Below are 54,582 nucleotides of genomic sequence, written 5' to 3'. Positions count from 1 at the left end.
GAGCTCGGGCAGGAACTCGGGGTCGCCGGGACGTGGCCCCGGGACCGTGCGCAGCAGCACGAACCGGCCGGTCAGCCAGCCCCACGCCGCGGCGCCGGCGCCGGCCGCGGCCAGGGCGGAGCGCCGGGCGGGCCGGTGTCCCAGGGCGGTGGCGGTGAGCGCCGCGCCGGCGCCCGCGCCCGTGGCGCCCAGGGCGGCGACCGTCGCGGCGTGCCAGCGGAAGCCCCCGGGGGGAGCCTCGGCCGCACGGCGCCAGTCGGGCCCGTGCAGCCGGCGCATCAGGGCGTCGTCGGCGTTGCCGGCCTGCACGCGCAGGCTCACGAGGTCGTCGGCGGGACGCACGGGGTGGGTGATCCGGCGCTGCCCGCGCACCAGCTGCCACCCGGCCCGGCGCACGCGCAGCGCGAGGTCGGCGTCCTCCCGGTAGGCCCGGGGGAAGCGCTCGTCGAAGCCGGAGACGGCCTCGAGCGCGGCCGTGCGGTAGGCCATGTCCGCGGTCGCCCAGTCCGCGTCCTGCAGGGACGCGGTGTTGCGCTCCCAGTCGGTGGGCCGGCGGGAGCCCGGGAGGGGGACGTCGATCCGGCCCTGGGTCGCGCCGACCTCCGGGCCGCACGCGGCGAGGTCCTCGGCCAGACGCTGCGCCCAGCCGGCCGGCAGCTCCACGTCGTCGTCGAGGAAGGCGACCCACTGCGCCCCCGAGCGGCGGGCGACCCGCCAGCCGCGGTTGCGCGCGGCGGCCGGGCCCCGCCCGTAGCCGCGGACGGTGCGCACGGTCCAGGCCACGGTGCCGGGCACGCTGGGCCGCAGCGGCTCCACGTCGCCGGGCCGGTCGTCCACCACCACGACCTCGAGCGGTCCCGGGTGGTCCGCGTCGACGTCCTGGGCGGCGAGGGTGTCCAGCAGCCACTGCAGGCTCGGCCGTCCCATCGAGGGGACGACCACGGCGTAGGTCGTGGGCGCGGCCGTCACTCGGCCCCCTCGAAGAAGGCGGCGCGGCGGACCAGGTGCGGGCCGAGCACAAGCGCGGCCACCGGAGCGGAGCCGAAGAGCTCGAGGGCGTCGCGCGGGTCGTCGACCATGGGCCGGCCGGCGGTGTTGAGCGAGGTGTTGACGACGACGGGCACGCCCGTGCGCTCGTCGAAGGCCCGCAGCAGCGCGGCGATCCCGGCGTTGTCCTCGTCGGTGACCGTCTGGATCCGGGCGGTGCCGTCCACGTGGGTGACCGTGGGGATCCGCTCGCGCCACTCGGGGGCCACGTCGTGCACGAAGAGCATGAAGGGGCTGGGCAGCGGCCCGCCGCCGAAGATCTCCGCGGCGCGCTCCTCGAGGACCATGGGCGCCACCGGCCGGAACTGCTCGCGGCCCTTGACGTCGTTGAGCCGTTCGAGGTTGTCGGGGTGGATCGGGTTCGCCAGGAGGGACCGGCGGCCCAGCGCCCGGGGCCCGAACTCGCTGCGGCCCTCGAACCAGGCGATCACGCCGTTGCCGGCGAGGATGTCGGCGACCTCGCCAGCGAGGTCCTCCGGGGTGGTGAAGGGCACCTGCGCGGTGCTCAGCCACTGCGCCAGCTCCTCGCCGGACCAGCTGCGCCCGAGGGCCGCGGTGGGCTGGGGCGCGCCGAGGTCCCCGGCCTCCTGGGCCAGGTGCAGGGCGGCGCCGAGGGCGGTCCCGGAGTCCCCGGAGGCGGGCTGGACCCAGACCTCCTCGAAGGGCGTCTCGCGCCAGATCCGGGAATTGGCCACGCAGTTCAGGGCTGTGCCGCCGGCCATGGTGAGCACCGTGTCCCCGGTCTGCTCGTGCAGCCAGGTGGCCAGGTCCACCAGGACCTCCTCGACCACGGCCTGGACCGAGGCGGCGAGATCGGCGTGGTCGCCGCCCCAGGTGCCGTCGTCGATCCGGCGGGGCGCGAAGCGGGTCCAGTCGGGGGCCTGGGCACGGAAGCCGCCGTCGCCCGTGGCACGGACGATCTCGCGCAGCTCGGGCAGGAAGCGGGGCTCTCCGTAGGAGGCGAGCGCCATGACCTTGAACTCGTCGCTCGAGCGCAGGAAGCCCAGGTGGTCGGTGAGGGACTCGTAGAGCAGGCCGAGGGACTCGGGCAGGGCCTGGCGGTGCAGGATCTCCAGCTCCCCGTCCCGGTAGCGGCCGGCCAGGTGCGAGTGCGCCTCGCCGCGGCCGTCGACCACCAGGACGCTGCTCGTGCGCGTGGGGGCGGCGAGCCCGGCGGAGGCGGCGTGGGCCACGTGGTGCTCCACGAACCGGACCTTGTCGCGGTCCAGGCCCGGCAGCGCCTCGGCGAGGAACCCGGCGGCGCGCCGGGCGTAGTCCACGCGCACGGGGTCGTACGGGTCGTCCGGCATCTCGGCGGCGATGGCGGGGTCGAAGGAGTAGCCGACGGCGTCCAGGTCCGCGGGAGTCAGCCCGGCCTCGGCGAGGCACCAGCGCATGGCCTGCTCGGGCAGCTCCCACGCCGAGAACGGCACGGGCCGCTTGCCGTGCTTGCGGCGGGAGAAGCGCTCCTCCTCCGCCGCCGCCACCACTCTGCCGTCCACGACGAGAGCCGCCGCGGGGTCATGAAAAATCGCGTTGATGCCCAGGTAGTTCATGGTTCGGAGTATGGCACAGAATGATCAGGCGGCTGATCTAGGGGCCGTGTCAGCCCCGGTGGGGCCGGGTCTCCGCCGCCTCGAGCAGCTCCGGGCCGAGCTCCCGGTCGAACTCGCCGTCGGCGTCGCGGCCCGGCTCGCCGGACAGGTCCCCGAGGAGGTCCCCGACGAGCTCGTCGAGCTGCTCGAAGCCGCTCGGGACCATCGCCGCCCTCTCCTCGGCCGCCGCACGCCCGGCCGGGGACAGGCACCAGCGCAGCTGCTCGTCGAGCCGGCCGGGGTCGAGCTCGTCCGCGCCGACCACGGCCGGCCAGTCCCAGGCCCGCGCCTGGGCCGTGACCTTCCCGCCGCCCGCGACGGGGTCGACGGCGAGCACGGGAACCCCGGCCCGCAGCGCCAGGACCAGGCCGTGCATGCGCATGCTCACCACGGTGTCGAGGCGGGCGATGACCGACCCGGTCTGGGCCGCGGTGGCGGGCAGCCGCCAGTCCCGCGGGTCCAGGCGGGTGTCCAGTGGCAGCCGGGCGGCGTCGAGCCGGCCCAGCCACTGCTCCAGCCCGGACCGGACGGCGTCGTGCCGGCGGCGGGGACCGTACTCGTGCTGCCCGCCGGTGAGGTAGACGCCCAGGACGGGCACGAGCTGGGGCACGGCCCGCGCGGCGAGGTCCCGGCGGGCACCGGCACCGGGGCGGTCGCGCGCGATCACGCGGTGGAACCCGGCGGTCACCGGGTCCTCGGGGTCCAGCACGCTGACCCCGACCGCGATCCGGCGGCAGTGCGCGAACTGCTCGTGCAGCTCGGCGATCGACCGTCCCGTCGCGGGCCCGCACACGAACAGCAGGTGGGTGTAGCGCACGGGCTCGACGTCGTCCAGCCGCAGCCCGCCGGGCGGGCACATGACCGCGCTCCAGGCGACGTCGTGCGGGACGCCCGCCGTGCCGAGGGCGTCGGCGACGGCGTCCATGGCGAGGACGTCACCAGCCGTCGCCTCGCCGTGCAGGACGCTGGACCAACCGACCACGAGTGTGCGCATGGCGTCGACGCTACCGGCCGGACCGGGGCCGGGAGCCACCCCGCGGGCGGACTGTGGGCACTGTCACCTACGGTAACGAGTCGGCACAGCAACTGGTGACCCACGTCACGGGCGTCTAGGCTCGATGGCACGGGTCGAGCAGCCGGCCGTGACGTCCTGTCGTGGAAGGACCCCTCCATGGACCACTCCCTGTCCGTCGTCGTGCAGATCGAGCTGGACACCCGGTGCGTGCACCTGGTGGTCACCGGCGATCTCACCGAGCGCAACCACCGCGTCCTCACCCCCCTCGTGGCCCGCGCCCGCACCCTGGTGCCCGGTGCGGCCGTCGTCGTGGACCTCACGGGCGCCCAGCACGTGGACCCGGGCGGTCTGGACCTGCTGCGGTGGTCCCTCGACCACGACCCCCTCCCGGAGTCCGGTGGCGCCGTCCGGGTGCTCACCCGGCCCGCGCCGTTCGGCCTCGCCGAGGCGGCCCGCCCCACGGCCGGTGCGCCCGCGCCGGCACCCGCGCGCTGGAACGGCGCCGAGCCGGGCGGGGTGGCGGCGTGAGCGGCGTCGACGTCGCCACGTCACCGGCCGGCACCGGCGCCGGGGGCACCCGGGACTGCGGCACGTGCCTGAGCCCGGACTGCGACTTCCCCGCGGAGCTCTCCGCGCTCCCCCTCGTGGAGCTGCAGGTCCTGCACAGCCGGGTGGTCTGCCAGCTCGAGCACGAGTACCTGCTCAACACCGACGGCCCCCACCCCGTCACCCAGGACCGCCACGAGGAGCTCGTGGCGGAGTTCGAGGCCCGCCGGGACGCGGCCCCCGGGGCGTGAGCGCTTCTCAGGCGGCGGACCGGGCCGCCCGGACGCGGGGCCGCCCGGCGGCGTACCACTGGGCGAAGAGCACGACGATCAGGGCCACGTCCACCACGTCCCCGCCGTAGTACATGAGCTGCGCCCCCGTGCGGGCGTCCGACGCCCCGACCCCGTCCGGTGGGTGCCCGTACAGGTGCTTGGCGAGCGCCGAGTGGACCGCCACGAAGCCGACCAGCACCGCCGCCCGCACGCGGAAGGAGCCCCGGTGCGGGTCCGGGTCCACCCCGACCACGGCGGCGGTGAAGACGCAGCCCGCGAGGAGGACGTGGAGGTGCACCGCCGCGTGCACGGCCACGGAGGCGTGCATCGTGCCGTACAGCCCGGTGGTGTAGAGCACCCACAGGCCGCCCGCGTTGAGCGTCCCGGCCACCACCGGACGGGTCACCGCCCGGACGGGCGGCGTGCGCAGGAGACGGGACAGGGCGCGGGCCCGGGCCACGGGCAGCGCGCGCAGCGCCAGGGTCACGGGGGCGGCGAGCACCAGCAGCAGCGGGGCGGCCATCCCCAGCAGCAGGTGTCCCGCCATGTGGGCGGTGAAGCCGGCGCGGGCGGCCCCGGCCAGGGGCCCGACCAGCGCCGTGCCGGCGCACAGCAGTCCCGCGAACCACAGCACCGTGCGGTGCGCCGGCCACGGGTCGCGGTGCCGTGCCGCCCACAGCCCCGCGGCCCAGCCGGCGGCGGCCAGGACGAGCAGGGCGAGCACGGTCGCGTCGAAGAGCGCCCAGCCGGTGGTCCCGTGGTCGTGCGTCATCGGCGCGGGCGGTCGGTCCGGTGCGGTCGGGTCCGGCGCAGGAGCAGGAGTCCCGCGGCGAGCGCGAGCACGGCCGTGCCGATCCAGGTGGCGTCGTAGACCAGCAGGTCCACGTCGTAGCGGATCTGGTGGATCCTGAGCACCTTGTGCAGGACCACGCCGTCGACGAGCTGGAACGCGCCGAGGCCCGCGAGCAGCCCCCCGGTCCAGCGGCCCCAGGACATGGCGCCGCGGCGGCGGATGTCGGCCAGCAGGAAGAGGGAGCCCACGGTGACGAACCAGCCGAAGGCGTGGAAGAGCCCGTCCGAGGCGAGGGCGACACCGGTGGTGGAGAGGTCGTAGAAGTGGTGCCAGTGCAGGAACAGGTGGAAGACGGCGAGGTCCACCACGGAGGCGGCGATGCCCGCCCCCAGCAGCGCGCCGGCGATCACCGTCCGGCGGTCCTGGTCGGCCATGGTGTCCTCCTGGTGCGGGCGGGCGGGGTTGCGACCCAGCCTACGGCCGCCCGGGGCCCGGCCGTCCAGACCCGGATTGTCCGCGGCCCGGCACGGCAGGGCCCGGCGGGCGGACCGGCCCGGGTGGTTCAATGGCACGGTGCGCAACGACAACCTGACCCGCCGCGAGACCGCCGACCGTTCCGAGCTCGTCGCCGTGGAGAGCTACGACGTCCTGCTGGACCTGTCCACCGCGCCGGACCCGGAGGCGGACTCGTTCCGGTCCGTGACCACGGTGCGCTTCGCCGCGGAGGAGGGCGCCCAGACGTTCCTGGACTTCATCGGCCGCTCCGTGGAGTCGGTGACGGTCAACGGCCGGGAGCTGGACCCGGACGACGTCGTGGAGGGCGCCCGGATCCGGCTGCCGTCCCTCGAGGCGGCCAACGAGGTCACGGTGGCCGGGCGGGGGCTGTACTCCCGCTCCGGGGAGGGGATGCACCGGTTCGTGGACCCGGCCGACGGCCGGGTCTACCTGTACACCCAGTACGAGCCGGCGGACGCCCGCCGGGTCTTCGCGAACTTCGAGCAGCCGGACCTCAAGGCGTCCTTCCGGTTCACGGTCCTGGCCCCGGACGGCTGGCAGGTCTCCTCCAACGGGGTGCGCATGGCGGCGTCCCCCGCTCCGGAGGCCGAGCGGCCCGGGGCGGTGCGCCACGAGTTCGCCCCCACGGAGCGGATCTCCACGTACATCACCACGGTGCTGGCGGGCCCGTACCACCGGGTGGCGGGCGAGTGGCGGCACTCCTTCGAGGACGGCAGCCGCATGTCCGTGCCGCTGGCCCTGTACTGCCGCGCCTCGCTGGCCGAGCACCTCGACGCGGCCACCGGCGCCCGCGAGCTGTTCGACCTCACCCGGCAGGGACTGACGTTCTTCACCGAGCTGTTCGGCTACCCGTACCCGTTCGGGAAGTACGAGCAGGCGTTCGTGCCCGAGTACAACCTGGGTGCCATGGAGAACCCCGGGCTGGTGACCTTCACCGAGGAGTACCTGTTCCCGGACGGGGCCACCCGCGCCCAGTACCAGGGGCGGGCGAACACCCTCATGCACGAGATGTCCCACATGTGGTTCGGGGACCTCGTCACGATGACGTGGTGGGACGACCTGTGGCTCAAGGAGTCCTTCGCCGAGTTCATGGGGGCGCACGCGTCGGTGCAGGCCACGGATTTCGAGGAGGCGTGGATCGCGTTCGCGGATCGCCGGAAGGCCTGGGCCTACCGGCAGGACCAGCTGCCCACCACGCACCCGGTGGTCGCCGACATCCACGACCTCGAGGCCGCCCGGCAGAACTTCGACGGCATCACCTACGCCAAGGGCGCCGCGGTGCTCAAGCAGCTCGTGGCGTTCGTGGGCTACGGCCCGTTCGTCGACGCGTGCCGCGCCTACTTCCGCCGCCACGCCTACGGGTCCACCACCCTGGAGGACTTCCTGGCCGTGCTCGAGGAGGCCTCCGGGCGGGACGTGCGCGGCTGGGCGGAGTCCTGGCTGGGCACCTCCGGCGTCACCTCGCTGGCCCTGGACCTCGCCCGGGACGACGACGGCACCGTCACCTTCGCGGCGCTGCTCCAGGACCCCGGCGCCGGGGTGCTGCGCCCGCACCGGCTGCTGCTCGGCGGCTACGAGCGCGGTCCCGGGGACGTCCTGGTGCGCACCGGCACGGTCAGCGTGGACCTGCCCGCCGAGTCCTCCGTGGAGGTCCCCGAGCTCGTGGGCTCGACCGCGCCGCTGCTGGTGGTCAACGACGAGGACCTCACCTACGCCAAGACCCGCCTGGACCCGCTCTCGCTCACCACGGCCCTGAGCTCCCTGTCCTCCGTGGAGGACGACATGGCCCGCGCCCAGCTGTGGTCGGGGCTGTGGAACGCCACCCGGGACGCCGAGCTCGACCCCGGGGACTGGGTGGGCGCCGTCCTGGACCACGGCTTCGCCGAGCCGCAGACCGGAATGTTCTCCACCGCCGTGGACCACGCCGTGGAGGCCGTCGAGCGCTTCACCCCGACCGCCCGGCGGGCCCGGCTTCGGGGCCGGCTGCTCGACGCCGCCGTCCGGGAGCTGCGCCGGGCGGATCCGGGCAGCGACCGGCAGCTGGCCCTCGCCCGGCTCACCGCCCGCACGGCCCGGCGCGACGGCAGCCACGCCGGATGGTTGCGCGACCTCCTGGGCGGGCGGGACGCGCTGCCCGGGCTGCGGCTGGGCTCGGACCTGCGCTGGGCGCTGTGGACGGCGCTCGCGGCCACCGGCCACGGCGAGGACCCCGTCCTGGACGCCGCCCTGGAACGGGAGCGCGCCGCCGACCGGACCCGCACCGGGCAGGTCGGCTGGGCCCGGGCCCGCGCCGCCCGCCCGCTCCCCCGGGCCAAGGCGGAGGCCTGGGACGCGATCACCGGTGACGAGCTGTCCAACGACCTGCTGAGCGCCACGGTCGCCGGCTTCCAGCTGGGCCCGGCGGAGCTGGTGGAGCCGTACCGGGAGCGGTACTTCGCCATGCTGGAGGAGGTGTGGGCGCGCCGGTCCATCGGGATGGCCACCCGCATCGTGCAGGGGCTCTACCCCGCCGGCGCCGATCTCGAGCCGGGGCACGACCCCGAGCACCACCCGGTGCTCGCCCGCACGGAGCTGTGGCTGAGCAACCACGCCGGGGCGCCCGCCGCCCTGCGCCGGATCCTGGTCGAGGAGCGGGACCACCTGCTGCGGGCGCTGCGGGCGCAGGCGGCGGCGCGCCCCTGACCCCCGCACGCCGAGGCCGGCCCCGGGTCCTCCGGGCAACAGCAGTCCCCCCGGTGCGCACCGGGGGGACTGCGACGGTCCGGGGGACCCGGCGGTTCCGGGCGGCGCGGGCTCAGGTGGCGGGGCGCCCCGAGCGGCGCAGCACGCGGTCGACGGCGCGCTGGGCGTCCTCGTTGGACTTGAAGACCCGCCGGTCGAGGCTCTGGCCGAGCGACATCGACGAGTTGCCCAGCTGCAGCAGGTTCACCTTGGAGTCGTTGCGGTGCTCGCGGCGCGGCTGGGGCGCCTGCGGACCGGTCCGGGCGTCATAGGCCATGGTGGATCCTTTCCGTGACACCTCCAGTGTAGGAGGCCGCCGCCCCACTGAACAGAGCGCCGCCGGTCATCGGCCGTGCCGCCGCGCCCGGGACGTGAACCAGCCCCGGTCCACGGACCGCCGCACCCACCAGGTGCGCGCCACGAGCACGAGGGACAGCACGTGCAGCAGCACGAGCACCGACCAGTACGCCGCGGCCGCCACCGGGGTGAAGGGGACGGAGGCCGCGCCGGCGAGCATCAGCATGACCAGCGCCTCCAGGTTCAGCGCGTAGCGCAGGGGGCGCATCACGCGCACGGAGATGTCGTGCTCGGGCTGCCGGTTGATCCAGGACAGCAGCACCGCCACCACGGACATCACGATCGAGGCCGCCGCGGAGGGCACCTGCCAGCCCGGCCCCAGGACGTGCTCCCGCACGGTGGCGACGAGCCCCACGAGCAGCAGGACCGCGGTGATGAGGCTGACCGCCACGGAGGCGAACGCCGTGATCCCCTGCCGGGCCGGCAGGATCACCATCTCGCAGAAGGCGTCGTCGAACCGGGACGTGGGCCGCAGCGCCAGGTGGCCGCGCACCGCCCCGGGCCACCGCCGCACGGCGCGGTCCTCGGCGAGCACCCGGTCCACCGCCCGGTGCGAGCCGCCCGGCCCGCCGGGGCGCCCGCCCTCGTGCGAGAGGACCGTGAACTCGTGCAGCCGGACCTCCGGGGGCACCGTCAGCTCCAGGTGGAAGCTGCGGCAGGACGCGAGGTCGTGCAGGCCGACCCGACCCACCCAGGGCATCCAGCAGTGCCGCAGCCGGTCCCGGGCGCGCGGTCTCCGGCCGGCGGCGTACTGCTCGTCCATCGAGTACTTGAGCACGAGCCGGCGCCCCGCGAACTCGGCGGGCAGCGCGAAGGTCAGCAGGAAGCCGCGGGCCAGCTGGTCGGCCACGGTGGTGAACAGGGCGAGGTCGGCCTCCCAGTGCTCGGCGTCCTCCGCCGGCAGCCGCCCCCGGTCGACGAGCTCCTGGACGACGGCGCGCAGGTGCTCGCAGTAGGCCCAGAACCCGTCGAGGGCGTCCTCCACGAGCAGCTCGGGGGCGTGCACGATCGCCGGGACGTGGTCGTCCGCCAGGACGGCCGCCTCGGCCAGCGGCAGCTGCTCCGGGATCAGTCCGCGCAGCAGCAGCTCGGCGAGCGCCCCGTTGTCCTCGGTGCTGAGGACCGGGACGGGGTCGCCCTGGCAGACGGCGTCGAAGTTGCGCAGGGGCTGCTTGGCCTGGATGGTCACGGGCACCAGCAGCCGGCCGGCGCCGTCGGCCGGCCACGGGGCGCGCACGGCGAGGTCGACGTCGAGGGAGACCTTCCGGCGGGTGACCCCGTCGGGGCTCATCAGCACGGACTCCACGCGCCGGTGGATCCAGTCGCCGGGGCTGAGGAAGAGCGTGCGCAGCACGTCGACGTCCACCGCCGGGCGGTCCGGCTCGGGCGGGAGGTCCTGGCCCTGGGGCATCCGCGCGCCTCCTTCGGGGGTCCCGGTCCGGCTCTCGTCCCGGGCGGTCACCGGGGCCCGCCCGGTGTCCTGATCGGCCATCATTGCACCAGTCAGCGCGGACACCGTACGGGCCCGGCGGTGGACCGGGCGTCACGGGAATCGTGAGAAGCTATTGACGACTTGATGCCCCAGCTCCATCGAGGGAGACCATGACCGACTACGCGCTCAACGACCGCGGCTCTCTGGAGATCGTCACGGAGAACTTCTACGACACCGAGATCATGCGGGTGTTCGGCGGTCTGTCCTTCGGCAAGCTGCGCACCTGGACGGGCAATGCGGCGCTGGTCCCGGAGCCGGACAACCCCTTCGACCCCCACACCGTCTCGGTGCGGATCGGGCCCAACAAGATCGGCCACCTCGCCCAGCAGGACGCGCAGCGGTACTGGCCCTACCTCGCGCGGGTCATCGCGTCCGGCTACACGCCGGTGGCGCCGCTGAAGCTGGAGGCCACGGTCCTGCGCCAGGACGGGCAGGCGGAGGTCGACGCCGCGGCGCGGCTGTCGATCGCGGCCCCGGACCTGCTGTTCCCGCTCAACACGCCCCCGGCGCAGGCCGCGGTGCTGCCGCAGGGCCCGTCGATCAAGGTCCTGGACGAGCAGGAGTTCGCCGAGTACCTGCACAGCGTCATCCCCCCGTCCGGGGAGGGCCGCGTGATGCTGACCCTGGAGACGAACAAGGTCCGCAACCACCACGGGCAGACCCTGGACATCGTCGACGTGCTCTACGAGCGCCGCCAGGTGGGCCGGCTCTCCACCCAGATGTCCCAGCAGTTCATCCCGATCATCGACCACGCCTTCCAGCAGGAGAAGCTCACCGCGGTGTGGGGCACCATCCGCGGCTCGGCCTTCGAGGTCTCGATGACCCTCCAGGCCGCGCGTCCGGAGGACATCCCCGCGGAGTGGTTCGAGCAGCTGCCCAACGACGTCCCCGAGCTCCTGCCGCCCGGCGGCAGCTTCCCCGTCCCGGACGCCTACGTCCCGGCCGAGGCCGACCGCTCGCGCAACGCGAAGAAGTGGCGCAAGGGCCTGGCCGTCTCCGCGGCGGGGTCCGGGGGCGCGGAGCGCGCCGGGCACGACGACGACGTGTCCGCTCAGCGCTCGTCCGCCGGCCCGGGGACCGGCGTGCTCGGCCGGGTGCACGTGGCCGTGTGGACGCTGCTGGCCATGACCGTGCTGCTGGGCGGGGTGGGCGTGGTCTTCCTCGGCATCGAACCGCTGGTGAGCGCGCTGTGCTTCATCGTGGCCGTCGCGACCGGCTTCATGTCCTTCTACCTCGCCCGGATGAGCACCGGAGCGGCCCGCCGATGATCAGCCGCCGGGAACGCTTCCTCCAGATCCTCGAGGTCCTCTCGAAGCACGGCTTCGGCTTCGCCCTCGGCGGGATCAAGGAGGAGTGGCGCGCACCGCTGGCCCGGGTCCGGCTCATCGACCCCGACAAGCTCTACAGCCAGCCGGTCCACCTGCGGCAGGCCCTCGAGGAGCTCGGTCCCACGTTCGTGAAGCTCGGCCAGGTGGTCTCGACCCGGCCGGACCTGCTGCCGCCGCGGTACGTGCAGGAGCTGACCCGGCTGCAGGACAGCACGCCCCCGGTGCCGCCGGAGCGGATCCGGGCGATGATCGAGTCGGAGCCCGACTCCGCCGCCGAGGAGATCCTCGCCGAGATCGACCCCGTGCCGCTCGCCACGGGCTCGATCGGCCAGGCGCACGCGGCCGTCTACAAGGGGGTGGACGTCGTCGTGAAGGTGCGCCGCCCCGGCGTCGTCGAGGAGGTCAACCGCGACCTCGAGATCCTCGCGGAGCTGGCCAAGCTGCTGTCCACCTACTGGCCGGCGGTGCAGCACTTCGACCTCGTGGGTCTGGCGGACGAGTTCGCCCAGTCCCTGCGGGACGAGCTGGACTACCTCACGGAGGCCCGCAACGCCCAGCGGATGGCCGAGAACTTCAGGGGCGACCCCCGGGTGCACGTCCCGGAGATCTTCTGGGAGGCCTCGACCTCCCGGATCCTCACGATGGAGCGGATCCGCGGGATCAAGATCAACGACTACCCCGCCCTCGAGGCCGCCGGGCTCGACCGGCACCTGCTGGCCGTGGACTCGACCGAGGCCATCTGCCGGATGATCTTCGAGCACGGCTTCTTCCACGCGGACCCGCACCCCGGGAACCTGTTCGTGGAGACCGGCGGGCGGATCGGGATCATCGACTTCGGGATGATGGGCACCCTCACCGACGAGTTCCGGGACCACCTGGTGACCCTGATGCTCGGCGTGGTGCAGGAGAACCCGCGACGGGTCGCCGCAGGGCTGCTGGGGCTGACCTCGCAGGAGCTGGACGTCAACAAGAAGGACCTCGAGCGGGACGTGGCGATCCTGCTGCGCCGCTACGCGAACAAGCCCCTGCACGAGGTGCGGGTGGGCCACCTGATGGGCGACCTCATCGGGATGCTGCGCCGCTACCGGATGCACCTGCCGCGCGAGTCCGCCCTGTTCCTGCGGATGCTCGTCACGGCGGAGTCCGTGGGCACCGGCCTGGACCCGGAGTTCGACCTCGTCTCGGTCCTCGCCCCGTACGCCCAGCGGTTCGTGCTGCACCGGCTCTCCCCCGAGATCCTGGCCAAGCGGGTGCGCGACATCCTGCAGGACGCGGTGCAGATGGGCGTCGAGGCCCCCGAGTACCTCCGGCGGCTCATCGTGGTGCTGGAGCGCGGCGGCTTCGACGTCCACCTGCGCGCCGACGAGTTCGAGCCGCTGCTCAAGCGCGGCGAGAAGATCGGCCACCAGGTGGTGGCCGGCGCGGTGATCGCCGCGTCCATCAACGGCATGGCCCACATCCTGGCGTCCGACCCGGAGCGGTGGCGGAAGTTCCACACCCCCCTGATCGCCGGCGGCGCGACCACCGTGGGCACGCTCACCGGCTATCTCGTGCTCTCCACCAACGTGCCCAAGGTCCGGCGCCTGGCCAACACCATCCGGGTCCGCCGCCGCTTCTGAGCCCCGGCGGGGCGGCCCGCCCGGCCTCCGCCCCGGGCCCCCGCCGGGCGGGGACCCGGCGGGGACCCGGCGCGGACGCACTCGCGGCGGGGCACGACATCCCGTTGACTTCCCCCACCCCGCGGCAGAGCATGGCGGTGGAGCCCGGGCGCGGACGTTGTGCCTGGTCAACCGGGGGGAGCGGGATCATGGGCGAGCGGAGACCGATCACGCTGCGCCTGCTGGGGAGCTGGGACCTCGCCGTGCAGGGCGCCCCGGTGCACACCGGGGCGCGGCAGCAGCGGCTCCTGGCGGCGCTGGCGGTCCACGGCCCCCGGTCCCGGCACTACCTCGCCGGCCTGCTGTGGCCGGAGTGCCCGGAGGACCACGCGCTCGGCAGCCTGCGCGCGGCCGTCTTCACCCTGTCCCGGCGCGTGCCGGGGGCCCTGGAAGGCCGCGGCGGCGACCTCGCGCTCTCCGGGGCGGTGGACGTGGACCTGCACCGTCTGCTCGAGCTGGTCGTGCGCCCCGTGGCGTCCTGGTCCGCCGAGCAGGACGACGCCTCTGTGCTGGACCGCCCCCGGGTGGCGCTGCTGCCGGGCTGGTACGACGACTGGGTGGTCGAGGAGCAGGCCCGGCTGCAGGAGCTCTACGTCAACGCCGTGGAGGAGCGGGCCGAGCTCTGCCTCCTCCGCGGCGAGGTCCACCACGCCCTCGCGCTGGCCCGGACGGTCCGTGACGCCGCTCCCCTGCGCGAGAGCGCCGTGCGCCTGCTGCTCCGCGCCCACCTCGCTCTCGGCAACGAGGCCGAGGCCCGGCGGGCGTTCCAGGAGTACCGCTCGGCCCTCGCGGCGGAGCTGGGCGAGCAGCCCTCGGACCGGGTCCGGGGGCTGCTCGAGCCCCGGCGCCGGCGGTGAGGACCCGGTCCCCGGGGCCGCGCCGCGGCCACCGCGGACCGGGGCCCGCCGGCGTCGTGGCCTGTGCTCAGCCAGCCTCGGACGGCATCTCCAGGTGCACGACCTTCACCTGGGTCATCTCGTCGAGGAGCTCGGGGCCGTAGCCGAAGCCCGCGCCGGACGCCCGCCGCGGCTGCGCCGCACCGCCCGGGGCGCCGCCGAAGACGTTGTTGACCTTGAGCGTGCCCACGGGCAGCTCGGCCACGGCGCGCTGGGCGTGGGCGATTCGGCCGGTGAGCACGGTGGCGGCCAGCCCGTAGCGGTCGGCGGCGGCCAGCCGGAGCCCCTCGTCGAAGCTGTCGACGACCTGGACCGGCGCCACGGGCCCGAACGTCTCCTCGGTCATCACGGCCATCGCGGGGGTGCACCCGCGCAGCACGGTGGCCGGGTAGAACGCGCCGGGGCCCTCCGGGACCTGGGCGCCCTCGAGCACGACCGCCCCCTGGGCGACGCTCTCGGCGACCTGGCGGTGGACCTCCTCGCGCAGCCGCTCGTCGACCAGCGGCGCGAGCGTGCCGTCGGTGTTGCGCCGGCGCGCCTCCTCGGCGAGCGCCTCGAGGAACGGCTCGGCGACGCCGCGGTGGACGTAGATCCGCTCGACCGCCACGCAGATCTGGCCCGAGTTCGCGAACGCGCCGAGGGCGGCCTGCCCGGCGGCCCAGACGGGGTCGACGTCGTCGTCGACCACCAGGGCGTCGTTGCCGCCGTTCTCCCGGACCACGTGGGCGCCGGTGCCGACCGCCGCGCGGGCGATGGCCTCCCCCGTGGCGGTGGAGCCGACGTGGGCGAGGACGTCGACGCCGGGCAGCGCCGTGAGCAGCTGCCCCACGGCGGCGCCTCCGGTGACGGTGCCGAGCACGCCGGCCGGCAGGACCCCGGCGAGGATCTCCCCGAGGCGGGCTCCGAGGTGGGGGCACCGTTCGCTCGGCTTGTGCACCACGGTGTTGCCGGTGACGATCGCCGCGCCCAGCAGGCCCGCAGCCACGGCCACGGGGTCGTTCCACGGGGTGAGGGCGACGACGACGCCGCGCGGCTCCGCGACCGTGTAGTCGGCCGCGAGCACGCTGCCGCGCAGGCTGTGGCCCCGGTGCACCGGGCCGAGCTCGGCGTACTGGTGGAGTGTGCCGACCCCTGCCATGACCCCGCCCAGGGACTCCTCGACGGGCTTGCCGGTCTCGCGGGCGTTGAGCGCGGCGAGCTCCTGGGCGTGGGCGGCCAGACGGTCGGCGGCCGCGCGCAGGGCCTTCCCGCGTTCCTCGGGAGCGGTCCGGGCCCAGTCCCGGGCGGCGGCGCGGGCGGTCTCGACCGCGGCCCGCACCTCCTCCTCCGTGGCGGCGGCCAGGGTGCCGACCGTGGACCCGTCCCGCGGATCCTGCACGGTCAGCTCGGTCGTCGGGGCGGTGGCGGGTGCAGCGGTGGTCATGGAACTCCTTCTCCGTGCGGGCGGGCGTCCTCCGGCCGTGCGGGCGCGGACACCCAGGGGGCCGTCCTGATGAGCATACTGATGAACGGCTCGGGAGCGGCTACGGTAGCAGGGCCAGGCCGCCGCACCCGCGGCGCCTGCCCCCTGTTCCGACGAGGAGCAGCACGCCCGCCCGCGGCACCGGCCGTGGGCGCGGCCGTGTCCAGCAGAGAGGAAGTTGCATGAGTCTCCAGCCCACCAATCCCGGCCGGGTGCTGATCACCGGCGGTGCCTCCGGGCTCGGCGCCGCCGTGGCGGAGGCGGTCCGCGACAACGGCGGCACCCCCATCGTCCTGGACCGGGACATCAGCACGCTCACCGGCGTCACCGCCTACGAAGTCGACGTGGCGGACACCGCCGCGGTGACCGAGGCGGTGCGCCGGGCCGTGACGGACGCCGGCGGTCTGGACGCGGTCGTCACCGCGGCCGGCATCGACCGCTGCGGCCGGCTCGAGGACGTGGCGAGCACCGAGTGGGAGAAGGTCGTGCAGGTCAACCTGTTCGGCACCGTGTCCACGGTGCGTGCGGCGCTGCCCGCCCTGCGGGAGTCCCGGGGGCGGGTCGTCACCGTGGCCTCCACCCTGGCGCTGAAGGGCGTCTCGGACGCGACGGCGTACTGCGCCTCCAAGTTCGGGGTGCTGGGCTTCACCCAGGCCCTCGCCGCGGAGCTCAAGGGCGAGGTCGGCGTCACCCAGCTCATCCCGGGCGGCATGAAGACACGCTTCTTCGACGACCGGGACGAGCAGTACAAGCCGCAGGACGACTCCCAGCTCAACGATCCGGAGAACGTCGCGAACGCCGTCCTGTTCGCCCTCGGCCAGCCCCACGGGTGCGAGATCCGCGAGCTGTTCGTCGCCCACGCCGAGGAGGGCTCCTGGCCCTGATCGGCCCTGCGCACGGAGGGACGGCCGGGCCGGACCGCGGAAACGCCTCCGGCCCGGCCGTCGCCGCTGGTGAGGGCACGATTGTCCCCACAACGGGCGACGGGTCGGGCGCGGGCAGATCATGACTGCGCATCTAGACTGATGACCTCTCCCCGACCGCACAGGAAGGCCTGACGTCAGCGTGGACTCCCCCCTCGACACCACGGTGGCACGCGTCCCGATCACGGTGCGCTGCCTCGACGAGCACGGCCGGCCCGTGCGCCTCTCGGCGCGCACGCTCGGCCGCGGCTCCACCGACCTGCAGGACCTGCTGCGCCGGGCCTACGCCGCCGTCCGGGAGGACTGCCCCGCCGAGACTGTCACCGTCTCCTTCCTGGAGGACTGCCGGGGCAGGCTGCAGCTGGAGTACCTGGTGGTCGACCGCACCCGTCCGAGCCGCTGGCGGCGGAACCGCGAGCGGGGCCGCGCGGAGGACGTCCGGACGGCGCTGACGGAGGCGACCATCGTCGTGACCCTCGCGGTCGAGGCCGTCGGGGCGGTCGCCGCCGCGTCCACGGCCCGGTGGTCGGAGGGCGACACCCCCGACTTCGCCGACCTGGTCCTCGACGGCGCGCGCACCGTCCGGCTGCCCGGCGCCGTGCGCGACCTGCTCGGCGACGACGCGGTGCTGGAGCTGCTGCGGGGCACCATGGCGATGTTCCTGGACGACGACGTCGAGCAGCTGGTCATCGGCAAGGACCCCGAGCTGCCCGGCCGCTACCAGGAGACGGTGGTCACCCGCTCCCCCGCCCTCGTGCGCTTCCTCCGGGGCGGGCCCCTGGCCGGACTGGTCCCCGGGGGCTCCGAACGGCCCTGAGCTCCCGGCCCTGCCCGCTGCGGCCCCGCCCCGGTGGCGGATCCGGGCGCGGTCCTGCGCGGCGCGCCGCCGCGGATGTCGGAGGCGGCGGCCATGATGGGCCCGACCGGTCACCGGGACGGAAGGGGCTCGACGTGGGACTGATGGCGCCGCTGCAGGACAGGCTGCGCACGACCTTCGCCGGACAGGCGGACCGCGTGCCGGAGTGGGAGCTGGCGCTGGCCGACGGCCAGGACGCCGGGCACTTCCGGCCCGGTTCGGCGGTGTGGGCCGTGCACGGGTCGATGGCGACCATCCCCGCGGGCGTGCGCGCCCTGCTCACCCAGGCCCTGCACCCGGGGGCGCTGGCCGGCGTCGTCGAGCACTCGGACTACCGGAGCGACCCCCTGGGGCGCCTCGCCGGGACCATCCGGTGGATCTTCACCGTCACCTACGGGGACACCACCGCCGCGCACCGGGCCTCGGCGCACGTCCGCCGGATCCACGACGGCGTGCGCGGCACCTACACCGGGGCCGACGGCGTGCGGCGCCCGTACTGCGCGAACGACCCCGAGCTCGCCGAGTGGGTCCACCTGGCGTTCACGGACGCGTTCCTGCGCTCCCACCAGCGGTGGGGCGGGACGATCCCGGGCGGGCCGGACGCCTACGTGCGGGAGTGGGCCGTGGCGGGCCGGCTGATGGGCGTGGAGCGGCCGCCGCGCTCCGAGGCCGAGCTGGACGAGCGCCTCCGGTCCTTCGGCCCCCGCCTCGCCGGAGGCCCGCGCGTGGACGACGTCGTGGCGTTCCTGCGCCGCCCGCCCCTGGACCCCGTGCTGCTGCCGGGCTACCGGGCCCTGTTCGCCGCCGTCGTGGACTCGCTGCCCGGGGACCGGCTGGACCTGCTCGGTCTCGAGCGTCCGCGGCTGGGCCCCGTGCCGCTGCCCACGCGCAGCGCCGCCGGGCTCACCCTGGCGGTGGTCGGCCGCGCCCTCGGGGAGACGGGGCCGAGCGAGGCGGCCGCGCGCCGCCGCCTCGCTCGCCTCGGCCTGCTCTGAGAGCGCACCGCGCTCAGGCCGAGGCCTCCTCCTCGGTCCCGGCGCGCCCGGTGACGTGGTCGTAGGCCTCCGCGGCCGCCGCGGCCACGCCGTGCCACGTCCGTCCCGGCAGGACCCGGCGCCGGCCCTCGCCGCCGAGGCAGCGGCGCACGGCGGGGCACTCGAGCATCATCCGCAGGACCGTGGCGAGGGTCTCGGGCTCCTCCGGCGGGGTGAGCATCCCGGTGATGCCGTCGGCCACGGTCTCGGCGAGCACCGGCAGCCGCGAGGCGACCACGGGGGTCCCGGTGGCCAGGGCCTCGACGGACTCGGTCGGGGCCGCGGCCCGGGTGACCGGGCGGTCCTTGCGGGCGACCACGAACACGTCGAACGCCTGGTGGTACTGCACGACCTGCTCGTCCGGGACCCGCCCCGTGAAGCGGACCCGGTCGCCCAGGCCGAGCTCCGCGGCCAGGCGCTCGAGCTCCCGCCGCGCCGGGCCCGCGCCCACGACCACCACGAGCAGCTCCGGCACGTCGGCGCGCACGAGGGCCGCGGCGCGCAGGAGGTCGTCGAGGCCCTCGTGCTCCACCAGGTCCGCGACCGCGCCCACCACCCGGGCCGTCTCCGGCAGCCCGAGCACCCGGCGCGCCTCCCGCAGGGGACGGGGATCCGCCAGGTAGGGGCCGTCCACGGCGGGGGGCGCCACGCGGACCGGGACCGGGCCGGCCGGCAGGGCCCGCGTCAGCGCCCGCACCCGCTCGCCCATCGCACGGCTCGTGGTCACCACGTCGGCCGCGGCGGCCAGGACCTCGGCCTCCCGGGCGCAGTCGAGCCGGTGGCGCTCGCTCGTGACGGCCTCGGCGGGACGGGAGGCCGCCCACCGGTCGGCCGGCAGCTCGCGCACCTCGTACACCCACGGGATGCCCAGGGCCTCGGCCACCGCGCGGGTCACGAGGCCGTTGCCGGGACGGCTCGTCGTGTGCAGCACGGCGGGCCGGGCGCGCAGGGCCAGTTCGAGCAGGGCCTGCGCCTCCTGCTGCAGTCGTGCCGTGGGCAGCAGCGCGCTGCGGGCGGGCAGGATCCAGTGGTAGGAGACGCCGTCGAGCACCTCGGGCGCCGGCCCGTGCGACCGGCCGTCGGCGGGCACGGGACCGGGGCGGGTCACCGCGGTCACGGTCCAGCCCTGGGCCACGGTCGCGGACAGCAGGGAGTGGTGGCGCGGCGCGCGGCGGCCCAGGGCGCGCGGCGGGGCCTCGGCCAGCACGTGCAGCACGGAGGCGGCCTCCGGCCGGTAGCCGACCACCGGGGTGAGCGCGGGACGCCAGCCGGAGAGCAGCCGCAGGTCGTCCTCGTAGTGGAGCAGCCGGCGGCGCTCCCCCGGCGTGGCTCGCCCGGCGGCCACGGCGCGCCGGAGCTCGACCACGGCCTCCGAGATCCGGCCGACGTAACGGTGGCGGCGGGCCCGCGTGCCGGCGAGGTCGCTGGTGCCGGGCGGCACCAGCGCGAGGAACCGGTCCGCCTCGGCCACGCGGCCCGCGGACAGGGCGGCCTCGGCGAGGCGCCGGGCCGCGCCCGGCGCGGGACGCCGGCGGCGGGCCCGGCCGAGCCGGTGCTCGAGCTGCCGCTCCGCGCGCGGGTCCGGGCCCAGGGCGCGGACCACGGCGGCCCCGGCCTCGGGCCAGGGACTGCGCAGCAGGGCGCGGGCGGCGGGTCGCGCCGCGGCGGCGGGGAGAAGCCGGGCCGCGGGCAGCCAGAAGGCCTCGGGCTCGTCGTCCGGACTGAAGGGGCGGGGAGTGTGCGGCATGGCCTTCTCGCGGGGGGTCAAGAGGGGCCGTCCCGGTCGATCACGGGGCGTGCTGCGGGCGGGGGAAGACGTTTCTCGCCGGGTCGGGGGCCGGTGGGGAACTACTGATCGTCAGGGTTCAGCGTAGCAAGATATGGGCCCAGATCGTCCGCCGCGACGGCCGTGCCGATGCCCGCCATCGCCTCGAGGTCGGGCAGGACCACGGACTGCCCGTCCGGGGACACGCCGAGGCCCTGATCGGGGGCCGTGGTCATCCGCAGGTCCCCGGCGGAGAGACCGGCCAGGTCGGGGGCGAGCCCGGCGATCCACGCCGCGTCGAGCCCCTCGCTCACCGTCAGGTAGGGCGAGAAGTCGCTGACCACGGTGTGCAGCCGGACCGGGTTGAGCAGCGTCTGCGGGCCGAGCAGCCGCTCGAGAGCGGACTGGACGTAGTTGCGCTGGTTCTCCACCCGCTGGAAGTCCCCGTCCTCGAAGGCCTTGCGCTCCCGGACGAACTCGAGCGCCCGTTCCCCGTCCATGTGCTCGGGGCCCTGCTCGAAGGTCATGCCCTCGTTGGACACGAAGTCCTGGGGCACGTCGACGGTCACGCCGCCGAGGGCGTCGGTGAGGGCCTGGAAGCCGGCGAAGTCCACCTCGGCGACCTGGTCGATCCGGGTGCCGAAGAGGTCCTCGACCGTCCCGACCATCAGCGGGACGCCGCCGAGATCGAGGGCGGCGTTGATCTTCGCCTCCCCCACCCCGGGGATCGGAACCCACGTGTCCCGCAGCACGGAGATGACGTAGGCCTCGCCGCCGTCCTCGGGGAGGTGCACCAGCATGATGGTGTCCGCCCGCACCCCCTCGACGCCCACGTCCGCCCGCCCGCCGGGCTGGCTGTCGGCGCCAAGCAGCAGCACGGTGGTGCCCCGGTCCTGGGCGGAGCCCGCGGCGGGGCGCCCGCTCTCGGCGGGGAACGCGTCGTCCACGACCTGCTTGCGGGCGTCGAAGGTCCGTCCCAGGTTCCAGACGAACGCGGCGGCCACCAGGGCGACGACCAGCACGAGACCCAGGAGCACCAGCAGCACGCGCCGGACCGGGCGGCGGCGCGGGGCGGCCGCCGCGCGCTCGGCACCACGGTCGGCGTCGCGGGCGGATTCGCGGTCGTGGACGGTCATCAGAGGCTCCCCGTTCGGTGGGTCGGGCGGACGCCGGTCGCGGCACCTGCCCCGGTCGGTGCGCCCATGCTAGGCCGCCGCTGCTCGGAGGTCGCCCGGAGGTCGCTGGGAGAGCCGGGGGCGGAGAAGGGCCACGGGCGGGTCAGGGCACCCGGGCGATCCACTCCGAGGTGGCGAACTTGGTGCGCACGAGCTCGCGGGCGGCGGCGATCTCGGCGTCCCGGACGGTGCCCTCCGCGGCGCCGTAGCGGCCCGCGAAGACCTCCACGAGCTTGCCCACGACGTCGGCGCGGGCCATGCCGGTCTGCCGGCGCAGCGGGTCCACGCGCTTCTTCGCCGAGCGGTGCCCCTTGTCGGAGAGCTTCTCCTTGCCGATCCGCAGGACCTCGGTCATCTTCTGCGCGTCGATGTCGTAGCTCATGGTCACGTGGTGGACCATCCCGCCGCCCGCGAAGCGCTTCTGCGCCGCTCCGCCGATCTTGCCGTGCTCGGTGGCGATGTCGTTGAGCGGGACGTAGAACGCCTCCAGGCCCATCTCCTGGAACGCCTGCATGACCCACTGGTCGAGGAACGGGTAGGACTCCGAGAAGCTGAGCCCGTCCACGAGCGTCTGCGGCAGGTACAGCGAGTAGGTGATGCAGTTGCCCGCCTCCATGAACATGGCCCCGCCCCCGGAGACGCGGCGCACCACGGAGACGCCGTGCCGCCGGGCGCCCTCGGCGTCCACCTCGTTGCGCAGGGACTGGAAGGACCCGATCACCACGGACGGCTCCTCCCAGTCCCACAGGCGCAGGGCGGGCGGGCGCCGGCCCGCGCCCACCTCGCGGGCGAGGACCTCGTCGAGCGCGAGGTTCTCCAGGGTGGGGCGGACGGTGGGCGGGATGACCTCCCACGCGTGGTCGTCCCACGTCGTGGCGTGGGCCAGGGCCCGGCGGACCGCGGTGGCGATCGCCTGCGGGGAGAAGCCGAACAGCACGACGTCGGGCGCGAGGGCCGCCTCGACCGCCGCGACGATCTCCTGCGGGGAGGCCTGCTCGCTGAGCCCGGTGAGCGCCGCGTTGATGTCCTCGAGGGCCTCGTCGGGCTCGAGGAAGAAGTCCCCGTTCACGGAGACGTCGGCCAGCCGCCCGTCGACCACGTCCAGGTCCGCGACCACGAGCTTGCCGCCCAGCACCTTGTACTCCCCGTGCCGTCGCTCCTGCGCCATCCGTGTCCTTCCCTCGTCCGTGCCGGTGGTCCCGGGTCAGCCTACGCCGGGGACCGCGGGCACGGCGCAGGCCCGGACCGGTGCGGTCCGGGCCTGCGGGCGATCGTGCGGGGCCCCGCGAGCGGGACGGAGATCAGCTGCTGGACTTGCCGAAGTTCTTGAAGCGGGCGTTGAAGCGCTCCACGCGGCCGGCGGAGTCCATGATGCGCTGCTTGCCGGTGTAGAACGGGTGGGACTCCGAGGAGATCTCGACCTCGATGATCGGGTACTCGTTGCCGTCCTCCCACGTCTCGGTCTTCTTCGAGGTGGCGGTGGAACGGGTCAGGATCGTCTTGCCGGAGGCCAGGTCGCGGAAGAGGACCGGGTGGTAGTCCGGGTGGATGTCAGTCTTCATGGGGTTCAAACCTTTGTCGTCGGTGCCTGGATTTTGCCAGCCACGGTTTCGCTCGGTGGGCGGTGCGCCGTCGTCGTCCGTCCGCGCGGTCCGGGAAGGGCGGGGGCATCGGGCACCAGCGGTCCAGCGTACCGGATCGCCGGTGGAAATTCACCCGCCGTCCCGCGGCGCGGGGGGGCCCGGTGCTTGCCGTTCCCCCCCCGCGCCGCTGCCCCGGCCGCGGCGCCTCACCACCGGTGGGCGACGTCCACGACGAGCCGCGACCCCCGGCCCGGCCCGTCGAGGACGAACACCCGGAACGGCAGCCGCGCGCGCACGCCGAGGCCGACCGATGTCCGGGCCTCGTAGCTGCCGCCCCACGCGACCTGGCGGAACGTGCGGTAGCCGGCGACGTCCACGAGCTCCCGCCGGTCGTCGAACTCGTAAGTGGGCCTGCCCCTGCCGTCGTAGGCGGGGGCGTTGGCCGTGATCACCAGGTCGGTCCCCCGCAGGGGGATGGGGTCGCCGGAGCCGATGCCCGTGAACCGGGCGTAGCGCACGTCGTAGCCCCGCAGCCTGCCGTCGAGGTCGATCACCATCCGGTCGAAGCAGCGGTGCTGCCCCGCCCGGACGTCCGTGACGTGGGGGTAGCGGGGCGTGGTCGCCTCACCGCTGCGGGCCTTGGCCCCCGATCCCCACGTGATGCCGCAGTACGGGGCCGCGGCGTTCGCGCTGCCGGGGACGATGAGCCCCAGCCCCATGGCCAGCACGAGTGCCGCCAGCCATGAGATGACTTTCTTCATGATGCACCTTCTCCAAGACCCCTCGGGCCCCGGTGGGCTCGAGCGGGTGCTCCCATGATCCGCCTTTCCGAATGCTAAGTCTCCAGGTGAGGGTGAACTGGGTCAGCAATCGTTATGGGGCGGGGCGTCAGCGGCAGGGCCGGGTCTCCCAGAAGGCCACGGCCGAGGCGGCGGCGACGTTGAGGGAGTCCACGCCGTGGGACATCGGGATCCGCACGGTGAGGTCCGCGTGGTGGACGGCGGCGGCGCTCAGCCCGTCCCCCTCGGTGCCGAGGACCAGGGCCAGGCGCTCGTCGCGGCGCGCCGACAGCTCCTGGAGGGTGATCGAGTCGTCGCTCAGGGCGAGCGCCGCAGTGGTGAAGCCCGCGTCCTTGATCCGCTGCAGGTCGGCCGTCCAGTGCTGCAGCCGGGTCCACGGGACCTGGAACACGGTGCCCATGGAGACCCGGATGGAGCGCCGGTACAGGGGATCGGCGCAGCGCGGGGTGACGAGCACGGCGTCGACGTCCAGCGCGGCGGCCGAACGGAAGATCGCCCCCACGTTGGTGTGGTCGACGATGTCCTCGAGGACCGCCACCCGGTGCGACGACGCCAGGAGCCGCTCCAGCTCCACCGGCTCCGGGCGCTGCATGGCCGCGATCGCCCCGCGGTGCAGGTGGAAGCCGGTGATCTGCTCGAGCACCTCGTCCGGGCCGACGTACAGGGGCACGTCCGGGTGCTCGGCGAGGACGTCCGCGAGGTCCTCCAGCCACTTCTCCGCCATGAAGAAGGACCGAGGGGTGTGCCCGGCCGCGAGCGCCCGGCGGAGCACCTTGGAGGACTCGGCGATGTACATGCCGCGCTCGGGCTCGAGCTTGCGCCGCAGCCGGACGTCGGTCAGGCGGGCGTAGTCGGCCACCCGGGGGTCGTCGGCGCTGTCGAGGCGGATCATCTGGGGGAGGTCGGTCACGGGGGTCTCTTCGGGGTCGGGGTTCGAGGCGGGCGGGGTCGGGGCCGCGGAGGGGGTCCGCCCCGAATGGTAGCCGGAGCCCGTCCGGGGCCCGGCCGGTCTCAGAGCAGCTGGGACACGAGGCTCACGAGGGCCACGACGCCGAGCACCACGATCACGGTGCGCAGCAGGACCGGGGAGAGCCGGCGGCCGATCTTGGCCCCCGCCCAGGCGCCCACCGTGGAGCTGAGGGCGATGAGCAGCACCACCCACCAGTTGATCCGGTCGAACGCGAAGAGGATGTAGGACACGGCGGCGACGATGTTCACCGCCGCCACCAGCACCACCTTGACGGCGTTGGCGGCCTGCAGCGAGGCGAGCAGGAAGACGCCCAGGATGCCGAGCAGCAGCACGCCCTGGGCGGCCACGAAGTACCCGCCGTAGATCCCGGCCAGGAACACCAGGACGTACAGGGACGCGGGCTGCGGGGCCCGGTCCGGGTCGAGGGTGCGGGGGGTCTCCCCCCGGGCCCGGGCCGCCGCGGCGGCGGCCTCGGCCTGCTCGTCCTTGCGCCGGCGCACCAGAGCCTGGAGCCGCGGCTGGAAGACCACGAACAGGAGGGCGACGACGATCAGCCCCGGCGCGGCGTAGCCGAAGACCTCCTCGGGCAGGTGCAGCAGCAGCCACGCGCCGATCACCCCGCCGAGCGCGGAGCAGGGGATGAGCTTGAGCAGGGTCCGTTCCACGCCCGCGAGCTCGTGGCGGTAGTTCCAGGCGCCGGTGAGGTTGCCGGCGATCAGGCCCATCGCGTTGGACATGGACGCGGTCACGGGCGGGACGCCCATGGTCACGAGCACGGGGAAGGTGACGAGGGTGCCCGAGCCGACGATGGTGTTGATCAGTCCGGCGGCGACGCCGGCGAGCAGGATGAGGGCGGCCTGCCACCACTCGAACGGGAAGTCCGCGGCGAGGGCTGCGAGCGTGTCGGGCACCACGTCGGGTCAGGACCGGCCGAACGCGGCGAAGCGGTTGCCGACCTTCACCAGCTTCAGCGGGAGGCCGAAGGTCTCGGAGAGGTTCTTCTGCGTCATGACGGTGCGGACGGGGCCCGCGGCCACCACCCGGCCCTCGCGCAGCAGCAGTGCGTGGGTGAAGGCGTCGGGCACCTCTTCGAGGTGGTGGGTGACCATGACGATCGCCGGGGACGCCCCGTCGCGGGCCAGCTCGTCCAGCCGGGCCACCAGGTCCTCCCGCCCGCCCACGTCCAGGCCGGCGGCGGGCTCGTCGAGCAGCAGCAGCTCGGGGTCGGTCATCAGGGCGCGGGCGATCAGGACGCGCTTTCGCTCCCCCTCCGAGAGCGAGCCGAAGCGGCGCTCCGCCAGGTGCTCGATCCCCCACGCGGCCATGAGCTCCTGCGCCTGGGCCTCGTCGGCGTCGTCGTAGCTCTCGATCCACCGCCCCGTCACCCCGTACGCGGCGGTGACCACGCAGTTGCGCACGGACTCGGCGTCGGGGATCTGGGTGGCGAGCACGGCGGAGGTCAGCCCGATGCGGGGGCGCAGCTCGAACACGTCCACCGCGCCGAGGATCTCGTCCAGGATGTCGACCATGCCCCGGGAGGGGTGCAGGCGGGCGGCCGCGATGGACAGCAGGGTGGTCTTGCCGGCGCCGTTGGGGCCGAGGATGACCCAGCGCTCGCCCTCGTTGACGACCCAGTCCACGGAATCCAGCAGGGTCTTCTGTCCGCGGACCACGCTGACGTCCACCATCTCCACCACAGCACTCATACCCGCCACTCTAGGACACGCGGAGCGCCGCACCGGCGTGCCGGTGCGGCACGCACCCCGTCAGGGACGGGCGGAGCGGCGCGGCCACCGCCCACGGATGATCGACGCGCGGTGCTCCCTGCCCCTCCCGGCGGCGCCGGAGCGGGCGGCCCAGAAGTCCTCCCCGGCCCAGCGGAAGCGGGGCGTCTCCTTGGCCAGGAACGCCCGCTGCCCGATGCGGGCGTCGGGTCCGTCGAGGACTTCCCGGAACAGGGCCTCGGAGATCTCGTCGGCGCCGAACCCGGCCGCCTCGCCCTCGTCCGGGGAGGCGAGCGCGATCAGGTGCTTGTGGGCCTGCACGGAGAGCTGGGACCGCCCCGCCAGGTCCGTGACCACCTGCTCCAGGGCCGACTCGAAGCCGGCGTCCTCCACCACGCGGGTGAGCATGCCCCACCGCTCGGCGTCGGCGGCGGTGACGGTGTCGCCGGTGAGCAGCAGGTAGGAGGCCGTGCCGGGGCCCACCAGGCGGACCAGACGCTGGATCCCGGAGGCCGGGAACACGATGCCGATCCGGGCCGGGGTCAGTCCGATGCGCAGGGAGGCCGTGGCGATGCGCAGGTCGCAGGCGCCGGCCAGCATCCAGGCCCCGCCCATGCAGTACCCCTCCAGGGCCGCCACGGTGGGCTTGTGCACCGCGGCCAGGGCCGCCTCGGCCTCGGTGAGCAGCCCGCCGCGGGGCAGCCCGGTGCCGGGTTCGCCCAGGCACTCGAACACCTCGGCGATGTCGGCCCCGGCGGAGAACACCCCGCCCGCCCCGCGCAGCCCGATCACCCGCACGCCGGGGTCGGCGTCCAGCTTCTCCAGCACGCCGGGCAGGGCCGCCCACATCGCCGGGGACAGCGCGTTGCGCCGGTCGGGGCGGTCGAGGACCACCCAGGCCACGGGTCCTTCCCGCCGGACCTCCAGGGCGCCGGTGGACATCTCGGGGAGGGGCTGAGCGGTCATCGGAGGGCCTCCGCCTTCGGGTCGGTGGTGTTCCCGGTGGGGCCGGCCCCGGTCGCGGTGCCCGCGAGCCAGTCGCGGACGGAGGCACCGTGCTGGTCGAGCACGGGCGGGGCGGCGTGGTCCCGCCGTGTCGTCTCGTCCGTGTCGCCGGGGGCGAAGAACCGCACCGCGGGTCCGGGCAGCTCGACGGGACCGAGGACCTCGTGGTCGACGCCCACGACCAGCCCCTGCGAGCGCACCTGTTCCCAGGCGTAGACCTCGTCCAGGGTCCGGACCTTCCCGGCCGGGATGCCGATCCCGGCCAGCAGCTCCAGCAGCTCCTCGGGACCGTGCGCGGCGAAGGCCTCCTCGACGGCGGCGATCACGGCCGGTCGGTTGCGGACGCGGTCGGCGTTGGTCGCGAACTCCGGCCGGTCGGGGTCGATCCCGAAGGCCCCGGCGAAGGTGCGCCACAGCTTCTCGCTGCCCACGCTGATCTGCACCTTCCCGCCGCGGCAGGCGAACAGGCCGTAGGGCGCGATGGAGGGGTGGTGGTTGCCCTGGGCCCGCGGCACCTCGTGGGCCACGGTGGCGCGGGTGCCCTGGAAGGCGTGCACCCCGACCACCGAGGACAGCAGGGAGGTGCGCACGACCTTCCCGGCCCCGGTGCGCTCGCGCTCGTAGAGGGCGGCCAGCACGCCGTAGGCGCCGTTCATCCCGGCCAGCAGGTCGGCGATGGGCACGCCCACCCGCTGGGGGTCGTCCGGGCCGGAACCGGTGAGCGACATGAGCCCGGCCTCGCCCTGGACGATCTGGTCGTAGCCGGAGCGCCGGGACTCCGGTCCGTCGTGGCCGAAGCCGGTGATGGAGAGCACCACCAGGCGGGGGTTCAGGCGGTGCAGCTCCTCGACGGAGAAGCCGAGCCGGTCCAGCACCCCGGGCCGGAAGTTCTCCACCAGGACGTCGGCGCGCTCCACGAGCGCCCGGAGCACCTGCCCGCCGTCCTCGGACTTGAGGTCCAGGGCCACGGACTCCTTGTTGCGGTTGCAGGACAGGAAGTACGTGGCCTGCGGGTCGTCCTCGGGTCCCACGAAGGGCGGGCCCCACCCGCGGGTGTCGTCACCCGTGCCGGGGCTCTCGATCTTGACGACCCGCGCGCCCAGGTCGGCGAGCATCATGGCCGCGTGCGGGCCGGCGAGGGCACGGGACAGGTCTACGACGAGGGTGCCGGCCAGGGGGCCGCCGGACGGCGAGGGCTCCTGGGGGTCGGTGCGGGGCGGGGTGCCGGTGGCGGGCTGGATGTCGGTCATGGCGGGTTCCTCCGTGATCGGGTCGGTGGGCATCGGCGGGGCGGGGCTGCGGGCTACAGCCAGCCGGGGGCGACCATCACGGCCCAGACCAGCAGCGGGCCGATGACGACCACGCCGGTGGCGTAGACGAGGATCTTCTTGTAGAAGACGTCGCGGTCCACGTCAGCGGGGGCGTTGGCCAGCACGAGCGCGCCGTTGGTGGAGAACGGGGAGACGTCGACGATGGTCGAGGCCACGGCCAGGGCGCAGATCAGCCCGGTGGCCCCGACCTCGCCCGCGAGCAGGAAGGGCACGGCCAGGGGGATGAGCGCGGCGAGGATGGCGGTCGAAGAGGCGAAGGCGGAGACGACGGCGCCGATGTAGCAGATCAGCAGCGCCGCCAGCAGCGGCATCCCCAGGCCGGCCACGCCGTTGGAGACGTACTCGATGGTGCCCGCCTCCTGCAGCACGCCGACGAAGGTGAGCATGCCGCCGAGCAGGAGCACGGTGGACCAGTCGATCTTGTTGACCGCGCCCTTCTGAGCCTTCGGGGAGACCAGGGCCAGGACGACGGCGACGGTGATGGCCACGAAGCCCACGTCCACGCCGAAGCCCAGGGCGACGACGGCCAGTACGACCAGGCCCAGGATGGTGGCGGCCTGCGGGAGCAGTCCGTCCCTGCCCTCGCGCCGGACCGGGGGCTCGGAGGATCCGGCCGGGTCACGGGGACCGTACATGCCCGAGCCGAAGCCCTTGAAGTCCACGTCCCGGTCCCCGGCGTGCCCGGCGGCGACCCGGCTGCGGGACAGGCGGGCCTCGGAGGCCCGCTCCACGAAGTCCTCCGCGCGGGCCGAGACGAGGCCGCGCCCACCGAGGGTCACGAACAGGCCCACGGCGATCAGCAGGTTGAAGACCAGGCTGGAGAGGAACACCGCGGTGGGGCTGACGTCCAGGCCGGCCCCGGCGACGATGCCGTTGACGGTCACTCCGTAGACGGAGATCGGCGAGAAGCCGCCGCCCTGGGCGCCGTGGATGACCATCATGCCCATCATCAGGGGATTGATCTTGTACTTGGCGGCGAAGCTCAGCGCGATCGGGGCGATGATCGCCACGGCGGCCGGGGACAGGGCGCCCACGGCGGTGATCACGGCAGTGATGAAGAACATGATCCACGGGATCAGCGCGACCCGGCTGCCCACCAGTTTCACCGCCGCCTGCACGAGCAGGTCCACGGTGCCGTTCTTCTGGGCGATGGCGAACAGATAGGTCACCCCCACGATGGTGAGGAACAGCCCGCCGGGGAACGCCTCGAGGATCTGGTCGGTGTCCATCCCGAGGACGAACACCCCCAGCACGAACGCGCCCACGAAGGCCAGCGCCCCCATGTTGACGGGCAGGACGGTGGCCACGACGAACATCGCGGCCAGGATGATGATGGAGAGCACTTCTGGGCCCATGGGTCTTCCTTCGGACGAGGACGGTCCCGCCGGTGAGGGTGGAGCTCCTGCGGGAACAGTGGTGTGGATCACACCGCCAGTTTTGGACTAGCCAATAGGACACTAGGGGTCCTTGTCAATCGTTGGGCTAGCATAGGGGCCGGACGCCACTGGGTGGTGCCGCGCCGCCGGGACGCTCCGGCGCCGTGCGACCGGGGAGGACGGACATGGCAGGGCCCAACAGGATCGACCGGGTGGAACGCCCTCGGCTCTACGAGCAGGTGGTGGAGCGGCTGCTGGACCACGTCATCCAGGACCGGCTCGAGACCGGCGACCGGCTCCCCCCGGAGCGGGACCTCGCCGACAGCCTGGGCGTCTCCCGGGCCACCGTCGCCCAGGCCCTGGTGGCCCTGGAGGTGCTCGGGGTGATCGACGTGCAGCACGGCAGCGGGGCGGTGCTGCGCTACCGGCCCTCCAGCGCCGTGGTGCTGCGGGGACTGCGCGAGCACGCCGATCGGCTGCCGGACATCGTCGACGCCCGCAGCGCCGTGGAGACCAAGATCGCCGCCCTGGCCGCGGCCCGGCGCACCCCCGAGGACCTGTCCGCCATCGAGCACGCCCTGGCGCTCATGGCGCAGGACATCGCCGGCGGCGGCCGCGGACTGGAGGGCGACGAGCTGTTCCACGCCGCGGTCACCGCCGCCGCCCACTCCTCGGTCCTGGCCCGGATGATGACCGAGATCTCCGGACTCGTGCGGGAGACCCGCATCGAGTCCCTGAGCCAGCAGGGCCGCCCCGAACGGTCCCTGGAGTCCCACCGGACGATCGTGGACGCCATCCGCGACCGGGAGCCCGAGCGGGCGGCCCGCGCGATGGCCGAGCACATCGAACTCGTCTCCGACGTCGCGGTGCTCCGCCCCGAGTGAGGGCCCCGGTCGGCCGTTGCCCGCGCCTGCCGATAAGCTGGCGCACATGACCACCGACCTCGCCGTCATCGCGTTTGCCCAGAATCCGGACCCTGAGGCCCGTGAGCGCATCCTCACCCTCGTGCAGGACGCCGGCGCCGAGGTCGAGCGCTTCTCCACGGTGCGGGTCACCGGCCCCGGTTCGGCCGGGCCGGACTCGGAGGTCCCCGGCTACAACGCCTTCACCGCGCTCGTGCACGGCTCCGACGCGACCGCCCTGCTCGCCGCCCTGCGCCCCGACCCGCTGACCCAGATGCTGCCGGGCGTGGACGTCAACGTGGTGCCGACCACCCTCTTCGACCCCGGGCGCAAGAAGCTGCTCATCATGGACGTCGACTCCACGCTCATCCAGCAGGAGGTGGTGGACATGCTCGCCGCCCACGCGGGGCGCGAGGCCGAGGTCGCCGCCGTGACCCGGGCGGCCATGCTCGGGGAGCTGGACTTCGCCGAGTCCCTGCTCGCGCGCGTCGAGACCCTCGCCGGGCTGCCCGCGTCCGTGCTCGACGAGGTCCTGGCCGCGGTCCGGCTCTCCCCCGGCGCGGACGTGCTCGTCAAGGCCTTCCTGCGGGAGGGGCACGCCGTGGCGGCGGTCTCCGGCGGCTTCCTGGGCGTCCTCACCCCGCTCGCCGAGCAGCTGCGGCTCACCCGGCACGCGGCCAACACCCTCGAAGTCGTCGACGGCACGCTCACCGGCAGGGTGCTCGGCGAGGTCGTGGACCGCACCGTCAAGGAGCGGTGCCTGCGGACCTGGGCCGAGGAGCTCGACGTCGCCCCCGAGGACGTCATCGCCGTGGGCGACGGCGCCAACGACCTCGACATGCTCACGGCCGCCGGGCTCGGCGTGGCCTACAACGCCAAGCCCGCCCTGCGCGCGGCCGCCGACGCCCAGGTCAACCTGCCGAACCTCGACGCGGTCCGGTTCTTCGCCGACCTCTGATCCCCCGCCCCCGCCGGGACCCCGCTCCCGGCGGCCGACCCGGGTCGTAGAGTGGGATGCAGCACGCGCGGCCCTCGAGCACGAGACCGCGCCCGGCCCCGAGGAGAGACAGTGACGGCACCCGGTGCGCCCCGGCAGCGCCCCGGCTTCCTGGCCCGGATGATGCTGCTGCACCTCGCCGTGGTGACCCTCGTCGTCGCCCTGTGCGGGGGCGTCTACGCCTGGCTGACCTACGAGCGGCTGGGCCGCGACGCCGAGGGCCAGGCGCTGTCCATCGCCCGGTCGGTGGCCGCCGACGACGACGTCCGCGCGGGCGTGGCGGACCTGCTCGACGCCGGTCCCGCGGACCTCGACCCGGAGGTGCTGTCCGGGGGCGCCCTGCAGACCGCCGCGGAGGAGGTCCGCGACCGCACGGAGTCCCTCTTCGTGGTGATCACCGACGACACCGGGCTGCGGCTCTCCCACCCCAATCCCGAGCAGCTGGGCCGGCCCGTCAGCACGGACCCCACCGAGGCCCTGGCCGGGCGGGAGGTCACGAGCCAGGAGCGCGGCACCCTGGGGCGCTCCGCCCGGGCCAAGGTCCCGGTGTACGCCCCGGGAACGGACGACGCCGTGGTGGGCGCCGTGAGCGTGGGGATCTCCCGCACGGACATGCTCGCCACCCTGCGGGAGGACATCACCCCCGTGGCCGCCACCGCCGTGGGCGCCCTCGGCCTCGGCGCGGCCGCCTCCGCGGCGATCGCGCGCCGGCTCAAGCGCCTCACCCTCGGCCTGGAGCCCGAGGAGATCGCCACGCTCGCCCAGGACCAGGAGGCGGTGCTGCGCGGGGTCGACGAAGGCGTCATCGGCATCTCCCCCGAGCACCGCATCACCGTGGTCAACGCCGAGGCGGGACGGCTGCTGGGCGTGACGGAGCCCGCCCGGCTCGTGGGGACCCCGCTGGCCGAGGCGGGCCTGCCGACGTCCTTCGCGGCGCTGCTCGCCGCGGCGACCCCCGCGTCCCCGGCCGTGGAGCAGGTCGTCGGCCGGCACGTGCTGATCCTCTCCGCCCGCGCCGTCCGGCCCGACCGCCCGGGCCTGCCCCCGCTGGGCTGGGTGGTCCTGATCCGGGACCGCACCGAGCTGCAGTCCCTGACCCGCCAGCTCGACGCCGTCGGCGCCCTCAGCACCGCCCTGCGCGCCCAGCGCCACGAGTTCGCCAACCGCCTGCACACCATCGCGGGGCTGCTCGCGATCGGCGACGCCGAGGAGGCCCGCCGGTACGTGGCCGAGGTGACCGAGACCGGCCCCCTCAGCTACCCCGCCGAGGGGGCCCAGCTGCTGCGCGACCCCTACCTGCAGGCCTTCCTGGGGGCCAAGAGCGTCGAGGCCGCCGAGCGCGGCGTGAGCCTGCGCATCGGCGCCGACACCCTCGTCCGCGGCCGCATCACGGACCCGCAGGACGTCACCACCGTGATCGGCAGCCTCGTGGACAACGCCGTCCGCGCCGCCGTCCAGGGCGCGGCGGGAGACCGATGGGTCGAGGTCGAGCTGCTCGACGACTGGACCGGCGGGGAGGGCACCCTGCACCTCGTCGTGGCCGACTCCGGCGACGGGCTCCCCGTGGCGGACCCCGAGCCGATCTTCGCCCAGGGCTGGTCCACCGCCGTTCCCGCCGGCGGATCCGGGGACGAGGGCGCAGCGCCGTTCGCCGTGCTGCCCGACGTCCACGGCCAGGGCTTCGGCCTGTCCCTGAGCCGGGAGCTGGCCCGCCGGCGCGGCGGGGAGGTGTGGGTGGCCGATCCCGGACGCCCCGGCGGGCCGGGAGCCGTCTTCTGCGCCCGCCTGCCCGGTACCGTGGTCCGCGACCCCGGGCCCGGGGCCGACGTCGGCGGCGAACGGTCCGCCGGCAGATCAGGAGGTGCAGGATGAGCGACGACCTGGTGGTCCTCGTGGTCGACGACGACTTCCACGTGGGACGGCTGCACGCCGGCTTCGTCAACGCCGTGCCGGGCTTCACGGCCCTGACCCCCGTGGGCACCGCCGAGCAGGCGATGCGCACCGTCCACGCCCACCAGCCCGACCTCGTGCTGCTGGACGTCTACCTGCCCGACGCACTCGGCCTGGACCTGCTGCGGGCCCTCGACGTGGACGTCATCATGCTCACCGCGGCGGCCGACCCGGCCTCCGTGCGGACCGCCGTCCGCCGCGGCGCGCTCGCCTACCTCATCAAGCCGTTCCCGAACGAGCGGCTGGCGCGCACCCTGCGGGCCTACGCCCGGTACCGCCGGCTGCTCACCGACCGGGACGCGCTGACGCAGGAGACCGTGGACCGCGCCCTGCACGCCCTGCACCCGGGCGAGACCGCCTCCCCCGGCGAGCGCACCCGGTCCGCGACGGAGGGCTCGGTCCTGGCGGCCCTGGAGGCCGGGGTGCCCCTCTCGGCCGCGGAGATCGCCCGGAAGGTCGGCATCTCCCGGGCCACCGCCCAGCGCTACCTCTCCGCACTGGCCGAGGACGGGTCGGTCGAGATCCAGCTCCGCTACGGGAGCACGGGCCGCCCGGAGCACCGCTACGGGCCCGCGGCCTCCTGATCCCAGGTTCATGCTCAGGGCCGGTCCCTAGACTGCCCGCCATGGCGAGCAGGGTGCGACCGGAACCACAGGACCAGTGTCTCTCCTGGCCGGACGAGATCTGCGGCGACCCGGTGGCGGAGCGGGCGAGGCTGTTCGCGCTGAACCTGCGGGCGGCCGCGGGGTCCCGGACGCTGCGGGAGCTCGGGGCGCTCACCGGTGTCGACCACACGGCGCTGTCCCGGATCCTGGACGGGCACGTCTGGCCGGACGGGTACACCATCGCCCGCCTCGAGGTGCGGCTGGGGGTCAGCCTGTGGCCCCCCTACGAGGAGTGATCCGCACCGCCCGGGCACGGCCGCCGCGCCCAGGCCGGGACGGTCCCGGGGCCGGTCAGGGCGCGGTCAGGTCCAGCCAGTAGGTGTCGCTCTGCTCGTCGTGGTGCAGCAGCCGCTCCAGCGGTCCGGCGTAGGCGTCCAGGGCGCGGCCCACGAGCTCGCGCACGTCCCGCGCGGCGACCGTGACGGTGCCGCCGAGCTCGTCGTCGGCCGTCTCGCGCACCACCACGACCCGGCCCGGGTCGCCCCAGACGTAGTCGCCCGCGGCGTCGCGCAGGGCGTCGACGAAGAACTCCTGGTCACCGTCGTGACCGAGCACGTCCAGGCGCACCGCGTCGGGGTGGCGGCGCGCCAGCTCGGCGGCCACCAGGCGTAGCAGCTTCCGGGCGTAGCTGCGCCGGGCCCGGTCGAGGGCCTCCTCGGCGGCCTGGAGCACGTGGTCGGGGGTCAGGACAGTGGTGGTCACAGGCATGCAGTGTATGTGTGCGGAAGCAACGAGGGTGGGCGCCACCCCGGTCGCGCCGCCGGACCGGCCCGCCCCCGCGCACCGCCCCACGGTCTCGGGCAGAATGACCGCATGATCGACGCCCACCTGCACGTGGTCGACCCGCGGTTCCCGCTGGTACCCAACCAGGGGTACCTGCCGCCGACCTTCACGGTCGGGGACTACCGGCGCAGGGTCCGGGAACTGGGCGTGGCGGGCGGGGCCGTGGTCAGCGGCTCCTTCCAGGGCCACGCCCAGGAGTGGCTGCGCTCGGCGCTGGCGGAGCTCGGCCCCGGATTCGTCGGCGTGACCCAGCTGCCGCCCGCCGTCCCGGACGAGCAGGTGCGCGAGCTCCACGGGGCCGGGGTGCGGGCGGTGCGCTTCACCCTCCGCCGCGGCGCCGACGCGGACCCTGCCGGCATCGAGCGGCTCGCCCGGCGGGTGCACGACCTCGCCGGGTGGCACGCCGAGTTCTACGCGGACGCCGCCGCGCTGGAGCACCTCGCCCCCGTGCTGCGGCGCCTGCCGCGGGCCGGCGTCGACCACCTCGGCATGAGCGCGGCGGGGCTGCCGCGGCTGCTCGAGCTCGTCGAGCGGGGCGTGAAGGTCAAGGCCACGGGGTTCGGGCGCGTCGACCTCGACGTGCCGGACGCGCTGCGCCGGATCCACGCCGTGGACCCGACCGCCCTGCTCTTCGGCACCGATCTGCCGAGCACCCGGGCGGAGCGCCCGTTCCGGGACGCGGACGTCGCGCTGGTCGCCGAGACCCTGGGCGCCGGCGCCGCGGCGGCCGTGCTGCACGACAACGCCGCGGCCTGGTACGGGCTGCCGCGCGCGGCGGCGGAGAGCGGCTACTCCGGCCACACCTGCCGGTCCGGGCCCTCCAGGACGTAGCGCAGCTCCACGGCGCCGCCCTCGAAGTGGGTGGTGCGCTGGAGCCGCAGGTCGCGCGCCGCTGCGGTCGGCAGGACGGGATGTCCTCCGCCCAGCACGATCGGCATGTAGGTCAGCCACAGCTCGTCGAGCAGACCGGCGTCCGCGAACTGGGCCGCGAGCTTCCCGCCGCCCACCACCCACAGGTTCCGCTCGCCCGCGGCGGCGACCAGGGCCTCGGCGTGCATCGTGACCGGTCCGCTGACGAAGGTCGGCTCCGCCCCCGCCGGCCGCGGCAGCTCGCGGTGGGTGAAGACCCAGACCGGCAGGTCCCCGTAGGCCCAGTCCCCCTGGTCGAGGACGAACTCGTACGTGCTCGCGCCCATCGCGAGCGCGCCGACGTCGCCCAGGAACGCGTCGTAGTGCTCCTGGTAGGCCTCGAAGCCGTACTGCAGCAGCCAGTCGAGGTGGTTCTCCCGGTCGGCGATGTACCCGTCTGCGCTGGCCGCCACGTAGTACTGCGTTCTGCTCATGCGCACCAGGTTACGCACCCCTCCGGCGGCTTCCCAGGGTTGCTTCCCCCGCGCCGCGGACGGCGTCATGATGGGAGCATCGACCGATCGACGCGGAAGGCCCGGCCATGCCCATGCTGCTCAATCCCTACTTCTCGTTCCGGGACACGGCAGAGGAGGCGATGACCTTCTACCGCTCGGTGTTCGGCGGGGAGCTGTCGGTCAGCCGGTTCAGCGAGTACGGGGCCAGCGACGACCCCGCGGAGCAGGACAAGGTGATGCACTCGATGCTCACCACCGGGACCGGCATGGTCCTGATGGCCGCCGACACCCCGAACAGCATGGACCTGGCCGTCGGCGAGAACGTCTCGGTCTCCGTGAGCGGGGACGACGAGTCCGTGATGCGCGGCTGGTGGGAGGCACTGGGCGCGGGCGGGACCGTCACGATGCCGCTCGAGGAGGCCCCCTGGGGCGGCCTGTTCGGGATGTGCACCGACCGGTTCGGCATCCACTGGATGTTCAGCGTCGGCGACGCCGGCTCCTGACGCGCCCCGCGCCGCCCGACCCGAGAAGGAGCGTCCCATGCGCATCACCCACACCAGCGTCTTCGTTGACGACCAGCAGCAGGCGCTGCTGTTCTACACCGGCAAGCTCGGCTTCATGGTCAAGCACGACGTCCCCGCCGGCGGCGCCCGCTGGCTCACCGTGGTCTCGCCCCAGGCGCCCGAGGGAGTGGAGCTGGTGCTCGAGCCCTCCGAGCACCCCGCCGTGGGACCGTTCAAGGCCGCGCTCGTGGCCGACGGCATCCCGTTCACGAGCTTCGGGGTCAAGGACGTGCGGGCGGAGTACGAGCGGCTGCGCGAGCGCGGCGTGCACTTCGTCCAGGAGCCCACGGTCTCGGGCCCGTACACCACCGCGGTGCTCGACGACACCTGCGGCAACCTCATCCAGATCGCGAGCCCCAACCCCGGGTGAGGCCCGTCCGGCGGGGATCAGTCCCGGGCCCGGAGCTGCTCGGCGAGCGGCCGGTAGTGCCCGGACATCGCGGGGTGGTAGTCCCGGGCGAAGTCGACGGCGTCCGGGTCCCCGCCGGTCTCGGCGGCCACGAGCCGGTCCAGGTAGTACTCCCAGCCGGGCCCCACCGACTCCACCTCGTCGGGGTCCGGGTACCGGTGGGTGAGCCGCAGGACGGTGGTGCCGTCGTCGTCCTGGAGGTCGAGGTCCACGCGCCAGGCGTCGGCCGCCGTGCCCAGGGTGAGCGCCAGGTGCCGGGGCGGGTCGCAGCGGCGGATCAGCAGGGGCTCGGGCTCGTCCAGGTCCTCGACCGTCAGCAGCACCTCGACGCGCCCGGTGGCCGGGTCCCCGCTCCACGCCCCGTACCACCGGGCCAGCCGGGCGGAGTCCGTCACCGCGGCCCAGACCTCCTCGACGGGGGCGCGGAACGTGCGGGTGAGGACGAGGTGACCGCCGGTGTCGAGGCGTCCGGTGGGCTGTGGGGTCATGGTGGCTCCTCGCTCGGCTCCGCACCGCGCGGAGGTGCTCCTGGCCGAGGCGCGATCGGCCTCGTGCCGTGGAGTCCATGATTAGCACCCCCGGAGGGCGGACGGCGTCACATTGCGGACGGTTTCGCGCCGCCGCGGGCTCCGGTTGCGGCGGGGACGACGGCGGGAGCCGTGGGCCTAGCGGCGACCGGCCTTCGCCAGGAAGTCGTCGGCGCCGCCGACGAGCTCGACGTGCCCGGTGGGGACGTCGGCGGTGACCATGCGGGCGATCTCCTCGGCGAACTCCTGCACGGAGTAGAGCTTGCCGGCGGCCTCGCGGCGCTCCTCGAGCGCCCCCGGCCGGGCCCGGTTGAGCAGGGTCGCGGTCACGGTGCCCTCGATCATGTCGCCGGAGACCACCACGAACGTGATGCCCTGCCCGGTCAGCTCCGGGATGCGGGCGGTGAGGGCGTCCTCACCGGCGCGCTTGGACCTGGCGACCTCCACGTACTCCGGCATGGTCTCGACGTCGTTGATGAAGTGCGCCTGGTGGCTGGTCACGAACACCACGCGCCCGCCCTCGGGCAGGTGCTCCAGCGCGGCGCTGAGGGTGTCGTTCTGCGCGTCCCGGTTGAGCTTGAGCGCGTAGTCCTCACCGAGGTCCGTCTCCATGCCCCCGGAGGCGTTGAGCACGAGCACGTCCACCCCGCCGAAGGCCTCCACGGCGCGGGCGAACAGGCTGCGGACGTCCTCGGGCTCGGTCATGTCCGCCTGGACGGCGATGGCCTTCCCGCCGGCCGCCTCGATCTCCTTGACGACCTTGTTGGCGCGGGGCGCCTTCTGCCGGTAGTTGACGACCACGTTGGCGCCCTCCCCGGCCAGCAGCTTGGCGGTGTCGGCGCCGACGCCGCGCGAGGACCCGGTGACGACGGCGGTCTTGCCTGCAAGTGAACTCATGGTGCTCCTTCGGTGGAACGTGCGGGGATCAGGGGGCGGCGGGGCTCAGTGGCCCATGCCGAGGCCGCCGTCCACGGGGATGACGGCGCCGGAGATGTACTTCGCCTCGTCGGAGGCGATCCAGCGCACGACGGCGGCGACCTCCTCCGGCTCGGCGAACCGGCCGGCCGGGATCGAGGCGAGGTAGTTCTTCTGGGTCTCCTCCGGCAGCGCCGCGGTCATCTCCGTGTTGATGAACCCGGGGGCGACGACGTTGGCGGTCACGTTGCGCCCGCCCAGCTCCCGGGTGATCGACCGGGCGATGCCGACCAGACCGGCCTTGGACGCGGCGTAGTTGACCTGCCCGGGCGAGCCGTAGAGCCCGACCACGGAGGAGATGAGGACCACGCGCCCGCGCTTGAGGCGCATGAATCCCTTGGCGGCGCGCTGCACCACGCGGAACGCGCCGGTGAGGTTGGTGTCCACGACGTCCTGGAAGTCCTGCTCCTTCATCCGCAGCAGCAGGGTGTCCCGGGTGATCCCGGCGTTGGCCACGACCACCTCGACCGGGCCGAACTCGGCCTCGACGGCCTTGTACGCGGCGTCGATCGACGCGGAGTCGGTGACGTCGGCCTGCACCGCGAAGAAGCCCTCGGGCGCCTCGCCGGAGCGGTAGGTGACGGCCACGTTGTCCCCGGCGTCCTGGAACGCCTGGGCGATGGCCCGTCCGATCCCGCGGTTGCCGCCGGTCACGAGGACGGTGCGGGGGGCCAGGCTGCGCTGCTCGTCTGCCATGGGGAGGGGGCCTTTCGGTCGTGGGTCGCGGGTGCGCGGCACGCCGGTCGGCGCCGGCCCGCGTGGAAATCCCCCCAATCGTACCGGTCGCCGCGGGCGACCGGACGGTAGCCCCGGAGGACCGCCTTCTCGATGTCGGACCCCGGTGAGACACTTGATCGTCTGTTGGGAGGACCATGAGCAAGCGCTATCTCACGACCGGCGAGGCCGCCGGCCAGGACGACGTCCACTCCATCACCGCCACCGCGGAGCCGCACACCCAGGACATGGGCCACCGGATGAAGGTCTACAGCATCCAGATGAGCCTGCGCATCGTGTGCCTCATCGTGTTCGTCGCGGTCGACAACATCTGGGTGCGCGGCGTCGCGATCCTGGGCGTGGCCGTGCTGCCGTGGATGGCGGTGCTGCTGGCCAACAGCAACGACCGCTCCGCCCGGACGAGCCAGTACTACGAGCCGCCCGCCGCGCCGGCGCTGGCCGCCGCCCCCGAGCCGCGGCCGCCGGCCCCGCCCCTGGCGATCGACTTCGTGCTCGAGGGCGAGTTCGTCGCCGGGCACCGCGAGGACGACCCCGCCCCGGACGGCCGCGGGAGCACGACCGCTCCCAGCGGGGACCCGGCTTCCTCCGCTACTGTCGAGGACGACACCACCCGGCGCCGTGGAGCGGCCTGAGCCCGCCGCGGGCCGTACCGGGACCCGCCGAAGACCCTGAGGAGCACGACCGCCGTGGAGTTCGACCTGCTCGGATCGCTGTCCCCGCGAGGCGCCGACGCTCCCCCGGCCGGGCCCGACACCCCGCAGTGCTCCCGCAAGGGCTGCCGCGCGGACGCCGCGTGGCAGATCCGCTGGAACAACCCGCGCATCCACGCCCCGGAGCGCCGCAAGACGTGGCTGGCGTGCCCGGAGCACCGCGGCGACCTCGAGCAGTTCCTCGGCGCGCGCGGCTTCTGGAAGGACACCGTCCCCCTCGCCGACGCCGGCCCCGCGCAGGAGCGCCGGGGATGAACGACTACCGTTTCCTGCTCAGCGGCAAGTGGCTCGGCTTCTTCCTTCTCGCCTGCGCCGCCGCCGTGGTCTCGGTGTACCTCGGCGGCTGGCAGATGGACCGCAACGACCACCTGGTCGGCGAGAACGCCAAGATCACGCAGAACTACCGCGCCGAGCCCCTGACCGGGGCGGCCGCCGCCGAGCAGTTCGCCGCCCACGACGAGCGCCTCACCTGGCACCCCGTCGAGCTCACGGGCGAGTACCTGCCCGAGGACCAGGTGCTGGTCCGCAACAGGCCGCAGGACGGGCGCGTCGGCTACGAGGTGCTCGTCCCGTTCCGCACGCAGGACGGGGACCTCGTGGTCCTCGACCGCGGCTGGATCCCCACGGGCGAGGCGGCCAACGGGATGCCGGACGAGGTGCCGGCCCCGCCCGCCGGCCGGGTGACGGTCACCGCCCGGCTCCAGCCCGGGGAGCCGTCCGTCAGCCGCGGCGCCCCCGCGGGCCAGATCGCCTCGATCGACCTCGAGGAGCTGCGCGAGCGCTGGGACCGGCCGATCGGGACGGCGGCCTACGGCGAGGTCTTCGCCGAGGACCCGGCCCCCGCGGCGGCCCCCGCGCCGGCTCCGGAGCCGGAGATCGACTCCGGGCCGCACCTGTCCTACTCGTTGCAGTGGTACGCGTTCGCGGCGCTGTTCTTCGTGGCCTGGGGCTACGCCGCCCGCCAGCAGGCCCGCAACGACGCCTGGGACCGCCAGTTCGCCCAGGAGATGGAGCGCCGGCTCGCACGGTTCTACGACGAGGACGGCAACTACATCGGCGAGGGCGACGAGGAGCTCGTCGTCCGCCAGCTCGAGATGGCCGACGACATGCCGGCCCACCTCAGGTCGCTCATGCGCCCCCGGCCGCAGCGCCGGCGCTCCGGCCCCACGTGGGAGGACGAGGAGGACGCGATGCTGGACGCCCTGGAGCGCGAGCACACCTCCGCCGCCCGCGACTGACGTCGCGAGGGGCGCCCGCCGTCAGGCCAGGGAGATGAGGTCCTGGTACTCCTGGCTCCACAGGTCCTCGGTGCCGTCGGGCAGGATCACCACGCGCTCGGGGTCCAGCGCCTCGACCGCGCCCTCGTCGTGCGAGACGAGCACGACCGCGCCCTCGTAGGTGCGCAGCGCGTTGAGGATCTCCCGGCGGGAGGCCGGGTCCAGGTTGTTGGTCGGCTCGTCGAGCAGCAGCACGTTGGCGGAGGAGGCCACGAGGGTCGCCAGGGCCAGGCGGGTCTTCTCGCCGCCGGAGAGCACCCCGGCCGGCTTGGACACGTCGTCGCCCTGGAACAGGAACGAGCCCAGGACGTTGCGGACCTCCGTGTCGGCGAGATCCGGGGCGGCGGAGCGCATGTTCTCCAGCACCGTCCGGTCCGGGTCCAGGGTGTCGTGCTCCTGGGCGAAGTAGCCGAGCTTGAGGCCGTGCCCCGGGACCACCTCACCGGTGTCCGGCTGGGCCTCCCCCGCCAGCATCCGCAGCAGCGTGGTCTTGCCGGCGCCGTTGAACCCGAGGATGACCACCCGGGAGCCCCGGTCGATGGCCAGGTCCACGTCGTTGAAGATCTCGAGCGAGCCGTAGGACTTGGACAGGTCCCGGGCGGTCAGCGGGGTCTTGCCGCAGTCGGCGGGCTTCGGGAAGCGGATGTTCGCGACCTTGTCCGCCTGGCGCTCGCCCTCGAGGCCGTTCATGAGCCGCTCGGCGCGCTTGATCATCTGCTGCGCGGCCACGGCCTTGCTGGCCTTGGCGCGCATCTTGTTGGCCTGGTCCATCAGCGCGGTGGCCTTCTTCTCCGCGTTGGCGTACTCGCGCTTGCGGCGGTGGGCGTCCTGCTCGCGCTGCAGCAGGTAGTTCTTCCAGCCCATGTTGTACAGGTCGATGACGCAGCGGTTGGCGTCCAGGTACAGGACCTTGTTGACCACCATCTCCATCAGCTCCACGTCGTGGCTGATCACCAGCAGCCCGCCCTGGAAGTTCTTCAGGAAGTCCCGAAGCCACACCACGGAGTCGGCGTCCAGGTGGTTGGTGGGCTCGTCGAGGAGCATGATGTCGGCGTCCGAGAACAGGATGCGGGCCAGCTCCACGCGACGGCGCTGACCGCCGGAGAGGGTGCGCAGCGGCTGGTCGAGGATCCGCTCGGGCAGGTCCAGGTTGGACGTGATCGTCGCGGCCTCGGACTCCGCGGCGTAGCCGCCGCCGGCGAGGAACTCCGACTCGAGCCGGTCGTAGCCGCGCATGGCCTTGTTGCGCACGGCGTCGTCCTCGGAGGCCATGTCCTGCTCGGCCTGGCGCAGGCGGGCGACGACGCCCGCGAGGTTGCGGGCGGAGAGGATGCGGTCCCGGGCCAGCTGCTCCATGTCCTCGACCTTGGGGTCCTGCGGGAGGTAGCCGATGGCCCCGGTGCGCGTGACCGTCCCGCCCGCGGGCAGGGTCTCCCCGGCGAGGACCTTGGTCATCGTGGTCTTGCCGGCGCCGTTGCGCCCGACCAGGCCGATCTTGTCCCCCTTGTCCACCCGGAAGTTGACCTCGTCCATGAGCAGCCGCGCACCGGCACGCAGTTCGAGGTTCTGGACAGTGATCACGGAGGAGACCTTTCGGGAGGCAGTGGTGAGGAGTGGGTGCCCTGACCGGGCAACCTGTCCATTCTACCGGTCCCCGTTCCGCGGCGGCACCCCGCCCAGCGGGCCGGGTCCGCGTTCTTGCTCACGTGCCGGACGGGCGCCTTCTCCGCGGTCCGGGCCCGGAGGCTGACACATTCGCCCGACACAATCGCCCGACTCCGGGCGGACTCTTCTCGGCGGGGCCGTCGCTGGGTAGTGTCCGACGTCAACTGGTCAGTCTCCTTCCAGTATTTCTCATCGTCGGAAGCGAGCAGCATGCGACAGGACGTCCAGCAGTGGTTCACCACCCGCAGCTACCACGGCAGCCAGTGGTCCGCGGAGCAGCTCTGCCGCCGGAAGCGCGGCAGCACGGTCAGCGTGGTGCTCCCGGCCCGCAACGAGGCCGAGACCGTGGGCGCGATCGTCACCGCGCTGCGGCGCACGCTCATGGAGGACGTGGCGCTGATCGACGAGCTCGTCGTCATCGACTCGGACTCGACGGACGGCACGGGGGCGGTCGCCGCGGCGGCCGGGGCCCGGGTCCACCGGCAGGCCGACATCCTGCCCGCCCACGGCAACGTCCCCGGCAAGGGCGAGGCGCTGTGGAAGTCCCTGGCCGTGACCACCGGGGACGTGCTCGCGTTCGTGGACTCGGACCTGCGGGAGTTCGACCCGCAGTTCGCCGTGGGGCTGCTGGGGCCGCTGCTGACCGAGCCAGGGGTGCAGTTCGTCAAGAGCTGCTACGACCGCCCGCTGCACGACGGCGCCACGGTGATGCCGGCGGGCGGTGGGCGAGTCACCGAGCTCGTGGCCCGCCCGCTGCTGAACCTGTTCTGGCCGCGGCTGGCGGGGCTGGTCCAGCCGCTGGCCGGGGAGTACGCGGGACGCCGGAGCCTGCTCGAACGGGTGCCGTTCGTCTCCGGGTACGGGGTGGAGATCGCGATGCTCATCGACGTGCTGGAGGCCGTGGGCCTGGACGCGATGGCCCAGGTGGACCTGGGCGTCCGGTCCCACCGGAACTCCTCCGACGCCGCCCTGGCCCGCATGGCCGCCCAGATCCAGCTGACGGTCCAGGCGCGGCTGCGCTGCGACTCCCCCGTCGCCGACGAGACCGGGCGCCTCACGCAGTTCCTGCGCCAGGGGGAGCGCTTCCTCGCCGAGGTCCACGACGTCAGCGTCCGCGAGCGCCCGCCCATGGTGCAGGTGCCCGAGTACCGGGCGCAGCCGGCCGGCCGCGTCGCATGAGCGCGCTGCGGGTGCTCGTCAACGCGGGCCCCTGGCTGCCCGTGCCCCCGTCCGGCTACGGCGGGATCGAGACGGTGGTCGCCACCCTGGTGCCGGAGCTCCGGCGCGCCGGCGTGCACGTCACGCTCGCCACGGTGGGCCCCAGCACGCTCGAGGCCGACGACCACCTGCGTCCCCTGCCCGAGCCCGCGTTCCGCTCCATCGCGATGCCCTACAACCGGGTCTCGGGCATCGCCCACGCGCACATGCAGGGCCTCGTGGACGCGCTGCGGGGACCGCGGCGGTGGGACCTCGTGCACGACCACCTGGAGGTCGTGGGACCGTCCGTGCTGGGCGCGATGGGCACGGCGGCCCCACCGGTGCTGCAGACCCTGCACTGGGACCTGCGCAAGCACCCCGAGTTCTACTCGGCGTTCGACGGACGGGGCCGGGTCCGGTTCGCGGCGGTCTCCGCGTCCCAGCTCGAGCGGGCGCCGGCCAACCTGCGGCGGCAGACGCTGGGGGTGGTGCCGCTGGCCGCGCCCCCGGGGCTGCCCGTGGACGCGCCCCGGGGCGAGCACGCGCTGGTGCTGGCCCGGATCACCGCCGACAAGGGCCAGGACACCGCCGCCCGCGTCTGCCGGCGGGCGGGGATCCCGCTGGTGCTGGCCGGGCCCGTGGCCGGCATCGACGACCCCGAGGAGCTGGAGCGGCGCCTCGCCGACGGCGACGAGGCGCTGCGCTCCCACCCCGACGTCCGGTACTGGCTCGAGGCGGTCCGGCCCCTGGTCGACGGGACGTCGGTGGCCTGGGTGGGCGGGGTGGCGGGCGAGCGCAAGGAGCGCCTGCTGCGCTCGGCCCGCGCCCTCCTGACGCCCAACCGCTGGGCCGAACCCGGGGCCACCGGTGTCGTCGAGGCGCTGTCCCGGGGGGTGCCCGTCGTGGGGACCCCCCTGGGGGTGCTGCCCTCCCTGGTGGAGCACGGCCGCACCGGGTTCCTGGCCGCGGCGGAGGACGACCTGGTCGAGCACCTGCGGGACCTGGACAGCATCGACCCGCAGACCTGCCGGGACGCCGCCGAGCAGTGGACGCCGGCGGGCATGGCCCGGCGCTACCTGGACCTGTACCACCGGCTCCTGGAGGAGAACCCGACATGACGCTGCGCATCACCCTGGTCGGGGCGGGATCCGTGGCCCGTCGCCACGTCGACGTGCTGCACGGACTCGGCGGGGCGCGCGTGGTCGGGGTGACGGACGCGCACCTGCCCGCCGCCACCGCCCTGGCCGCTGAACTCGACGTCCCCGCGTTCACCGACCCCGCGCAGGCCCTCGACGCCGTGGCGGCCGACGCCGTCTACGTCTGCGTGCCGCCGTTCGCCCACGGGCCCGCCGAGCTCGCCGCGCTGGAGCGCGGCAAGGCGCTGTTCGTGGAGAAGCCCGTGGGACTGGGCCTGGACGTCGCCGAGCAGATCGGCGCCCGGGTCGAGGAGAGCGGGGTGGTCACGGGCACCGGCTACCACTGGCGCTGCCTCGACACCGCCGTGCTGGCCCGGGAGCTCCTCGCCGAGGCGCCCCCGCTGCTGGCCAACGGCTACTGGCTGGACAAGCGACCGCCCGTGCCGTGGTGGGGGCGGACGGACCGCTCGGGCGGCCAGGTCGTGGAGCAGCTCACCCACGTGCTCGACACCGCCCGCTTCCTGCTGGGCGAGGCCGTCGAGGTGTACTCCGCAGGGATCCGCAGGGCCCCGGACGGGGCCCCGCAGGACTACGGCGACGTCGACGACGCCACCGCCGCGACCGTGCGCTTCCGCTCCGGGGCCGTCGCCACGCTCGCCGCGACGTCGGCGCTCGCGGTCAAGCACCGCGCCGCCCTGCACACCGTGAGCCGCGGGCTCTACCTGGAGCTCTCGGAGCAGGGCCTCACCGCCTACGGCGCGCGGGACCGCTCCGAGCACACCCCTGCCGAGGACCCGAGGGTGACCGTCGACCGGGAGTTCCTCGAGGCGGTGCGCGGCGAGCGCGAGTCCACCCGCGCACCCTACGGCGAGGCGCTGCGCACCCACCGGCTCGCGTGCGCGATCGCCGACTCGGCGCGCACCGGGCGGCCCGTCGCCCTGGCGGACCCGGGCGGCGCGGGACCGAGTGGCGTGGGACCGGACCGCGCGGCACCGGCGGGTGAACCGTGAGCGCCCGCCGCAACCTCGTCGTCCCCGCCCGGCACCGGATCGAGATCGTGGAGGAGGAGCTGCCCGCGGTCCCGGACGGCGGCGTGCTGCTGGAGACTCTCGCCACGGGGCTGTCCGCGGGCACGGAGCTGGCCTTCGTCAAGGGCGACCACCCGGGGCTGCACTCCCGGCACGACACCGAGCTCGGGCTGTTCCGGCCCGGTGCCGCGGAGCAGGGCTACCCGGTGCGCCGCCTGGGCTACATGGAGGTCGCCCGGGTGGCGAGCTCCCGCACGCCGGCGTTCCGGACCGGCGACGTGCTCGCCACGGCCTACGGCCACGCCACCGCCCACGTCGCCGACCCGCTCACCGAGCACCTGGTGCCGCTGCCGGAGGCGCTGGACCCCCTGCTCGGCGTGTTCGTCGCCCACTTCGGCCCCATCTGCGCCAACGGGCTGCTGCACGCCGCGGCGGACGCGGGACCGGTCCGCGGGCTCGGCGACGGGGTCGCCGGGCGGCTCGTGCTGGTCACGGGCGCGGGCCCGGTGGGGCTCATGACGGCCCTGTTCGCCCGCGCCCTCGGCGCGCGCGAGGTCGCCGTCGCCGACTCCGACCCTCGACGGCGGGCGCTCGCCGAGCGGCTGGGCTTCTTCCCCCTGGACCTCGCCGACGACCCCGGCCGGGTGCTCAAGACCCGCTGGCGGCACGGGCCGGGAGACCACGGTGCGGACCTCGTGTTCCAGTGCCGCGGCAAGCCCGAGGCCCTGCACGCGGCGCTGCGCGCGGTCCGGCCGCAGGGCAGCGTCATCGACCTGGCGTTCTACACCGCGGGCGCGGACGCGGTGCGGCTGGGCGAGGAGTTCCACCACAACGGGCTGAGCCTGCGCTGCGCACAGATCGGCCGGGTCCCCCGCGGTCTCGCCCACACCTGGGACCGGCAGCGGCTGTCCGCGGAGACCATCCGCCTGCTGGCCGCCCACGGCGGCGAGATCCGCGAGCACCTGATCAGCGACGTCGTGCCCTTCGACGAGGCTCCCGCGCTGATGCAGGACGTGGTCGTGCGGCGCCGGCACGTGCTCACCGCGGTCTTCGTCGTCGACGACCCCCGCTGAGCCCTCCGGCCCACGCGCGCGGGCACCGTTGGACAGCCCTCCACAGTCGCCTTAGTGTTGGCTCGATCGCCGTCGTCCCGTCCGCGGTGCCCGTCTTCCCTTCGCCACCCACGCCCCGAGGAGCGCCCGCATGGGAAATCCCCCACGCCCCGAGCAGCACAGCACGTCGTCCGGAGGCTCGAGTGCGGCGCCGCTGCACGCCGAGCGCGTCCTCGGCGGTCAGGCCGACCCCGGCACCAGCGCGGCCCCCGCCACGGGCCCCGGGGTCGAGCCCGCCGGCTTCGAGGAGGCCACCCAGGCCCTCGCCCCCGCCGTCAGCCCCTGGGCGGACTCCCTCGGCCGGGCCGGTTCCCGCGCCGCCCAGACCCTGCTCGTCGCCGCCGTGGTGGTCGGGCTGATCTGGATCCTGCTGCAGGTCAAGGTCGTGCTCATCGCCGTGCTCGTCGCGCTCATCCTGGCCTCCGCCGTGGGACCGGTCGTGAAGTGGCTCGAGCGCAGGGGCTGGTCCAACCTGCTGGCCACCCTCGCCGCCTTCCTCGGGATCCTGGCACTCGTCGGCGGGGTGCTCACCGGCATCGTGCTCGCCGTGCGCAGCGAGTGGGACACGCTCACCGCCTCGGCGGTGGAGGGCTGGGAGGAGCTGCAGCGCCTCGTGCAGTCCGGACCGATCCCCGTCGACACGGCCGCCATCGACTCCGCCGTCCAGCAGGCCGGGGACTTCGTCACCAGCGGCTCCTTCGCGGGCGGCGCCCTCAGCGGCCTGGGCGCCGCCACCGAGTTCGTGACCGGCCTGGTGCTGATGATCGTGGTGCTCTTCTTCTGCCTCAAGGACGGCGAGAAGATGTGGAACTTCACGCTGCGCTGGTTCCGCGGCGAGCGCCGGGCCAAGCTCGCGGAGTCCGTGGACCGCAGCGCGCAAGTGCTCGGCGGCTACGTCCGCGGAACGGCGTTCGTGGCGGCGGTGGACGCCGTGCTCATCGGGGGCGCGCTGCTCGTCCTGGGCGTCCCCCTGGCGATCCCCCTCGCGGTCCTCGTGTTCGTCACCGCGTTCATCCCGGTGGTCGGCGCCACCATCGCGGGCATCATCGCCGCCCTGGTCGCCCTGGTCACCAACGGGCCGGTCATCGCCCTCGCGGTGGTCGTGGTGATCGTCGCGGTGAACCAGATCGAGGGCAACATCCTGCAGCCCATCATCATGGGCCGCACCCTCAGCCTGCACGCCCTCATGGTGCTGCTCGCCCTGACCGTCGGCACGCTGGTCGGCGGCATCTTCGGCGCCATCCTGGCCGTGCCGTACACCGCCGTGGCGTGGGCCGTCATCCAGGTCTGGTCCAACCGCTACCAGGTCGGCGACGACCCGGTGCTCGGCCCGGACCCGGTGAACCCGAAGGACCGCGTCGAGGCCAAGGCCACCATGGCCGAGCGTTGGAAGTACCAGCGGATGCGCTACCAGCAGGCCCTGGGCGGACGCTTCGGGGCCACGGAGCGCGACGCCGTCCGGCAGCGCGACGACGCCGAAGGCGCGGGGCCCGCGCAGGACGAGGACACCGGTTCCGCCCCGGGGGCCCGCAAGCCCTAGTCTGGGAGCCATGACCAACGTCGAGCGCCGCCGCACCATCACCGCCGAGGACCTCGCGAACATCGCCGTGTTCGCCGCCCTCACGGCCGCCCTGTCCGTGCTCCCCGGGATCCCCCTGGGCGCGGCGGGGGTGCCGCTGACCCTGCAGACCCTCGCCGTGTTCCTGACCGGCCTGGTCCTGGGCGGCACCCGCGGGCTCCTGGCCGTGGCGCTGTACGTCCTGGTGGGCCTGATCGGCGTGCCGGTGTTCGCGGGCTTCCGCGGCGGCTTCGGCGTGCTCGCCGGGCCCTCGGCGGGCTACATCCTGGCCTTCCCGTTCGCCGCGGCCGCGGCCGGCTACGTGGCCCAGTGGCTGATCCCGGCCCGCCGGGCCAACGACGGCGGCGCCACCAACGCCCGCTACGAGCGCACCGGCACCTACACCCTGCGGCTGGTGGCCGCGGCCCTGGCCGGTTTCGTGGTGATCCGGATCGGCGGCATCCTCGGCCTGGTGGTCAACGCGCGCCTGCCCTTCCAGGACGCGTTCCTCGCCGACCTCGTATTCTGGCCCGGCGACCTGCTCAAGGTGGTGCTCGCGGCGGTCATCGCCGTGGGCGTGCACAAGGCGTTCCCCCGGATCGCGGGCACGCGCTGAGCCGTGCCCGGATCCCCCGGGGCCGCGGCCCTCGTGTGCTCCCGCGTGACCGTCACGGTGCCCACCGCCTCGGGTGAGCTGACCCTGCTGCGCGACCTCGACGTGAGCCTGGGCGAGCGGCGGGTGGCCGTGCTCGGGCTCAACGGATCCGGGAAGTCCACGCTCCTGCGGCTGTTCAACGGCCTCGTCCGCCCGTCCTCGGGCACGGTCACGGTGCACGGCACCGACGTGACCCGGGACGTGCGCGCGGCCCGGCGTCGGGTGGGCTTCGTGTTCACCGACCCCCTCTCCCAGCTGGTGATGCCGACCCCGGTCGAGGACGTCGAGCTGTCCCTGCGCGGGGCCGGCGTGCCCCGGGCCCGACGACGGACCGCCGCCCTCGAGCTGCTCGAGCGCGCGGGCATCGGCCACCGGGCCGAGCACAGCATCTACGACCTCTCCGGTGGGGAGCGCCAGTTGGCGGCGTTCGCCGCGGTGCTCGCCGTGGAGCCCGAGGTGCTCGTCCTCGACGAGCCCACCACCCTCCTCGACCTGCGCAACCGGGGGCGGCTCATGGGGCTGCTCGACGGGCTCCCGCACCAGCTGCTGATCTCCACGCACGACCTCGGCCTGGCCGCGACCGCCCCGCGCGTCCTGGTCCTGCACGAGGGCGCCCTGGTCGCGGACGGTCCGCCCGAGGAGGTCGTCCCCGCCTACGAACGGTGGTGCGCGCACGGCTTCCCCGGAGAGGCGCGCCCGTGAGCCGGGGCCCGGACCTCTTCGGCAGCTACTCCCCCGGCACCGGCCCCCTGCACCGCGCCCCGCTCCGGGTCAAGGGGCTCGGCATCGTCGCCGTGACCCTGGCCGTGGTGCTCTCGCCCTCGTGGCCGGTCCCCGCCGCGCTCACTCTGCTCCTGCTCGTCGCGGGCTCCGCCGCGGGCATCGGCGCTTGCGAATGGTGGCGGGGACTCGCCCCCGCCCTGCCCGTGCTGGTCCTGCTGGCCGTCTACCACGTCCTGACCTCGGGACCGGCCATGGCCGCCGACGTGGTGCTGACGATCGTCGTCCTCCTCGTGCTCACCCGGGTCCTGATGCACACCACGCCCCTGCCGGAGCTCCTCGACGGCGTCGTGTGGCTGTGCTCGCCGGTGCGGCTGGTCGGGGCGGACCCCGAGCGCATCGGCCTGGCGATCTCCCTGATGCTGCGCTCGATCCCCTTCATCGTGGGCGCCGTGGGCGAGCTCCGGGACGCCGTGCGAGCCCGTGGGCTGCGCCCGAACCCCGTGCGACTGGTGACCCCAGCGGTGATCTCCGCCGTCGCCTACGCCCAGCGGACCGGTGAGGCCCTCGCCGCCCGCGGCTTCGACTGAGCGCCGGCACCCGCGCCACCATCAGACGGCTTACACTTCAGCCATGAGTTTCGACAACAGCTCCCAGCTGGACGCCTCCCGCGTCGGCAGCGGCGGCGGGCGAGGACGCGGGATCGCCGTGGGCGGTGGACTGGGCGGCGGACTGCTGCTGCTCGTCGTGGGGCTGCTCTTCGGCCAGGACGGCATCGACGCGATCACCGGCGGGGGCGGCCAGGACACCGGGTCGCAGACCTCCGTGGAGCAGGAGCGGGCGGAGCGGTGCCGGACCGGTGAGGACGCCAACCGGTACACCGACTGCCGGATGATCGCCACGGCGCAGAGCCTCGACCAGTTCTGGGAGGACTACCTGCCGCAGGCCACCGGCGAGCAGTACGTGATGCCCGGCGTGGAGCTGTTCGAGGGCCAGACCAACACGGGGTGCGGCGCGGCGTCCTCGGCCGTGGGCCCGTTCTACTGCCCCGCGGACGAGACCGCCTACCTCGACATCGCGTTCTTCGACGAGCTGCAGACCCAGTTCGGCGCCGAGGGCGGCCCGCTGGCCGAGGAGTACGTGCTCGCCCACGAGTTCGGCCACCACATCCAGAACCAGATCGGCACCCTCGGCTACGCCCAGCAGGACCCGCAGGGCCCCGAGTCCGGCGCCGTGCGCGTGGAGCTGCAGGCCGACTGCCTGGCCGGGCTGTGGGCCGGCGGCGCCGCCGGGGACACGTCCGGGGCCGTGGACCTGGGCGACATCTCCGAGGAGGAGCTCGACCAGGCCCTCGACGCCGCCTCCGCGATCGGCGACGACCGGATCCAGGAGACCACCCAGGGCCGGGTCAGCCCCGAGAACTTCACCCACGGCGCCTCCGCCCAGCGGCAGCTGTGGTTCTACGCGGGCTACCGCACCGGCGACCTCAACGCCTGCGACACCTTCAGCGCCCGCGACCTGAACGCCCCGCCGGCCCTCTGACCACCCCCGGGCGCGCCCGGGTCAGCGGCGGCGGCTGTCCCGCACCTGGACGCCCGGGTTCTGCCGGCGGACGTCGAAGAGACCGGTGGCCTCGATGAGGTCGCTGAGCTTGCGGTACCCGTAGTTGCGGGAGTCGAAGGACGCCTGGTTGCCGATCTGCTGGCCGACGGCGCCGAGGTGCGCCCAGCCGTCGTCGCCGCTGGCGGCGTCCACCGCGCTCCGCAGCATCCTGACCAGCCGGGCGTCACCGCGCAGCGCCTGCTGCGGCGCGGCCGCCGGCGCCTCCCCGGGCTTCTCCTCGGCGGGTTCCCCCAGGCTCTCCACGTAGGTGAACTGCGAGCAGGCGTTGATGAACGGCTCCGGCGTCTGCCGCTGGCCGAAGCCGTAGACCTTGTGCCCGTCGGTGAGGATCCGCATGACCAGCGGGGTGAAGTCGGCGTCGCTGGAGACGATCGCGAAGCCGTCGACCGATCCGGCGTAGAGGAGGTCCATGGCGTCGATCACCATGGCCATGTCCGAGGCGTTCTTGCCGGTGCTGTAGGCGAACTGCTGGATCGGCCGGATCGCGTACGCGTGCAGCACCGCCTCCCACTGCTGCAGGTGCGGGCTCTTCCAGTTGCCGTAGGCGCGCCGGACGTTCGCGGCGCCGTGGCGGGCCACCTCGGCGAGGACCACGTCGATCTTGGCCGCCGGTGCGTTGTCGGCGTCGATGAGCAGGGCGATGCGCTTTTCGTCGGTGTTCACGCGTCGACTCTGCCACGGACTGGGCCCGGGCGGAGCACGGGGCGCGCGGCGTGACGCCTCCGGCGAGCGGCGAGGGGCGCTCAGGCCAGCGACAGGGCGAAGGACAGGGCGAAGCCCGCGGCCGTGCTCAGGGCCACCGCCGGCCCGCCGTGCTCGTAGGCCTCCGGCATCAGGGTGTCGGCCAGGGACGCGATCACCGCGCCGGCGGCGAAGGCGAGCGGCAGGGAGATGGTCTCGGGGTCGCTGCCGGCCAGCGGACCGGCGCCGACCAGCACGGCCACCACCAGGAGCACGGCGCAGACCGACCAGAGCAGGACGGCCTTGCCGCGGGACATGCCCTGCTCGCGCATGGACGCCGCGCCGACCAGGGACTCGGGCAGGTTGGAGACGAAGATCGCCGCGAGCAGGGCCAGCCCGCCCGTGCCCTCGGTGAGCGAGACGCCCAGCGCCACGTTCTCCGGCACGCCGTCCAGGGTGACGGCGGCCAGCAGCGCCAGCCCCGCGGCGCCGCCGGTGGAGGCGGCCGTCGGCGCCTTCTCGTCCGCGGCGGCGTCGGTGTCCAGCTTGACGCTGCCCTGCTGCTGCTCCGCGTCCGCGGAGGCCGGTCCCGGCTGCGCCCAGCGGTCCAGGAGTGCGCTGAGCGCCGTGAAGACCACGGCGCCGGCGAAGAGACCGATCACCGCGAGCCAGATTCCGCCCCGCTCATAGGCGTCCTCGAACAGCTCGAAGGCCAGCGCGGTGATGAGCGCGCCCGCGGCGAAGGACAGCAGGATGGCGAGCAGGCGCTTGGGGAGCTCGAAGCGCACGCCGACCAGCGCTCCGATGACGAGCGCGCTCGAGGCGACGATCCCGAAGAGCAAGGTCTGGCCCATGACGGCAGTGTAGGAGCGCGCGGCGGCGGCGCACCCACAGTTCGGAAGGTTACTTATCGAGCGGGGTGCGGCACGACGACGCCGCCCCGCCCACCTCCTGCGAGGTGGGCGGGGCGGCGTCGGTGCGGAGGCGGACTCAGATGTTGAAGCCCAGGGCCCGCATCTGGTCGCGGCCGTCCTCGGTGATCCGGTCGGGACCCCACGGGGGCATCCAGACCCAGTTGACGCGCCACTCGTCCACCATGGGGTCGAGGTT

General features: G+C 74.4%; 57 protein-coding genes (2 of these 57 only partly in view). 29 read left to right on the top strand and 28 right to left on the bottom strand.

What is annotated here, in order from left to right; all coding sequences use genetic code 11:
* The 3 genes in view from ACP7CD_RS05285 to ACP7CD_RS05275 are tightly spaced (at most 49 nt apart) and all read right to left on the bottom strand, a layout consistent with a single transcriptional unit that may run on beyond the window.
* A protein-coding gene (locus ACP7CD_RS05285) for an HAD-IIIA family hydrolase (RefSeq protein WP_426119290.1) crosses the window boundary here: on the bottom strand, positions 1-969 show its 5' portion. It extends 675 nt beyond the left edge of the window; only the first 969 of its 1,644 coding nucleotides appear in the window; its start codon is at positions 967-969; the stop codon falls past the left edge of the window.
* Positions 966-2,603 (bottom strand): carbamoyltransferase family protein, encoded by a 1,638-nt coding sequence (locus ACP7CD_RS05280; protein WP_035923942.1) that lies wholly within the window; start codon positions 2,601-2,603, stop codon positions 966-968. The genes ACP7CD_RS05285 and ACP7CD_RS05280 overlap by 4 nt, the downstream gene beginning before the upstream one ends.
* A 49-nt stretch (positions 2,604-2,652) precedes the next feature.
* Entirely contained in the window at positions 2,653-3,636 is a 984-nt protein-coding gene (locus ACP7CD_RS05275) for a polysaccharide pyruvyl transferase family protein (RefSeq protein WP_081994119.1), read from the bottom strand.
* Between the two features lie 177 nt (positions 3,637-3,813).
* Between ACP7CD_RS05275 and ACP7CD_RS05270 the strand changes: the two genes are divergently transcribed.
* Both ACP7CD_RS05270 and ACP7CD_RS05265 read left to right on the top strand, forming a co-directional pair.
* Positions 3,814-4,185 carry a hypothetical protein gene (locus ACP7CD_RS05270; protein WP_035923943.1) on the top strand — a complete coding sequence of 124 codons (372 nt, stop codon included), beginning with the start codon at positions 3,814-3,816 and terminating at the stop codon, positions 4,183-4,185.
* Positions 4,182-4,454: a hypothetical protein gene (locus ACP7CD_RS05265; protein WP_368828078.1), complete on the top strand. Its 273-nt coding sequence runs from the start codon at positions 4,182-4,184 to the stop codon at positions 4,452-4,454. The genes ACP7CD_RS05270 and ACP7CD_RS05265 overlap by 4 nt, the downstream gene beginning before the upstream one ends.
* A 7-nt stretch (positions 4,455-4,461) precedes the next feature.
* On the opposite strand, the gene ACP7CD_RS05260 is transcribed toward ACP7CD_RS05265, so the two are convergent.
* Both ACP7CD_RS05260 and ACP7CD_RS05255 read right to left on the bottom strand, forming a co-directional pair.
* Positions 4,462-5,247, bottom strand: a complete 786-nt coding sequence (locus ACP7CD_RS05260) for a cytochrome c oxidase assembly protein (RefSeq protein WP_109222735.1) — start codon at positions 5,245-5,247, stop codon at positions 4,462-4,464.
* Positions 5,244-5,702 (bottom strand): DUF2243 domain-containing protein, encoded by a 459-nt coding sequence (locus ACP7CD_RS05255; RefSeq protein WP_109222736.1) that lies wholly within the window; start codon positions 5,700-5,702, stop codon positions 5,244-5,246. The genes ACP7CD_RS05260 and ACP7CD_RS05255 overlap by 4 nt, the downstream gene beginning before the upstream one ends.
* A 139-nt stretch (positions 5,703-5,841) precedes the next feature.
* On the opposite strand from ACP7CD_RS05255, the gene pepN reads away from it, so the two are divergent.
* Positions 5,842-8,466 (top strand): aminopeptidase N, encoded by a 2,625-nt coding sequence (gene pepN / locus ACP7CD_RS05250; RefSeq protein WP_176475383.1) that lies wholly within the window; start codon positions 5,842-5,844, stop codon positions 8,464-8,466.
* Between the two features lie 112 nt (positions 8,467-8,578).
* Here the strand turns inward: pepN and ACP7CD_RS05245 are convergent, their stop codons facing one another.
* Together ACP7CD_RS05245 and ACP7CD_RS05240 are read right to left on the bottom strand one after the other, a co-directional pair.
* Complete coding sequence (locus tag ACP7CD_RS05245) at positions 8,579-8,782, bottom strand: hypothetical protein (protein ID WP_017834330.1); 204 nt, start codon at positions 8,780-8,782, stop codon at positions 8,579-8,581.
* Between the two features lie 66 nt (positions 8,783-8,848).
* Complete coding sequence (locus ACP7CD_RS05240) at positions 8,849-10,273, bottom strand: hypothetical protein (protein ID WP_136341423.1); 1,425 nt, start codon at positions 10,271-10,273, stop codon at positions 8,849-8,851.
* Positions 10,274-10,464: 191 nt separating this feature from the next.
* Between ACP7CD_RS05240 and ACP7CD_RS05235 the strand changes: the two genes are divergently transcribed.
* From ACP7CD_RS05235 to ACP7CD_RS05225, 3 genes are all read left to right on the top strand, one after another.
* Complete coding sequence (locus ACP7CD_RS05235; protein ID WP_017834332.1) at positions 10,465-11,622, top strand: hypothetical protein; 1,158 nt, start codon at positions 10,465-10,467, stop codon at positions 11,620-11,622.
* Positions 11,619-13,301 (top strand): ABC1 kinase family protein, encoded by a 1,683-nt coding sequence (locus ACP7CD_RS05230; RefSeq protein ID WP_017834333.1) that lies wholly within the window; start codon positions 11,619-11,621, stop codon positions 13,299-13,301. The genes ACP7CD_RS05235 and ACP7CD_RS05230 overlap by 4 nt, the downstream gene beginning before the upstream one ends.
* Positions 13,302-13,489: 188 nt before the next feature.
* Positions 13,490-14,197: an AfsR/SARP family transcriptional regulator gene (locus ACP7CD_RS05225; protein WP_426119284.1), complete on the top strand. Its 708-nt coding sequence runs from the start codon at positions 13,490-13,492 to the stop codon at positions 14,195-14,197.
* A 67-nt stretch (positions 14,198-14,264) separates the two neighbouring features.
* Here the strand turns inward: ACP7CD_RS05225 and ACP7CD_RS05220 are convergent, their stop codons facing one another.
* A complete protein-coding gene (locus tag ACP7CD_RS05220) occupies positions 14,265-15,659 on the bottom strand; it encodes an aldehyde dehydrogenase family protein (RefSeq protein WP_426119282.1) in 1,395 nt (464 codons plus the stop codon).
* A 221-nt stretch (positions 15,660-15,880) separates the two neighbouring features.
* On the opposite strand from ACP7CD_RS05220, the gene ACP7CD_RS05215 reads away from it, so the two are divergent.
* The 3 genes from ACP7CD_RS05215 to ACP7CD_RS05205 all read left to right on the top strand — a co-directional run bounded on the left by ACP7CD_RS05215 (position 15,881) and on the right by ACP7CD_RS05205 (position 18,472).
* Positions 15,881-16,582, top strand: a complete 702-nt coding sequence (locus ACP7CD_RS05215) for an SDR family oxidoreductase (protein ID WP_017834336.1) — start codon at positions 15,881-15,883, stop codon at positions 16,580-16,582.
* Between the two features lie 181 nt (positions 16,583-16,763).
* Entirely contained in the window at positions 16,764-17,438 is a 675-nt protein-coding gene (locus ACP7CD_RS05210) for a hypothetical protein (protein WP_017834337.1), read from the top strand.
* A gap of 143 nt (positions 17,439-17,581) precedes the next feature.
* Positions 17,582-18,472: an oxygenase MpaB family protein gene (locus tag ACP7CD_RS05205; RefSeq protein ID WP_031283456.1), complete on the top strand. Its 891-nt coding sequence runs from the start codon at positions 17,582-17,584 to the stop codon at positions 18,470-18,472.
* 13 nt (positions 18,473-18,485) lie between these two features.
* Here ACP7CD_RS05205 and ACP7CD_RS05200 read toward each other — a convergent pair whose 3' ends face one another.
* The 11 genes from ACP7CD_RS05200 to ACP7CD_RS05150 form a co-directional block, all read right to left on the bottom strand.
* A complete protein-coding gene (locus tag ACP7CD_RS05200; protein WP_426119280.1) occupies positions 18,486-20,258 on the bottom strand; it encodes a glycosyltransferase family 4 protein in 1,773 nt (590 codons plus the stop codon).
* Between the two features lie 101 nt (positions 20,259-20,359).
* On the bottom strand, positions 20,360-21,412 hold the full coding sequence (locus tag ACP7CD_RS05195; RefSeq protein ID WP_144836095.1) for an LCP family protein: 1,053 nt from the start codon (positions 21,410-21,412) through the stop codon (positions 20,360-20,362).
* A 142-nt stretch (positions 21,413-21,554) separates the two neighbouring features.
* Positions 21,555-22,619 carry a lipoate--protein ligase family protein gene (locus ACP7CD_RS05190; RefSeq protein WP_095651509.1) on the bottom strand — a complete coding sequence of 355 codons (1,065 nt, stop codon included), beginning with the start codon at positions 22,617-22,619 and terminating at the stop codon, positions 21,555-21,557.
* A 133-nt stretch (positions 22,620-22,752) separates the two neighbouring features.
* Positions 22,753-23,013 (bottom strand): type B 50S ribosomal protein L31, encoded by a 261-nt coding sequence (locus ACP7CD_RS05185; RefSeq protein ID WP_017834341.1) that lies wholly within the window; start codon positions 23,011-23,013, stop codon positions 22,753-22,755.
* A 227-nt stretch (positions 23,014-23,240) separates the two neighbouring features.
* A complete protein-coding gene (locus ACP7CD_RS05180; RefSeq protein WP_167508885.1) occupies positions 23,241-23,795 on the bottom strand; it encodes an AMIN-like domain-containing (lipo)protein in 555 nt (184 codons plus the stop codon).
* 127 nt (positions 23,796-23,922) lie between these two features.
* The gene (locus ACP7CD_RS05175) at positions 23,923-24,726 is read right to left on the bottom strand and encodes a TrmH family RNA methyltransferase (RefSeq protein WP_109268975.1); all 804 of its coding nucleotides are present in this window, start codon (positions 24,724-24,726) and stop codon (positions 23,923-23,925) included.
* Between the two features lie 119 nt (positions 24,727-24,845).
* The gene (locus tag ACP7CD_RS05170; RefSeq protein ID WP_051063812.1) at positions 24,846-25,715 is read right to left on the bottom strand and encodes a sulfite exporter TauE/SafE family protein; all 870 of its coding nucleotides are present in this window, start codon (positions 25,713-25,715) and stop codon (positions 24,846-24,848) included.
* Positions 25,716-25,724: 9 nt separating this feature from the next.
* Positions 25,725-26,510 (bottom strand): ABC transporter ATP-binding protein, encoded by a 786-nt coding sequence (locus ACP7CD_RS05165; RefSeq protein ID WP_031283465.1) that lies wholly within the window; start codon positions 26,508-26,510, stop codon positions 25,725-25,727.
* Positions 26,511-26,570: 60 nt separating this feature from the next.
* Complete coding sequence (locus tag ACP7CD_RS05160; protein ID WP_052132714.1) at positions 26,571-27,494, bottom strand: enoyl-CoA hydratase/isomerase family protein; 924 nt, start codon at positions 27,492-27,494, stop codon at positions 26,571-26,573.
* A complete protein-coding gene (locus ACP7CD_RS05155) occupies positions 27,491-28,783 on the bottom strand; it encodes a CaiB/BaiF CoA transferase family protein (RefSeq protein WP_017834348.1) in 1,293 nt (430 codons plus the stop codon). The genes ACP7CD_RS05160 and ACP7CD_RS05155 overlap by 4 nt, the downstream gene beginning before the upstream one ends.
* 53 nt (positions 28,784-28,836) lie before the next feature.
* Positions 28,837-30,219, bottom strand: coding sequence for an SLC13 family permease (locus tag ACP7CD_RS05150; protein WP_031283467.1), 1,383 nt, complete (start codon positions 30,217-30,219; stop codon positions 28,837-28,839).
* Between the two features lie 206 nt (positions 30,220-30,425).
* Between ACP7CD_RS05150 and ACP7CD_RS05145 the strand changes: the two genes are divergently transcribed.
* The 5 genes from ACP7CD_RS05145 to ACP7CD_RS05125 all read left to right on the top strand — a co-directional run bounded on the left by ACP7CD_RS05145 (position 30,426) and on the right by ACP7CD_RS05125 (position 34,990).
* A complete protein-coding gene (locus ACP7CD_RS05145) occupies positions 30,426-31,124 on the top strand; it encodes a FadR/GntR family transcriptional regulator (RefSeq protein ID WP_017834350.1) in 699 nt (232 codons plus the stop codon).
* Positions 31,125-31,170: 46 nt separating this feature from the next.
* Positions 31,171-32,100, top strand: coding sequence for a phosphoserine phosphatase SerB (gene serB / locus ACP7CD_RS05140; RefSeq protein ID WP_017834351.1), 930 nt, complete (start codon positions 31,171-31,173; stop codon positions 32,098-32,100).
* A 111-nt stretch (positions 32,101-32,211) separates the two neighbouring features.
* A complete protein-coding gene (locus ACP7CD_RS05135) occupies positions 32,212-34,011 on the top strand; it encodes a sensor histidine kinase (RefSeq protein WP_017834352.1) in 1,800 nt (599 codons plus the stop codon).
* On the top strand, positions 34,008-34,673 hold the full coding sequence (locus tag ACP7CD_RS05130; RefSeq protein WP_017834353.1) for a response regulator: 666 nt from the start codon (positions 34,008-34,010) through the stop codon (positions 34,671-34,673). The genes ACP7CD_RS05135 and ACP7CD_RS05130 overlap by 4 nt, the downstream gene beginning before the upstream one ends.
* Positions 34,674-34,726: 53 nt before the next feature.
* Positions 34,727-34,990, top strand: a complete 264-nt coding sequence (locus ACP7CD_RS05125; RefSeq protein WP_368796220.1) for a multiprotein-bridging factor 1 family protein — start codon at positions 34,727-34,729, stop codon at positions 34,988-34,990.
* A gap of 55 nt (positions 34,991-35,045) precedes the next feature.
* Here the strand turns inward: ACP7CD_RS05125 and ACP7CD_RS05120 are convergent, their stop codons facing one another.
* The gene (locus ACP7CD_RS05120) at positions 35,046-35,456 is read right to left on the bottom strand and encodes a hypothetical protein (protein ID WP_017834355.1); all 411 of its coding nucleotides are present in this window, start codon (positions 35,454-35,456) and stop codon (positions 35,046-35,048) included.
* 111 nt (positions 35,457-35,567) lie between these two features.
* Between ACP7CD_RS05120 and ACP7CD_RS05115 the strand changes: the two genes are divergently transcribed.
* On the top strand, positions 35,568-36,368 hold the full coding sequence (locus tag ACP7CD_RS05115) for an amidohydrolase family protein (protein WP_017834356.1): 801 nt from the start codon (positions 35,568-35,570) through the stop codon (positions 36,366-36,368).
* On the opposite strand, the gene ACP7CD_RS05110 is transcribed toward ACP7CD_RS05115, so the two are convergent.
* Positions 36,326-36,880 carry a dihydrofolate reductase family protein gene (locus ACP7CD_RS05110; RefSeq protein ID WP_176337718.1) on the bottom strand — a complete coding sequence of 185 codons (555 nt, stop codon included), beginning with the start codon at positions 36,878-36,880 and terminating at the stop codon, positions 36,326-36,328. The genes ACP7CD_RS05115 and ACP7CD_RS05110 overlap by 43 nt on opposite strands.
* A gap of 107 nt (positions 36,881-36,987) precedes the next feature.
* Here ACP7CD_RS05110 and ACP7CD_RS05105 point away from each other — a divergent pair, with 107 nt between their 5' ends.
* Positions 36,988-37,404, top strand: coding sequence for a VOC family protein (locus ACP7CD_RS05105; RefSeq protein WP_035923955.1), 417 nt, complete (start codon positions 36,988-36,990; stop codon positions 37,402-37,404).
* 37 nt (positions 37,405-37,441) lie between these two features.
* Positions 37,442-37,834, top strand: a complete 393-nt coding sequence (locus ACP7CD_RS05100) for a VOC family protein (protein ID WP_368796226.1) — start codon at positions 37,442-37,444, stop codon at positions 37,832-37,834.
* 17 nt (positions 37,835-37,851) lie between these two features.
* Here ACP7CD_RS05100 and ACP7CD_RS05095 read toward each other — a convergent pair whose 3' ends face one another.
* From ACP7CD_RS05095 to ACP7CD_RS05085, 3 genes are all read right to left on the bottom strand, one after another.
* Positions 37,852-38,361, bottom strand: a complete 510-nt coding sequence (locus ACP7CD_RS05095; RefSeq protein WP_426119272.1) for an SRPBCC family protein — start codon at positions 38,359-38,361, stop codon at positions 37,852-37,854.
* A 177-nt stretch (positions 38,362-38,538) separates the two neighbouring features.
* Positions 38,539-39,297, bottom strand: a complete 759-nt coding sequence (locus tag ACP7CD_RS05090) for an SDR family oxidoreductase (RefSeq protein WP_426119270.1) — start codon at positions 39,295-39,297, stop codon at positions 38,539-38,541.
* A gap of 45 nt (positions 39,298-39,342) precedes the next feature.
* Complete coding sequence (locus ACP7CD_RS05085; protein WP_426119268.1) at positions 39,343-40,071, bottom strand: beta-ketoacyl-ACP reductase; 729 nt, start codon at positions 40,069-40,071, stop codon at positions 39,343-39,345.
* A 176-nt stretch (positions 40,072-40,247) separates the two neighbouring features.
* On the opposite strand from ACP7CD_RS05085, the gene ACP7CD_RS05080 reads away from it, so the two are divergent.
* Genes ACP7CD_RS05080 through ACP7CD_RS05070 form a run of 3 tightly spaced genes read left to right on the top strand, consistent with a single transcriptional unit; the run spans position 40,248 to position 42,058 of the window.
* Entirely contained in the window at positions 40,248-40,742 is a 495-nt protein-coding gene (locus ACP7CD_RS05080; protein WP_426119266.1) for a DUF3099 domain-containing protein, read from the top strand.
* Positions 40,743-40,796: 54 nt separating this feature from the next.
* A complete protein-coding gene (locus ACP7CD_RS05075) occupies positions 40,797-41,075 on the top strand; it encodes a hypothetical protein (protein ID WP_095651523.1) in 279 nt (92 codons plus the stop codon).
* On the top strand, positions 41,072-42,058 hold the full coding sequence (locus tag ACP7CD_RS05070) for an SURF1 family protein (protein ID WP_426119264.1): 987 nt from the start codon (positions 41,072-41,074) through the stop codon (positions 42,056-42,058). The genes ACP7CD_RS05075 and ACP7CD_RS05070 overlap by 4 nt, the downstream gene beginning before the upstream one ends.
* 21 nt (positions 42,059-42,079) lie before the next feature.
* Here ACP7CD_RS05070 and abc-f read toward each other — a convergent pair whose 3' ends face one another.
* The gene (gene abc-f, locus ACP7CD_RS05065; protein WP_109222751.1) at positions 42,080-43,678 is read right to left on the bottom strand and encodes a ribosomal protection-like ABC-F family protein; all 1,599 of its coding nucleotides are present in this window, start codon (positions 43,676-43,678) and stop codon (positions 42,080-42,082) included.
* Between the two features lie 294 nt (positions 43,679-43,972).
* Here abc-f and ACP7CD_RS05060 point away from each other — a divergent pair, with 294 nt between their 5' ends.
* From ACP7CD_RS05060 to ypfJ, 9 genes are all read left to right on the top strand, one after another.
* Positions 43,973-44,941, top strand: coding sequence for a glucosyl-3-phosphoglycerate synthase (locus tag ACP7CD_RS05060; protein ID WP_426119261.1), 969 nt, complete (start codon positions 43,973-43,975; stop codon positions 44,939-44,941).
* Positions 44,938-46,077 (top strand): glycosyltransferase, encoded by a 1,140-nt coding sequence (locus ACP7CD_RS05055; RefSeq protein ID WP_031283427.1) that lies wholly within the window; start codon positions 44,938-44,940, stop codon positions 46,075-46,077. The genes ACP7CD_RS05060 and ACP7CD_RS05055 overlap by 4 nt, the downstream gene beginning before the upstream one ends.
* Entirely contained in the window at positions 46,074-47,105 is a 1,032-nt protein-coding gene (locus ACP7CD_RS05050) for a Gfo/Idh/MocA family protein (RefSeq protein WP_426119259.1), read from the top strand. Before ACP7CD_RS05055 ends, ACP7CD_RS05050 begins: the two co-directional genes overlap by 4 nt.
* Positions 47,102-48,196 carry a zinc-dependent alcohol dehydrogenase gene (locus ACP7CD_RS05045; protein WP_426119257.1) on the top strand — a complete coding sequence of 365 codons (1,095 nt, stop codon included), beginning with the start codon at positions 47,102-47,104 and terminating at the stop codon, positions 48,194-48,196. The genes ACP7CD_RS05050 and ACP7CD_RS05045 overlap by 4 nt, the downstream gene beginning before the upstream one ends.
* Before the next feature lie 130 nt (positions 48,197-48,326).
* Complete coding sequence (locus ACP7CD_RS05040) at positions 48,327-49,775, top strand: AI-2E family transporter (protein WP_176337714.1); 1,449 nt, start codon at positions 48,327-48,329, stop codon at positions 49,773-49,775.
* A 10-nt stretch (positions 49,776-49,785) separates the two neighbouring features.
* Positions 49,786-50,409 (top strand): biotin transporter BioY, encoded by a 624-nt coding sequence (locus ACP7CD_RS05035; protein ID WP_017834295.1) that lies wholly within the window; start codon positions 49,786-49,788, stop codon positions 50,407-50,409.
* 3 nt (positions 50,410-50,412) lie between these two features.
* Positions 50,413-51,150, top strand: coding sequence for an energy-coupling factor ABC transporter ATP-binding protein (locus ACP7CD_RS05030; RefSeq protein ID WP_017834296.1), 738 nt, complete (start codon positions 50,413-50,415; stop codon positions 51,148-51,150).
* A complete protein-coding gene (locus tag ACP7CD_RS05025; protein ID WP_017834297.1) occupies positions 51,147-51,758 on the top strand; it encodes an energy-coupling factor transporter transmembrane component T family protein in 612 nt (203 codons plus the stop codon). The genes ACP7CD_RS05030 and ACP7CD_RS05025 overlap by 4 nt, the downstream gene beginning before the upstream one ends.
* Before the next feature lie 43 nt (positions 51,759-51,801).
* Complete coding sequence (gene ypfJ, locus ACP7CD_RS05020) at positions 51,802-52,710, top strand: KPN_02809 family neutral zinc metallopeptidase (RefSeq protein WP_426119253.1); 909 nt, start codon at positions 51,802-51,804, stop codon at positions 52,708-52,710.
* 21 nt (positions 52,711-52,731) lie between these two features.
* Here the strand turns inward: ypfJ and ACP7CD_RS05015 are convergent, their stop codons facing one another.
* The 3 genes from ACP7CD_RS05015 to ACP7CD_RS05005 all read right to left on the bottom strand — a co-directional run.
* Positions 52,732-53,454 (bottom strand): NYN domain-containing protein, encoded by a 723-nt coding sequence (locus ACP7CD_RS05015; RefSeq protein WP_017834300.1) that lies wholly within the window; start codon positions 53,452-53,454, stop codon positions 52,732-52,734.
* Between the two features lie 80 nt (positions 53,455-53,534).
* Positions 53,535-54,326, bottom strand: coding sequence for a ZIP family metal transporter (locus ACP7CD_RS05010; protein ID WP_426119251.1), 792 nt, complete (start codon positions 54,324-54,326; stop codon positions 53,535-53,537).
* A 136-nt stretch (positions 54,327-54,462) separates the two neighbouring features.
* A protein-coding gene (locus ACP7CD_RS05005; protein WP_035923963.1) for a metal-sulfur cluster assembly factor crosses the window boundary here: on the bottom strand, positions 54,463-54,582 show its end. 237 nt of this gene lie beyond the right edge of the window; the window shows 120 of its 357 coding nt (coding positions 238-357); its start codon lies beyond the right edge, outside the window; it ends in the stop codon at positions 54,463-54,465.

The sequence above is a fragment of the Kocuria sp. LHG3120 genome (assembly GCF_049897445.1).
Lineage (GTDB): Bacteria > Actinomycetota > Actinomycetes > Actinomycetales > Micrococcaceae > Kocuria > Kocuria rosea.
The sequence above is the reverse complement of the archived record's forward strand: the minus strand, read 5'-3'. Positions and strand labels throughout refer to the sequence as shown.

Bases quoted from the DNA above. Each gene is read 5' to 3' on its own strand.
- ACP7CD_RS05215 (WP_017834336.1), top strand. From the start codon at position 15,881: ATGAGTCTCCAGCCCACCAATCCCGGCCGGGTGCTGATCACCGGCGGT.
- ACP7CD_RS05130 (WP_017834353.1), top strand. From the start codon at position 34,008: ATGAGCGACGACCTGGTGGTCCTCGTGGTCGACGACGACTTCCACGTG.
- ACP7CD_RS05150 (WP_031283467.1), bottom strand. From the start codon at position 30,219: ATGGGCCCAGAAGTGCTCTCCATCATCATCCTGGCCGCGATGTTCGTC.
- ACP7CD_RS05115 (WP_017834356.1), top strand. From the start codon at position 35,568: ATGATCGACGCCCACCTGCACGTGGTCGACCCGCGGTTCCCGCTGGTA.
- ACP7CD_RS05220 (WP_426119282.1), bottom strand. From the start codon at position 15,659: ATGACCACCGCTGCACCCGCCACCGCCCCGACGACCGAGCTGACCGTG.
- ACP7CD_RS05090 (WP_426119270.1), bottom strand. From the start codon at position 39,297: ATGAGTTCACTTGCAGGCAAGACCGCCGTCGTCACCGGGTCCTCGCGC.
- ACP7CD_RS05055 (WP_031283427.1), top strand. From the start codon at position 44,938: ATGAGCGCGCTGCGGGTGCTCGTCAACGCGGGCCCCTGGCTGCCCGTG.
- ACP7CD_RS05240 (WP_136341423.1), bottom strand. From the start codon at position 10,273: ATGCCCCAGGGCCAGGACCTCCCGCCCGAGCCGGACCGCCCGGCGGTG.
- ACP7CD_RS05100 (WP_368796226.1), top strand. From the start codon at position 37,442: ATGCGCATCACCCACACCAGCGTCTTCGTTGACGACCAGCAGCAGGCG.
- ACP7CD_RS05280 (WP_035923942.1), bottom strand. From the start codon at position 2,603: ATGAACTACCTGGGCATCAACGCGATTTTTCATGACCCCGCGGCGGCT.
- ypfJ (WP_426119253.1), top strand. From the start codon at position 51,802: ATGAGTTTCGACAACAGCTCCCAGCTGGACGCCTCCCGCGTCGGCAGC.
- ACP7CD_RS05245 (WP_017834330.1), bottom strand. From the start codon at position 8,782: ATGGCCTATGACGCCCGGACCGGTCCGCAGGCGCCCCAGCCGCGCCGC.
- ACP7CD_RS05010 (WP_426119251.1), bottom strand. From the start codon at position 54,326: ATGGGCCAGACCTTGCTCTTCGGGATCGTCGCCTCGAGCGCGCTCGTC.
- ACP7CD_RS05165 (WP_031283465.1), bottom strand. From the start codon at position 26,510: ATGAGTGCTGTGGTGGAGATGGTGGACGTCAGCGTGGTCCGCGGACAG.
- ACP7CD_RS05085 (WP_426119268.1), bottom strand. From the start codon at position 40,071: ATGGCAGACGAGCAGCGCAGCCTGGCCCCCCGCACCGTCCTCGTGACC.
- ACP7CD_RS05275 (WP_081994119.1), bottom strand. From the start codon at position 3,636: ATGCGCACACTCGTGGTCGGTTGGTCCAGCGTCCTGCACGGCGAGGCG.
- ACP7CD_RS05225 (WP_426119284.1), top strand. From the start codon at position 13,490: ATGGGCGAGCGGAGACCGATCACGCTGCGCCTGCTGGGGAGCTGGGAC.
- ACP7CD_RS05200 (WP_426119280.1), bottom strand. From the start codon at position 20,258: ATGCCGCACACTCCCCGCCCCTTCAGTCCGGACGACGAGCCCGAGGCC.
- ACP7CD_RS05235 (WP_017834332.1), top strand. From the start codon at position 10,465: ATGACCGACTACGCGCTCAACGACCGCGGCTCTCTGGAGATCGTCACG.
- ACP7CD_RS05255 (WP_109222736.1), bottom strand. From the start codon at position 5,702: ATGGCCGACCAGGACCGCCGGACGGTGATCGCCGGCGCGCTGCTGGGG.
- ACP7CD_RS05080 (WP_426119266.1), top strand. From the start codon at position 40,248: ATGAGCAAGCGCTATCTCACGACCGGCGAGGCCGCCGGCCAGGACGAC.
- ACP7CD_RS05190 (WP_095651509.1), bottom strand. From the start codon at position 22,619: ATGGCGCAGGAGCGACGGCACGGGGAGTACAAGGTGCTGGGCGGCAAG.
- ACP7CD_RS05095 (WP_426119272.1), bottom strand. From the start codon at position 38,361: ATGACCCCACAGCCCACCGGACGCCTCGACACCGGCGGTCACCTCGTC.
- ACP7CD_RS05070 (WP_426119264.1), top strand. From the start codon at position 41,072: ATGAACGACTACCGTTTCCTGCTCAGCGGCAAGTGGCTCGGCTTCTTC.
- ACP7CD_RS05260 (WP_109222735.1), bottom strand. From the start codon at position 5,247: ATGACGCACGACCACGGGACCACCGGCTGGGCGCTCTTCGACGCGACC.
- ACP7CD_RS05050 (WP_426119259.1), top strand. From the start codon at position 46,074: ATGACGCTGCGCATCACCCTGGTCGGGGCGGGATCCGTGGCCCGTCGC.
- ACP7CD_RS05110 (WP_176337718.1), bottom strand. From the start codon at position 36,880: ATGAGCAGAACGCAGTACTACGTGGCGGCCAGCGCAGACGGGTACATC.
- ACP7CD_RS05105 (WP_035923955.1), top strand. From the start codon at position 36,988: ATGCCCATGCTGCTCAATCCCTACTTCTCGTTCCGGGACACGGCAGAG.
- serB (WP_017834351.1), top strand. From the start codon at position 31,171: ATGACCACCGACCTCGCCGTCATCGCGTTTGCCCAGAATCCGGACCCT.
- ACP7CD_RS05160 (WP_052132714.1), bottom strand. From the start codon at position 27,494: ATGACCGCTCAGCCCCTCCCCGAGATGTCCACCGGCGCCCTGGAGGTC.
- ACP7CD_RS05035 (WP_017834295.1), top strand. From the start codon at position 49,786: ATGACCAACGTCGAGCGCCGCCGCACCATCACCGCCGAGGACCTCGCG.
- ACP7CD_RS05175 (WP_109268975.1), bottom strand. From the start codon at position 24,726: ATGATCCGCCTCGACAGCGCCGACGACCCCCGGGTGGCCGACTACGCC.
- ACP7CD_RS05155 (WP_017834348.1), bottom strand. From the start codon at position 28,783: ATGACCGACATCCAGCCCGCCACCGGCACCCCGCCCCGCACCGACCCC.
- ACP7CD_RS05195 (WP_144836095.1), bottom strand. From the start codon at position 21,412: ATGACCGTCCACGACCGCGAATCCGCCCGCGACGCCGACCGTGGTGCC.
- ACP7CD_RS05270 (WP_035923943.1), top strand. From the start codon at position 3,814: ATGGACCACTCCCTGTCCGTCGTCGTGCAGATCGAGCTGGACACCCGG.
- ACP7CD_RS05180 (WP_167508885.1), bottom strand. From the start codon at position 23,795: ATGAAGAAAGTCATCTCATGGCTGGCGGCACTCGTGCTGGCCATGGGG.
- ACP7CD_RS05185 (WP_017834341.1), bottom strand. From the start codon at position 23,013: ATGAAGACTGACATCCACCCGGACTACCACCCGGTCCTCTTCCGCGAC.
- ACP7CD_RS05060 (WP_426119261.1), top strand. From the start codon at position 43,973: ATGCGACAGGACGTCCAGCAGTGGTTCACCACCCGCAGCTACCACGGC.
- ACP7CD_RS05040 (WP_176337714.1), top strand. From the start codon at position 48,327: ATGGGAAATCCCCCACGCCCCGAGCAGCACAGCACGTCGTCCGGAGGC.
- ACP7CD_RS05145 (WP_017834350.1), top strand. From the start codon at position 30,426: ATGGCAGGGCCCAACAGGATCGACCGGGTGGAACGCCCTCGGCTCTAC.
- ACP7CD_RS05230 (WP_017834333.1), top strand. From the start codon at position 11,619: ATGATCAGCCGCCGGGAACGCTTCCTCCAGATCCTCGAGGTCCTCTCG.
- ACP7CD_RS05205 (WP_031283456.1), top strand. From the start codon at position 17,582: ATGGCGCCGCTGCAGGACAGGCTGCGCACGACCTTCGCCGGACAGGCG.